General features: G+C 67.5%; 53 protein-coding genes and 1 pseudogene (1 of these 54 cut by a window edge). 32 read left to right on the forward strand and 22 right to left on the reverse strand.

Going from position 1 to position 55743, the window contains the following annotated elements; genetic code table 11:
* Together ACIBK2_RS10405 and ACIBK2_RS10410 are read left to right on the forward strand one after the other, a co-directional pair.
* On the forward strand, window positions 1-566 hold the 3' portion of the coding sequence (locus ACIBK2_RS10405; RefSeq protein ID WP_150408010.1) for a response regulator transcription factor. 112 nt of this gene lie to the left of the window's left edge; only the last 566 of its 678 coding nucleotides appear in the window; its start codon lies off the left edge, out of view; it ends in the stop codon at window positions 564-566.
* Between the two features lies 1 nt (window position 567).
* Window positions 568-1875, forward strand: coding sequence for a sensor histidine kinase (locus ACIBK2_RS10410; RefSeq protein WP_396965685.1), 1308 nt, complete (start codon window positions 568-570; stop codon window positions 1873-1875).
* Between the two features lie 16 nt (window positions 1876-1891).
* On the opposite strand, the pseudogene ACIBK2_RS10415 reads toward ACIBK2_RS10410, so the two are convergent.
* A pseudogene (locus ACIBK2_RS10415) lies at window positions 1892-2416 on the reverse strand (GtrA family protein); the annotation flags it as partial.
* A 159-nt stretch (window positions 2417-2575) separates the two neighbouring features.
* Between ACIBK2_RS10415 and ACIBK2_RS10420 the strand changes: the two are divergent.
* Window positions 2576-3748 carry a 5-(carboxyamino)imidazole ribonucleotide synthase gene (locus ACIBK2_RS10420; RefSeq protein WP_396965687.1) on the forward strand — a complete coding sequence of 391 codons (1173 nt, stop codon included), beginning with the start codon at window positions 2576-2578 and terminating at the stop codon, window positions 3746-3748.
* Window positions 3741-4250, forward strand: coding sequence for a 5-(carboxyamino)imidazole ribonucleotide mutase (purE, locus tag ACIBK2_RS10425; protein ID WP_396965689.1), 510 nt, complete (start codon window positions 3741-3743; stop codon window positions 4248-4250). The genes ACIBK2_RS10420 and purE overlap by 8 nt, the downstream gene beginning before the upstream one ends.
* A 103-nt stretch (window positions 4251-4353) precedes the next feature.
* On the opposite strand, the gene ACIBK2_RS10430 is transcribed toward purE, so the two are convergent.
* Window positions 4354-4791, reverse strand: coding sequence for an excisionase family DNA-binding protein (locus ACIBK2_RS10430; protein WP_396965920.1), 438 nt, complete (start codon window positions 4789-4791; stop codon window positions 4354-4356).
* Window positions 4792-4896: 105 nt separating this feature from the next.
* On the opposite strand from ACIBK2_RS10430, the gene ACIBK2_RS10435 reads away from it, so the two are divergent.
* A complete protein-coding gene (locus ACIBK2_RS10435) occupies window positions 4897-5580 on the forward strand; it encodes a TetR family transcriptional regulator (protein ID WP_396965691.1) in 684 nt (227 codons plus the stop codon).
* A gap of 132 nt (window positions 5581-5712) precedes the next feature.
* Window positions 5713-6870: an acyl-CoA dehydrogenase gene (locus ACIBK2_RS10440; protein ID WP_396965693.1), complete on the forward strand. Its 1158-nt coding sequence runs from the start codon at window positions 5713-5715 to the stop codon at window positions 6868-6870.
* A gap of 61 nt (window positions 6871-6931) precedes the next feature.
* Here the strand turns inward: ACIBK2_RS10440 and ACIBK2_RS10445 are convergent, their stop codons facing one another.
* Together ACIBK2_RS10445 and ACIBK2_RS10450 are read right to left on the reverse strand one after the other, a co-directional pair.
* Window positions 6932-7216: a GNAT family N-acetyltransferase gene (locus tag ACIBK2_RS10445; protein WP_379286394.1), complete on the reverse strand. Its 285-nt coding sequence runs from the start codon at window positions 7214-7216 to the stop codon at window positions 6932-6934.
* Window positions 7217-7257: 41 nt separating this feature from the next.
* Window positions 7258-8616 carry an FAD-binding oxidoreductase gene (locus ACIBK2_RS10450; RefSeq protein WP_396965696.1) on the reverse strand — a complete coding sequence of 453 codons (1359 nt, stop codon included), beginning with the start codon at window positions 8614-8616 and terminating at the stop codon, window positions 7258-7260.
* 256 nt (window positions 8617-8872) lie between these two features.
* Here ACIBK2_RS10450 and ACIBK2_RS10455 point away from each other — a divergent pair, with 256 nt between their 5' ends.
* Both ACIBK2_RS10455 and ACIBK2_RS10460 read left to right on the forward strand, forming a co-directional pair.
* Complete coding sequence (locus ACIBK2_RS10455; protein WP_396965698.1) at window positions 8873-9193, forward strand: hypothetical protein; 321 nt, start codon at window positions 8873-8875, stop codon at window positions 9191-9193.
* Window positions 9194-9250: 57 nt separating this feature from the next.
* Entirely contained in the window at window positions 9251-9754 is a 504-nt protein-coding gene (locus tag ACIBK2_RS10460; protein ID WP_396965700.1) for a GtrA family protein, read from the forward strand.
* 21 nt (window positions 9755-9775) lie between these two features.
* Here the strand turns inward: ACIBK2_RS10460 and ACIBK2_RS10465 are convergent, their stop codons facing one another.
* Genes ACIBK2_RS10465 through ACIBK2_RS10475 form a run of 3 tightly spaced genes read right to left on the reverse strand, consistent with a single transcriptional unit; the run spans window position 9776 to window position 11761 of the window.
* Complete coding sequence (locus ACIBK2_RS10465) at window positions 9776-10429, reverse strand: Type 1 glutamine amidotransferase-like domain-containing protein (protein WP_396965702.1); 654 nt, start codon at window positions 10427-10429, stop codon at window positions 9776-9778.
* A 4-nt stretch (window positions 10430-10433) separates the two neighbouring features.
* Window positions 10434-11273, reverse strand: a complete 840-nt coding sequence (locus ACIBK2_RS10470; RefSeq protein ID WP_396965704.1) for a maleylpyruvate isomerase family mycothiol-dependent enzyme — start codon at window positions 11271-11273, stop codon at window positions 10434-10436.
* Window positions 11270-11761, reverse strand: a complete 492-nt coding sequence (locus ACIBK2_RS10475; protein ID WP_396965706.1) for an HIT family protein — start codon at window positions 11759-11761, stop codon at window positions 11270-11272. Before ACIBK2_RS10475 ends, ACIBK2_RS10470 begins: the two co-directional genes overlap by 4 nt.
* Before the next feature lie 406 nt (window positions 11762-12167).
* Between ACIBK2_RS10475 and ACIBK2_RS10480 the strand changes: the two genes are divergently transcribed.
* The 4 genes from ACIBK2_RS10480 to ACIBK2_RS10495 all read left to right on the forward strand — a co-directional run bounded on the left by ACIBK2_RS10480 (window position 12168) and on the right by ACIBK2_RS10495 (window position 16362).
* Window positions 12168-13319 (forward strand): Re/Si-specific NAD(P)(+) transhydrogenase subunit alpha, encoded by a 1152-nt coding sequence (locus tag ACIBK2_RS10480; protein WP_396965708.1) that lies wholly within the window; start codon window positions 12168-12170, stop codon window positions 13317-13319.
* Entirely contained in the window at window positions 13319-13669 is a 351-nt protein-coding gene (locus tag ACIBK2_RS10485; protein ID WP_396965710.1) for an NAD(P) transhydrogenase subunit alpha, read from the forward strand. Before ACIBK2_RS10480 ends, ACIBK2_RS10485 begins: the two co-directional genes overlap by 1 nt.
* Window positions 13669-15102: an NAD(P)(+) transhydrogenase (Re/Si-specific) subunit beta gene (locus ACIBK2_RS10490; RefSeq protein WP_396965712.1), complete on the forward strand. Its 1434-nt coding sequence runs from the start codon at window positions 13669-13671 to the stop codon at window positions 15100-15102. The genes ACIBK2_RS10485 and ACIBK2_RS10490 overlap by 1 nt, the downstream gene beginning before the upstream one ends.
* Window positions 15103-15234: 132 nt before the next feature.
* The gene (locus ACIBK2_RS10495) at window positions 15235-16362 is read left to right on the forward strand and encodes a DUF5925 domain-containing protein (RefSeq protein ID WP_396965714.1); all 1128 of its coding nucleotides are present in this window, start codon (window positions 15235-15237) and stop codon (window positions 16360-16362) included.
* On the opposite strand, the gene ACIBK2_RS10500 is transcribed toward ACIBK2_RS10495, so the two are convergent.
* Window positions 16340-17584, reverse strand: a complete 1245-nt coding sequence (locus tag ACIBK2_RS10500) for an MFS transporter (protein WP_396965716.1) — start codon at window positions 17582-17584, stop codon at window positions 16340-16342. The two genes, ACIBK2_RS10495 and ACIBK2_RS10500, sit on opposite strands and share 23 nt — an antisense overlap.
* Before the next feature lie 207 nt (window positions 17585-17791).
* Window positions 17792-18622 (reverse strand): SDR family oxidoreductase, encoded by an 831-nt coding sequence (locus ACIBK2_RS10505; protein WP_396965718.1) that lies wholly within the window; start codon window positions 18620-18622, stop codon window positions 17792-17794.
* An 81-nt stretch (window positions 18623-18703) separates the two neighbouring features.
* Between ACIBK2_RS10505 and ACIBK2_RS10510 the strand changes: the two genes are divergently transcribed.
* Complete coding sequence (locus ACIBK2_RS10510) at window positions 18704-19657, forward strand: AraC family transcriptional regulator (RefSeq protein WP_396965720.1); 954 nt, start codon at window positions 18704-18706, stop codon at window positions 19655-19657.
* A gap of 26 nt (window positions 19658-19683) precedes the next feature.
* Window positions 19684-20076, forward strand: coding sequence for an acyl-CoA thioesterase (locus ACIBK2_RS10515; RefSeq protein ID WP_396965922.1), 393 nt, complete (start codon window positions 19684-19686; stop codon window positions 20074-20076).
* Between the two features lie 65 nt (window positions 20077-20141).
* On the opposite strand, the gene ACIBK2_RS10520 is transcribed toward ACIBK2_RS10515, so the two are convergent.
* From ACIBK2_RS10520 to pdhA, 4 genes are all read right to left on the reverse strand, one after another.
* Window positions 20142-20741, reverse strand: coding sequence for a hypothetical protein (locus ACIBK2_RS10520; protein WP_396965722.1), 600 nt, complete (start codon window positions 20739-20741; stop codon window positions 20142-20144).
* A gap of 589 nt (window positions 20742-21330) precedes the next feature.
* Window positions 21331-22794 (reverse strand): dihydrolipoamide acetyltransferase family protein, encoded by a 1464-nt coding sequence (locus ACIBK2_RS10525; protein WP_396965924.1) that lies wholly within the window; start codon window positions 22792-22794, stop codon window positions 21331-21333.
* A gap of 66 nt (window positions 22795-22860) precedes the next feature.
* Complete coding sequence (locus ACIBK2_RS10530; RefSeq protein ID WP_379286364.1) at window positions 22861-23844, reverse strand: alpha-ketoacid dehydrogenase subunit beta; 984 nt, start codon at window positions 23842-23844, stop codon at window positions 22861-22863.
* Window positions 23841-24953 carry a pyruvate dehydrogenase (acetyl-transferring) E1 component subunit alpha gene (pdhA, locus tag ACIBK2_RS10535; RefSeq protein WP_396965725.1) on the reverse strand — a complete coding sequence of 371 codons (1113 nt, stop codon included), beginning with the start codon at window positions 24951-24953 and terminating at the stop codon, window positions 23841-23843. Before pdhA ends, ACIBK2_RS10530 begins: the two co-directional genes overlap by 4 nt.
* A gap of 135 nt (window positions 24954-25088) precedes the next feature.
* Here pdhA and ACIBK2_RS10540 point away from each other — a divergent pair, with 135 nt between their 5' ends.
* From ACIBK2_RS10540 to ACIBK2_RS10550, 3 genes are all read left to right on the forward strand, one after another.
* On the forward strand, window positions 25089-25580 hold the full coding sequence (locus tag ACIBK2_RS10540; protein ID WP_357386696.1) for an Lrp/AsnC family transcriptional regulator: 492 nt from the start codon (window positions 25089-25091) through the stop codon (window positions 25578-25580).
* Window positions 25581-25669: 89 nt separating this feature from the next.
* The gene (locus ACIBK2_RS10545) at window positions 25670-26476 is read left to right on the forward strand and encodes an SDR family oxidoreductase (protein WP_396965727.1); all 807 of its coding nucleotides are present in this window, start codon (window positions 25670-25672) and stop codon (window positions 26474-26476) included.
* 90 nt (window positions 26477-26566) lie between these two features.
* A complete protein-coding gene (locus ACIBK2_RS10550; RefSeq protein WP_396965729.1) occupies window positions 26567-27964 on the forward strand; it encodes a uracil-xanthine permease family protein in 1398 nt (465 codons plus the stop codon).
* A gap of 94 nt (window positions 27965-28058) precedes the next feature.
* On the opposite strand, the gene ACIBK2_RS10555 is transcribed toward ACIBK2_RS10550, so the two are convergent.
* Window positions 28059-29291: a benzoate/H(+) symporter BenE family transporter gene (locus ACIBK2_RS10555; RefSeq protein WP_396965731.1), complete on the reverse strand. Its 1233-nt coding sequence runs from the start codon at window positions 29289-29291 to the stop codon at window positions 28059-28061.
* Window positions 29292-29542: 251 nt separating this feature from the next.
* Between ACIBK2_RS10555 and ACIBK2_RS10560 the strand changes: the two genes are divergently transcribed.
* A complete protein-coding gene (locus ACIBK2_RS10560; RefSeq protein WP_396965926.1) occupies window positions 29543-30349 on the forward strand; it encodes a sulfurtransferase in 807 nt (268 codons plus the stop codon).
* A 119-nt stretch (window positions 30350-30468) separates the two neighbouring features.
* Here the strand turns inward: ACIBK2_RS10560 and ACIBK2_RS10565 are convergent, their stop codons facing one another.
* Window positions 30469-31167, reverse strand: coding sequence for an HNH endonuclease family protein (locus tag ACIBK2_RS10565; RefSeq protein ID WP_396965733.1), 699 nt, complete (start codon window positions 31165-31167; stop codon window positions 30469-30471).
* An 80-nt stretch (window positions 31168-31247) separates the two neighbouring features.
* The gene (locus ACIBK2_RS10570) at window positions 31248-31610 is read right to left on the reverse strand and encodes a hypothetical protein (protein WP_379286355.1); all 363 of its coding nucleotides are present in this window, start codon (window positions 31608-31610) and stop codon (window positions 31248-31250) included.
* A 115-nt stretch (window positions 31611-31725) separates the two neighbouring features.
* Here ACIBK2_RS10570 and ACIBK2_RS10575 point away from each other — a divergent pair, with 115 nt between their 5' ends.
* From ACIBK2_RS10575 to ACIBK2_RS10585, 3 genes are all read left to right on the forward strand, one after another.
* Window positions 31726-34524 carry a DEAD/DEAH box helicase gene (locus tag ACIBK2_RS10575; RefSeq protein WP_396965735.1) on the forward strand — a complete coding sequence of 933 codons (2799 nt, stop codon included), beginning with the start codon at window positions 31726-31728 and terminating at the stop codon, window positions 34522-34524.
* On the forward strand, window positions 34521-35288 hold the full coding sequence (locus ACIBK2_RS10580) for an SWIM zinc finger family protein (protein ID WP_396965737.1): 768 nt from the start codon (window positions 34521-34523) through the stop codon (window positions 35286-35288). The genes ACIBK2_RS10575 and ACIBK2_RS10580 overlap by 4 nt, the downstream gene beginning before the upstream one ends.
* 218 nt (window positions 35289-35506) lie before the next feature.
* On the forward strand, window positions 35507-36307 hold the full coding sequence (locus ACIBK2_RS10585) for a helical backbone metal receptor (protein WP_396965739.1): 801 nt from the start codon (window positions 35507-35509) through the stop codon (window positions 36305-36307).
* Window positions 36308-36309: 2 nt separating this feature from the next.
* Here the strand turns inward: ACIBK2_RS10585 and ACIBK2_RS10590 are convergent, their stop codons facing one another.
* Complete coding sequence (locus ACIBK2_RS10590) at window positions 36310-36717, reverse strand: DUF3224 domain-containing protein (RefSeq protein WP_396965741.1); 408 nt, start codon at window positions 36715-36717, stop codon at window positions 36310-36312.
* Window positions 36718-36758: 41 nt separating this feature from the next.
* Window positions 36759-38252, reverse strand: a complete 1494-nt coding sequence (locus ACIBK2_RS10595; RefSeq protein ID WP_396965743.1) for a flavin-containing monooxygenase — start codon at window positions 38250-38252, stop codon at window positions 36759-36761.
* Between the two features lie 161 nt (window positions 38253-38413).
* On the opposite strand from ACIBK2_RS10595, the gene ACIBK2_RS10600 reads away from it, so the two are divergent.
* Window positions 38414-39070, forward strand: coding sequence for a TetR/AcrR family transcriptional regulator (locus ACIBK2_RS10600; protein WP_396965745.1), 657 nt, complete (start codon window positions 38414-38416; stop codon window positions 39068-39070).
* Here ACIBK2_RS10600 and ACIBK2_RS10605 read toward each other — a convergent pair.
* Both ACIBK2_RS10605 and icmF read right to left on the reverse strand, forming a co-directional pair.
* Window positions 39054-40148: an amidohydrolase family protein gene (locus ACIBK2_RS10605; RefSeq protein ID WP_396965747.1), complete on the reverse strand. Its 1095-nt coding sequence runs from the start codon at window positions 40146-40148 to the stop codon at window positions 39054-39056. The genes ACIBK2_RS10600 and ACIBK2_RS10605 overlap by 17 nt on opposite strands.
* 54 nt (window positions 40149-40202) lie before the next feature.
* Window positions 40203-43421: a fused isobutyryl-CoA mutase/GTPase IcmF gene (gene icmF, locus ACIBK2_RS10610; RefSeq protein ID WP_396965749.1), complete on the reverse strand. Its 3219-nt coding sequence runs from the start codon at window positions 43419-43421 to the stop codon at window positions 40203-40205.
* A gap of 235 nt (window positions 43422-43656) precedes the next feature.
* Between icmF and ACIBK2_RS10615 the strand changes: the two genes are divergently transcribed.
* From ACIBK2_RS10615 to ACIBK2_RS10660, 10 genes are all read left to right on the forward strand, one after another.
* Complete coding sequence (locus tag ACIBK2_RS10615) at window positions 43657-44691, forward strand: hypothetical protein (protein WP_396965751.1); 1035 nt, start codon at window positions 43657-43659, stop codon at window positions 44689-44691.
* A complete protein-coding gene (locus ACIBK2_RS10620; protein WP_396965753.1) occupies window positions 44688-45734 on the forward strand; it encodes a hypothetical protein in 1047 nt (348 codons plus the stop codon). The genes ACIBK2_RS10615 and ACIBK2_RS10620 overlap by 4 nt, the downstream gene beginning before the upstream one ends.
* Before the next feature lie 50 nt (window positions 45735-45784).
* On the forward strand, window positions 45785-46600 hold the full coding sequence (locus ACIBK2_RS10625) for a hypothetical protein (RefSeq protein ID WP_357386732.1): 816 nt from the start codon (window positions 45785-45787) through the stop codon (window positions 46598-46600).
* Between the two features lie 22 nt (window positions 46601-46622).
* Window positions 46623-47579, forward strand: coding sequence for a hypothetical protein (locus ACIBK2_RS10630; protein ID WP_396965755.1), 957 nt, complete (start codon window positions 46623-46625; stop codon window positions 47577-47579).
* A 504-nt stretch (window positions 47580-48083) separates the two neighbouring features.
* Window positions 48084-49583, forward strand: coding sequence for a CoA-acylating methylmalonate-semialdehyde dehydrogenase (locus tag ACIBK2_RS10635; protein ID WP_396965757.1), 1500 nt, complete (start codon window positions 48084-48086; stop codon window positions 49581-49583).
* A 3-nt stretch (window positions 49584-49586) separates the two neighbouring features.
* A complete protein-coding gene (locus ACIBK2_RS10640; RefSeq protein ID WP_396965759.1) occupies window positions 49587-50726 on the forward strand; it encodes an acyl-CoA dehydrogenase family protein in 1140 nt (379 codons plus the stop codon).
* Complete coding sequence (locus ACIBK2_RS10645) at window positions 50723-51781, forward strand: enoyl-CoA hydratase/isomerase family protein (protein ID WP_396965761.1); 1059 nt, start codon at window positions 50723-50725, stop codon at window positions 51779-51781. Before ACIBK2_RS10640 ends, ACIBK2_RS10645 begins: the two co-directional genes overlap by 4 nt.
* A complete protein-coding gene (mmsB, locus tag ACIBK2_RS10650; RefSeq protein ID WP_396965763.1) occupies window positions 51774-52673 on the forward strand; it encodes a 3-hydroxyisobutyrate dehydrogenase in 900 nt (299 codons plus the stop codon). The genes ACIBK2_RS10645 and mmsB overlap by 8 nt, the downstream gene beginning before the upstream one ends.
* A 63-nt stretch (window positions 52674-52736) precedes the next feature.
* Complete coding sequence (locus ACIBK2_RS10655; protein ID WP_396965765.1) at window positions 52737-52922, forward strand: DUF6374 family protein; 186 nt, start codon at window positions 52737-52739, stop codon at window positions 52920-52922.
* 126 nt (window positions 52923-53048) lie between these two features.
* Window positions 53049-53825, forward strand: a complete 777-nt coding sequence (locus tag ACIBK2_RS10660; protein ID WP_396965767.1) for an enoyl-CoA hydratase — start codon at window positions 53049-53051, stop codon at window positions 53823-53825.
* A 58-nt stretch (window positions 53826-53883) separates the two neighbouring features.
* Here the strand turns inward: ACIBK2_RS10660 and ACIBK2_RS10665 are convergent, their stop codons facing one another.
* Window positions 53884-54942: an Hsp70 family protein gene (locus ACIBK2_RS10665; protein ID WP_396965769.1), complete on the reverse strand. Its 1059-nt coding sequence runs from the start codon at window positions 54940-54942 to the stop codon at window positions 53884-53886.
* A gap of 135 nt (window positions 54943-55077) precedes the next feature.
* The gene (locus tag ACIBK2_RS10670; RefSeq protein ID WP_396965771.1) at window positions 55078-55620 is read right to left on the reverse strand and encodes a MarR family winged helix-turn-helix transcriptional regulator; all 543 of its coding nucleotides are present in this window, start codon (window positions 55618-55620) and stop codon (window positions 55078-55080) included.
* Window positions 55621-55743: the final 123 nt, after the last annotated feature.

Consider the following 55743-nt stretch of genomic DNA (forward strand, 5'->3'; position numbering starts at 1 on the left):
TCGAGCGGGCACTGGAGGGCCATCACGATCTCTTGATTCTCGACCTCGGCCTGCCCGGCATGGACGGGCTCGAGGTGTGCCGTCAGGTGCGCGCTCGCGGCGCCGACCTGGCCGTGCTGATGCTCACCGCGCGCACCGACGAGGTGGACTTCGTGGTCGGGTTGGACGCGGGCGCCGACGATTACGTCGGCAAGCCGTTCCGCCTGGCCGAGCTGCTCGCCCGGGTGCGAGCGTTGTTGCGGCGCAGCGGGATCGGCGACGACACAGTGGAGGTCGGCGGCATCCGGCTGGAGCCCGCCGCGCGCCGGGTCCTGGTGAACGGCGTCGAGATCGGCCTGGCGAACAAGGAATACGAGTTGCTGAAGGTGCTGATCGATCGCGCGGGCCAGGTGGTGCCGCGCGAGACCATCCTGCGCGAGGTGTGGGGCGACGCCGAACTACGCGGCTCCAAGACCCTCGACATGCACATGTCCTGGCTGCGTCGCAAGATCGGCGACGAGGGCCCGATGGCCGAGCGGCGGATCGTCACCGTGCGCGGTGTCGGGTTCCGGCTGAACACCGACTGACGTGCGACGCCGAATCCTGCGGTCCATGCTCACCGTGCTGACCCTCACCACGGTGGTGCTCGGGTTGCCACTGATCTACACGGCCTGGCTGTGGGTCGAGGACATCACCCGCGACGACCTGCAGAGCAAACTCGAGCGGATCGCCACGGCGATCATCGTCCAGGAGCAGGGCGACGGCATGGTGCTCGGTGAGCTGGACACCCGATCGGTGCAGCCGCTGCTCCCACAGGACGGCAAGCTCACCATCATCTATCCGGCGCCACAGGACAACGCCTCCCGAGTGGACATCGGCGTGACCCAGGTTTCCGACCCCCTGGTCGAGTCGCTGTCGATGGGAACCAAGGGGTCGCTGCGCCTGGAGGTCCCCTCGGCGCCGATGCACGCCAGGCAGCGTCAGGCCGTCGCAGTGGTGGCCTTGGCGGTGCTGGCCTCGCTCGGTGCCGCGGTCTCGGTCGCGGTGATCACCGCGCGCCGGGTGGCCGACCCGCTGCGCGATGTGGCGGCGCGGGCCGCGCGGCTGGCCATGGGTGACTTCCGGCCGGACCCGCGCAGGCACGGCATCTCCGAACTCGATCGGGTCTCCGACGTGCTCGACTCGGCGACAGTGGAGATCGCCGGGCGGCTGCAGCGTGAGCATGCCCTGGTCGCGGATGTCTCGCATCAGCTGCGTAGCCGGCTCACCGCGGTGCGTCTGCGGCTGGACGAGTTGTCCACGCACGCCGATCAAGAGGTGGTGCACGAGGCCGAGGAGGCGATGGCGCAGGTCGATCGGCTCACCGACGCGATCGACGATCTGGTGCGCGCGTCCCGCGACGAGGACGCCGCCGATCTGGATCCGGTGCCGGTGATGGAGGAACTGCGCGGGGTCGTCACCGAGTGGACGCATCCGTTCACCGAGAAGGGCCGGTCGCTGAAGTTGATCGGCGACGAGTCGCTGCTGGCGCCGATCACCGGATCGCGTCTGCGCGAAGCGGTTTCGGTGCTCGTGGACAACGCGCTGATGCACGGCGGCGGGACCTGCACGGTGTCGGTGCGAACCGTGCGGCCCGGTGTCGATCGGGATCCGCTGGTCTGTGTGGAGGTCGCCGACGAAGGTGACGGGGTGCGGGATGAATTGGCACCGCACATTTTCGACCGGGGTTTCTCCGCGGGCGGCTCGACCGGTGTGGGCCTGGCATTGGCCAGAGCATTGGTGGAAGCCGACGGTGGGCGGCTGGAATTGCAGCGACGACGGCCCGCGCTGTTCGCGGTGTTCCTCGGCTCTTCCGCGTACCGCACGGTGAACGCGGTGGTCACCGAGCCGCGGTGAATCAGTTGCGGCGGAATTCCTCGTCGACCAGGTCTTCGAATTCGGCGGCGATCTCGTTCATTTCATCGGGGAAAACCCAGCGGCGCATCGCCCAGAATCGGAATGCCATCTGCAGCAGGTTGCCGATGATGAAGGCGCTGATGAAGTCCGCGACATTCTCGACGGTGAAGCTCACGTCGGGCTGGCGCAGGTCGAACACGTAACTCGACACCCACAGCGGAATGAACGCGAGCACGACGCCGACGCCGCTGACCCCGAAGAACAGCAGGGCCTCGTGATGCCGCTCGCGGCCGCCGCGGTTCCGGAACGACCATTCGCGATTCAGGATGTAGGACGCGATGACCGCGATGACACCGGAGATGATTTTCGCGGTGACCGGCTTCTCGGACAGCACGGTCCATTTGAGCGCGTAGAAGATGCCGCTATCGATCACGAAGGTTGTCGCACCGACGATGGCGAACTTGATCAGCTCCCGATGCCGGTACGCGACCTCCGCGAGCGGCTTGGGGAGGACGCTCACCACGTCGTCGACGAATGACACGGGCCGAGTCTACCGCTACCCGGTGGTGGAGCCTCGGTTCGTCCGAGTGGAAGCGACTTGCTGGGCAATGGTGTCAGCCGCTCCCGCGTGGGGACATATCCGCCGGTTATGACAATATTGTCGAACGTGAGCCCCGGCCGGTCCTTCGATCCCTCCGCTATGCCCACCGTCACAATGATCGGCGGTGGCCAACTGGCGCGCATGACGCACCAGGCCGCGATCGCGCTCGGTCAGCGGCTACGCGTGCTCGCGGAGCACCCCGACGACCCGGCGGCCCAGGTCAGCCCCGAGGTCGTGCTCGGCAGTCATAACGATCTGACCGCGCTGCGCAAGGCCGCGATCGGCTCGCACGCGCTGACCTTCGACCACGAGGGCGTGCCGACCGAGCATCTCGAGGCGCTGGTCGCCGAGGGCGTGAACGTGCAGCCGCCGCCGCGTGCGCTGATCTTCGCGCAGGACAAGCTGGCCATGCGCGTCAAGCTGTCCGAGCTCGGCCTGCCGGTGCCCGCGTTCGCGCCGGTGACCGCGGTGGCCGACGCGGTGCGCTTCGGTGACGAACACGACTGGCGGATCGTGCTCAAAGCGGTACGCGGCGGTTACGACGGCCGTGGTGTGTGGATGCCGGAGTCGGCGGACGAGGCGACGGCGATCGTGACCGATCAGCTCGCGCACGGCACGCAGCTGCTCGCCGAGGCGAAGGTGGATCTGAAGCGTGAGCTGTCGGCGATGGTGGCGCGCTCGCCGTTCGGGCAGGCGGCGACCTGGCCCGTGGTGGAAACCGTGCAGCGCAACGGCCAGTGTGCCGTGGTGATCGCGCCCGCGCCGGACCTCGACGACGATCTGGCCGCCGAGGCGGAGACGTTGGCGCTCAACCTGGCCAAGGAGCTCGGTGTGGTCGGCGCGATGGCGGTGGAGCTGTTCGAAACCCACGACGGCACGCTGCTGGTGAACGAGCTCGCGATGCGCCCGCACAATTCCGGGCACTGGGGCATGGACGGGGCCCGCACCGGCCAGTTCGAGCAGCACCTGCGCGCGGTGCTGGACTATCCGCTCGGCGACACCTGCCCGTTGGCCCCGGTCACCGTGATGGCCAACATTCTCGGCGCGGCCGATGCGCCCGCCATGTCGATGGACGAGCGCCTGCACCATCTGTTCGCGCGGATGCCCGACGCCAAGGTGCACATGTACGGCAAGGGCGAACGCCCTGATCGCAAGATCGGGCACATCAACATTCTCGGTGACGAGGTCGCCGTGGTGCGGGAAAGAGCTGAGCGAGCGGCACATTGGATGTCGCACGCGGTATGGACCGATGGATGGGATCCCCATGAGTGACGCGAGCACCCCGCAGGTAGGCCTGATCATGGGCAGCGACTCCGACTGGCCCATCATGGAAGCCGCCGCGGAAGCGTTGGCGGAGTTCGGCATTCGCTTCGAGGTCGGTGTCGTCTCGGCCCACCGCACTCCCCAGCGCATGCTCGACTACGCCCGCGAAGCCGCCGACCGCGGCCTCCAGGTCATCATCGCCGGCGCGGGCGGCGCCGCCCACCTCCCCGGCATGGTCGCCTCCGCCACCCCCCTCCCGGTAATCGGCGTCCCCGTCCCCCTCAAATACCTGGACGGCATGGACTCCCTCCTCTCCATAGTCCAAATGCCCGCAGGCGTCCCCGTAGCCACCGTCTCCATCGGCGGCGCCCGCAACGCAGGCCTTCTGGCAGTCCGCATCCTCGCCGCCCACGATGCAACCCTCCGCACCCGCATGCAGGACTTCCAGGCGGGCCTCGAAAAGATGGTCCTCGAAAAAGACCAAGCCCTCCGCACCAAACTCCTCGGCTAACCCCGAACCCCAACAGCCGCACCCTCACTCAGGATCGGCACCCTCTCTAGGGCCCTATTCCGAGTGCAGATCCCGAGAGAGAGTGCAGATCCGAGGCGAAAACCTATCCGGGTGTACGGCGCACCTCGTCTGCGGCCGCCTTGCTCTTTGCCTCGTGCTGCTGTTGGTATGCCTCGAGATCTTCGTACTTGACCCGTCGGTGTCTGCCGACCAGACGGAACGGGATCGCACCGCCCTCCAAGAGCGCGACCACGTAAGGCCGGGAGACGTTGAGCATGTCCGCCGCCTGCTGCGTGGTGAGCTCGGCGTGCGAGGGGACCACCGACACGCCGCGGCCCTCGGCGGCCTGAGCCAGGATGAACGCCAGCAGGCTGACGGCTTCTCGGGGCAGGACCAGGGCTTCCTCGCCGGGGTGCTCCTGCATGACCCGGATGTTCTGCTCGGCGGGGTGCCGCATGAGGTAGTCCTTGATTCTTCGCATTGCGCGTGCGGCCACCTCGGGGTCGATCTTCCCGGGCTCGGTGCGCTTCGCCGCCTTCATGCTCACCGCAACCACCTCCTTATTCGCAGTATGCGAAACAAACGAAATATTCGAAAGGGAGCCGCGCCGCCCTGGCGCGCTGGTCGGCCTCGCTACGGTGAGGGCGTGACTACTGGTGACATCCGGCCGCGGAGTGGGGACGACAACACGCGGTTTCGGCTGACTGTTGTTGATCAGGCGTTGCGGTTGTTTGCCGAGAAGGGGTATGAGGCGACGACTGTTGAGGAGATCGCGGAGGCGGCGGGGATTTCGCGGCGGACGTTTTTTCGGCAGTTTCGGTCGAAAGAGGATGTGATCTTCGCCGATCACGAGTCGCAGTTGGCGCAGGCGGCGGAGTTTTTGGCGGCGTCGCGCGGGGATGCGTGGGAGACGGTGTGCGAGGCCGTTGTTCAGGTGTTCGAGCGGTTCACGCAGTGGCGGGAGATCGCGGAGCGGCGGTATCAGGTGGTGCGGCGGGTGCCTGCGCTGCGCGAGCGCGAGATCGTGACGGTGTTCCGGTATGAGCGGCTGTTCACCGATTATCTGCGGGACCGGCTGCCCGAGGTGCCGGATCTGGCGCGGGTGCAGTACACCGCCGCCGTGACCGCGACGCACAACTATCTGCTGCGTCGCATGGTGCGCGGGGAGTCGGACGCGGGCGCGGCGGATCTGCGCGTCGAACTGGCCGCGATTCCGCGCGGCGCGGGACGGCGCGTTGGCGCCGATGAGCTGGTGGTCGCGGTGTTCCCGCGCGACACCCCACCCCGGCAGGTCGCCGATCTGGTGGCACGCAAACTCGGTAGTCTTTGAGCTAGGTCAAGTGCGACCAATCTGACACTGAGTGCCAGGGAGAATCCGCACGTTGCAGCCTTGCTTGGGCGTACACTAGAGAACAATGTGGCACCGCGTGCCGACATGTACCGACGACCAGGAGTGAGCCCCATGGCGGGAAATCCCGATTTCGACCTGTTCAAGCTCGAGGACTTCCACGACGAACTGCGTGCGGCCATCCGCGGCCTCGCCGAGAAGGAGATCGCCCCGCACGCCAAGGACGTCGACGGCAACGCCCGCTTCCCGGAGGAGGCGCTGACCGCGCTCAACGCCGCGGGCTTCAACGCCGTGCACGTGCCGGAGGCCTACGGCGGCCAGGGCGCCGACTCGGTGGCCACCTGCATCGTGATCGAAGAGGTCGCCCGCGTCTGCGGTTCCTCCTCGCTCATCCCCGCGGTCAACAAGCTCGGCACCATGGGCCTGATCCTCAACGGCTCCGAGGAGCTCAAGCAGCAGGTGCTGTCCGACATCGTCAACGGCGAGATGGCCTCCTACGCGCTGTCCGAGCGCGAGGCCGGTTCCGACGCCGCCAGCATGCGCACCCGCGCGAAGCAGGAGGGCGACGACTGGATCCTCAACGGCTCCAAGTGCTGGATCACCAACGGCGGCAAGTCTTCCTGGTACACCGTGATGGCGGTGACCGATGCGGACAAGGGCGCCAACGGTATTTCGGCGTTCCTGGTGCACAAGGACGACGAGGGTTTCGTCGTCGGCCCGCTCGAGCACAAGCTCGGCATCAAGGGATCGCCCACGGCGGAACTGTATTTCGAGAACTGCCGGGTGCCGGGTGACCGCATCGTCGGCGAGCCGGGCACCGGCTTCAAGACCGCGCTGCAGACCCTCGACCACACCCGCCCGACCATCGGCGCGCAGGCCGTCGGCCTCGCGCAGGGCGCGCTCGACGCGGCCATCGCCTACACCAAGGACCGCAAGCAGTTCGGCAAGGCGATCGCCGACTTCCAGAACACCCAGTTCATGCTCGCCGACATGGCGATGAAGATCGAGGCCGCCCGCCTCATGGTCTACACCTCGGCCGCCCGCGCCGAGCGCGGCGAGAAGAACCTCGGCTTCATCTCCGCCGCCGCCAAGTGTTTCGCCTCCGACGTCGCCATGGAGGTGACCACCAACGCCGTCCAGCTGTTCGGTGGCGCAGGCTACACCACCGATTTCCCGGTGGAGCGGATGATGCGCGACGCGAAGATCACCCAGATCTACGAGGGCACCAACCAGATTCAGCGTCTGGTCATGTCGCGCGCGCTGCTGCGCTGATCGGCAGAGGTTTTCGCAAACGGGTGGTCCGAGGTTTTCGGGTCACCCGTTTTGCGTGTGATCAGCCGACGAGGTCGGCGTATTCGCGGTGTTCGGCGATGTACTTCTCGACGTACCAGCAGGTCGGGATGATGGAGTAGCCGTTGTCGCGGGAATCCTTCAGTGCGTACTCGACGACCTCGGCGGCGACGCCACGGCCGCGGAATTCGGGGAACGTCATCGTGTGATGGAAATCGCGGACTTTCGGATCGTCGCGCTGGGCGTAGTCGGCATAGCCGGCGAGGGTGTCGTCGAGATATATCTCGAACCGAGTGTCGGCGACGTTGTGCTCGAGCCTGGTGGTCATGATCTGGTGAAACTCCTTCGCGGCCGGGAATGTTCCGTGGACTAAAGAATCGCGCCGGGATTGAGAATGCCGTGTGGGTCCAGCGCGTCCTTGATGCGGTGGGTCAAGGCCATCACGTCGGCGCCGAGCTGATCGGGCAGCCACGCCTTTTTCAGCCGCCCGACGCCGTGCTCGCCGGTGATGGTGCCACCGAGCGCGATCGCCAGGTCCATGATCTCGCCGAAGGCGCGGTGTGCACGCTCGGTCATCGCGGCGTCGTCCGGATCGTGCACGATCAGCGGGTGGGTGTTGCCGTCGCCGGCGTGCGCGATCACCGAAACCATCACGTCGTTGCGTTCCGCGATCTCGGCGACGCCGCGCACCAGATCACCTAGTCGCGGCAGTGGCACACCGACATCCTCGAGCAGTAGCGTGCCGAGCTTTTCCACCGCCGGAATGGCGAAACGCCGTGCCGCCGTGAATGCTTCGCCTTCTTCCGGATCTTCGGTGTGGAAAACCTCTGCCGCGCCCGCCTTTTCGCAAGCCGCCACCATGATTTCGGCTTCCCGCCTAGCGAATTCGCCCGGCGCGTCCGAGCGGGCCACCAGCAGCGCGGCGGCTTTGCGATCCAGCCCCATCCGCAACTCGTCCTCGACCGCGTTGATCGACACCGAATCCATGAATTCCAGCATGGAGGGCCGCAATTCGCCGGTGATCGCGAGGATCGCGTCGACCGCGGCGGTGAGCGTCGCGAAGGTCGCGACGACCGTGCTCTGCGGCGGTTGGGCGGGCAGCAGCCGCAGCGTCAGTTCGGTGATGACGCCGAGCGTGCCCTCGCTGCCGACGAACAGCTTGGTCAGCGACAGCCCGGCCGAATCCTTGAGCCGCGGTCCGCCGAGCCGCAGCACCGTCCCGTCGGCCAGCACCACCTCCATGCCGAGCACGTAATCGGTTGTCACGCCGTACTTCACGCAGCACAGCCCGCCCGCGTTGGTGGCCGCGTTGCCGCCGATCGAGCAGATCTCGAACGACGAAGGATCAGGCGGATACCAGAGTCCGTGCCCGGCGGCCGCGCGCTTCACCTCGGCATTCAGCAGGCCGGGCTGTACGACGGCGGTCCGGGTGACCGGGTCGATGGTGATCGCCCGCATCCGCTCGGTGCTCAACACGAGGCCGCCGTCCACCGCGGTGGCACCGCCGGACAGTCCGGAGCCCGCGCCGCGCGGCACCACCGCGATCCGTCGCTCGTGCGCCCAGCGCAGGGTCGCCGCGACATCGTCGGTGCTGGTAGCGCGGATCACGGCGAGCGGAGTGCCCGCGTCGGGATCACGCGCCCAGTCCTGCCGGTAGCTCGCGAGGAGGTCGGGGTCGGTGACTACCGCGCCGTCGGGTAGCCCATCGATCAGGTCATGCAAGTCCACAACACTCCACGCTAGCCCGCCCAGGCGGCAAGGCCACGCAAGCCACCGAATGTGATGTCACCTGCCCAGTGGTGTTCAGGCCGGTTCGAGATAACAATGCCGAGAGGGGCTTGTTGTTCGGGGCATCGAGTTCTCCCGGCACCGCACGAGGGGGCGCCGGATTTCGTGCGCTGCGACCTGCGGATCGACCGTTGTTCAGATCGGCATGCTGTCGAGATCGACGCAGCGCCGCAACGCAACTCGGAGGGATTTTCGGATGCAGGACCAATCGCACGGTCGCCGGGACCTGGTCGCCGCGATGTTCTCCAGCGAGTTCGTCGAAGGCGGCATCGACCAGGCGGCCCTACGCCGCATCCACGCGGGCGACCACACCGAATGGCTCACCGCCCTGGACCGCTCCGGCATCTTCGGCAAGGAAACCCTCGCCGACCTCACCACCCAGTGGCACCGCAACCCACGCGAACTACTGGAAACCTTGCTCACCGAGGCCGACGACGTCACCAAGCGCCGCTGCCTGACCGCATGGTCCGCACTGGACCGTGGCACCACCGGAAGCTCAGCGGCCCAGATCAGCTAACTATCCAGTTCGCTGGCTGATCACCTGGTGGACACCTGGCGCTGGCAGGCTGGCTGCGTGCATGAGCTGGCGAAAACCACCGACACGGTCGCCGACCGGTTCACCCGATGGTGCGAGGCCGTGGTCGCGTGGCTGCCGTGGGGGCTGAATCGGCTTGTCGCCCCGACCTTCCTCGGCTTCGCGCTGATCAACAGCTTCACCTTCGGCGTCGACCTGCTGCTGCTCACCATTTTCCACGGCTGGTGGGGCCTACCGGTGTGGCTGTCGATCACCATCGCCTACATCTGCGCGTTCGGCCTCAGCTTCGTGCTCAACCGCACCTTCAACTTCCACTCGCACGCACCGGTCGGCAAACAGGCCGCCGTGTACGGCGTGGTCGTCGCGATCAACTACGTCGCCTTCATCCTCTGCATCGGCAGCGGCCTCACCGCGCTCGGTCTCGAATACCACCTATCCCGGCTGCTGGCCGGGGCGTGCGAGGCCGTCTACATGTACAGCGCGATGCGCTGGGTCGTGTTCCGCCGCGAACCGAAGCCCGAACTTGCACCGCACACGACGTGAGTCCTAGCGACCTGTGGTCGTTCATGACTCCGCTCGACTGATCAGCACCTCGGTTCGGTCGCCGTCGACCACGATCGCGTCGTCGTCGGTGAGTGCCCAGTGTGCGATGCCTGCCGCGCGATAGGACTCGGCGAGTTCGCCGCATTCGCCGGTCGGGTCGGTGGGGGAGTCGAGGTGTGGCACGATTCGGCGATCGACCAACCCCAGTCCGTCCCACTGGGGTTCGATTCCGCACGTCGGCGCGACCTCGGCGGGATCGTCTACCGACTCGATCCCGTGCAGATCAGGGGTCATTACGCAGGCGCCCGCGCTGTAGCCCGCGTACACCAGGGCATCGGCGGCGAGCAGCTTGGGCAGCACGAGATCGGCACCGCTGCGGGCGAATTGGGCGCGCAGCACGAAGGTGTTGCCGCCGCGCACCCACAGCAGCGGGAAGTCGGCCAGCGTCCGCTCCAATTCCGCTGGGCTGTCGACGAAGTCGCGCAGGTCGACGGTCTCGGGTGCGTAGCCCAGCTTGCGCAGCGGCACCATATCGCTGGTGACCGCCCCTGCCCACGCTTCCGGCCAGGCATCACAGGCGTTGGGGATCAACGCGACTCGCCCCGGCTCGCCGACCAGTGCGGCGAGCCGATCGTAGTGCGCCCCGAACCGGTAGCTGGACAGGAAGAGCCGCACCGGATCAGATCGTGAAGGCCAGGTGGCGAACCAGCCGCTGCCCGAGCTCCTCGTCGCCGGTGCTGGTGATCTCGTCCAGATGCTCGTCCGCGGCGGTGCGCCCGCCGCCGAGGCGAACGAAAAGCTCAGAGGGCAGCTGGATTTCGACATCGGCGGGCTCGTCGAACGAGTCCACGTAACCTGCCCGACCTGCCACCTGGATGTGCAGGGTCCTGGCCAGCGCCCCGGTCAGCGTGAACGTGATCCGCGAACCCTCGGGCGCCTCACCCTTTTTCACCACCACCCGCGGCACACTGCCCAGGAACTCGGTGAACGCCAGCTCGCCACGCGGCCCGCCCTCGTCGACCCGAGCGCCGAGCGCGTCCGCGATATCGAGCTCATGCATCCAGCAGTCGAACAACCGCACCCGCATGAACCGCCCGTAACTGACCTGCCCGATCGGCGACTGAGTTTGCGCCTCCCACTCCGTATCGCCCATGGCGGCAAGGGCTTTACGCCTGCGGTCGACGATCTCGCCGAACACGGCGAGCAGCCGGACCCCGGACATCGGCCGCATCCGGTCCACCCAGATCTCGTTGAACACCGCGGTCTCGTTGCGGACATGCGGCAGCGTGCTCACATCGGTCTTCACGGTGAGCGGGTCGTGCGGCGGCGGGCGCTCGCCGAGCAGCCAGGATTCGGTGCCGACGACATGGGCGACCACATCGAATACGGTCCAGCCCGGCAGCGAGGTCGGTGCGCGCCACTGGTTTTCGTCGATCTCGGCGACCAGCGTGGCGATCGCGTCCCACTGTTCGGACAGCCGGGCCGACAGCTCGGTCCGGTCCAGGGTCGGGTCGGTCATTGCTGCGCTCCTTCGTCGGGGCCTTCCATGCCCAGTTTCCCACTGTGGCCCGGCTTTTCGTCGCGCTCCAGCGCCGCGATCCCGTCTTGAATGGCGACGGCGGTGGACTGTGCGTCGTGCGGGCGGCGCAGCAGGAACCCGGCCGCGAAGCGAAACTTGTCGCCATGCTTGCGCGGGATTACGTGCAAATGGACGTGCGGGACCGTCTGAAAGGCGGCGGTACCGTCGTTGAGCAGCAGGTTGGCGCCGTCGGCGGCGAGGGTGCTTCGCCGAACGGCCAGCGCGAGCCGATGCCCGGCGCGGAACACGTACGCGCCGAGTTCGGCGTCGAGATCCTCGAGCTCGGCGGCGTGCTGTTTCGGCACAACCAGCATGTGGCCGCGGGCGACGGGCCGGATATCGAGGAAGGCGCAGAGGGTGTCGTCCTCGTACACCTTTGTTGCCGGGGCCTCGCCGGCCACGATGCGGCAGAAGACGCAGTCGTTCACACCGCAGGACCTTACGGCGTACGAGCGGTGCGGAACAGCCCCGCGCGCGAAACGCCCATGACGCACGTCACTATTCGCGTCCGCGACCACGCCCTGACCTGCTGTCGAACCTAAAGGTAAGCAATGGACCTGCGGGTTCGCTCTTGTCGCGGTCACCGGCAGCGACAAACATCAGTACCGGCGCTCTTCCGAACAGCGGCGAGCGCAGGAGGTGACCACGATGTTCGCGACGACCTGGCGAATCCGGCAAAGCGGCGGAATCAGGCATGATCTTGTGACGGGCGTCTCAGCGGTCTGCACAAAACGGCAGGTACAGTTGCGAGGATTTGGCCGACCTTACTCAGAAGTAACATCGTCCGGTTGTCCATCTGAGGCCTGAAGCTCAGCACGAGAAGGAACTGACATAGTGGAGACAACGCAGAGCGTAGGCGACGAGTCGCCACGCGGCGCGCGTGTCGGAGTCGTTCGCGAGTCCAACGCGGGCGAACGACGTGTCGCATTGGTGCCGAAGATCATTCCGACCCTGCTGAAGCAGGGCGTGCAGGTGGTGATCGAGTCCGGCGCCGGGCTCGGCGCGCTCATTCCCGACAGCGCCTACGAAGCGGCGGGCGCGACGATCGGCGATCCGTGGTCGGCCGAGGTGGTCGTCAAGGTCGCCCCGCCCAGCGACGCCGAGGTGGCCAAGCTGTCCAGCGGGCAGACCCTGATCGGCTTCCTGTCCCCGCGCAACGCGGAAAACCAGATCGGCAAGCTGAAATCCGCTGGCGTGCAAGCGTTTGCGGTCGAAGCGATCCCGCGCATCTCGCGCGCCCAGGTGATGGACGCGCTGTCCTCGCAGGCCAACGTCGCCGGTTACAAGGCCGTGCTGCTGGCCGCGTCGGAGTCGACCCGCTTCTTCCCGATGCTCACCACCGCAGCGGGCACGGTGAAGCCCGCGACCGTGCTGGTGCTCGGTGTCGGTGTCGCCGGTCTGCAGGCGCTGGCCACCGCCAAGCGCCTCGGCGGCCGCACCACGGGCTACGACGTGCGCCCCGAGGTCGCCGATCAGGTGCGCTCGGTCGGTGCGCAGTGGCTCGATCTCGGCATCGACGCCGCCGGTGAGGGCGGCTACGCCCGCGAGCTCACCGACGAGGAAAAGGCAAAGCAGCAACAGGCTTTGGAAGATGCGATCAAGGGCTTCGACGTGGTGATCACCACCGCGCTGGTGCCGGGTCGGCCCGCGCCGCGCCTGGTGACCGCCGCCGCGGTGGAGGGCATGAAGCCCGGCAGCGTGATCGTCGACCTGGCCGGGGAGACCGGCGGCAACTGCGAGCTCACCGAGCCGGGTGAGGTCGTGGTCAAGCACGAGGTCACCATCGCCTCGCCGCTGAACCTGCCCGCCACCATGCCGGAGCACGCCAGCGAGCTCTACTCGAAGAACATCTCGGCACTGCTGGAACTGATGCTGGTCGACGGGAAACTCGCGCCCGACTTCAGCGATCAGGTGCTCGCCGATTCCTGCGTGACACACGAGCGAGGCTTGCCGAGCGAGCCGACAAGCGGAAGCGTGGAAGCCTGATGTACACCGAACTTCTCGCGAACATCGCGATCCTCGTGCTCTCCGGGTTCGTCGGGTTCGCCGTCATCTCCAAGGTCCCCAACACCCTGCACACGCCACTCATGTCCGGTACCAACGCCATTCACGGCATCGTCGTGCTCGGCGCGCTGGTCACCCTCGGCAACGTGCAGGATCCGTCGATCCTGACCCAGATCATCCTGTTCGTCGCCGTCGTGTTCGGAACCCTCAATGTCATCGGTGGTTTCGTGGTGACCGACCGCATGCTCGGCATGTTCAAGGGCAAGAAGGCGGCAGCCCCGGTGAAGGCAGCAGGAGCGCAGCCTGCGCAGCGACAAGACGGAGCAGCGTGATGCATACCTTCGACAACGTTTCCTACCTGGTCAACGGGCTCTACATCATCGCCTTCGGCATGTTCATCTACGGCCTGATGGGCCTGACCGGCCCGAAGACCGCGGTGCGCGGCAACCTGATCGCGGCGGTCGGCATGGTCATCGCCGTGGTCGCGACGCTGATCTCGGTGCGCCACACCAGCAACTGGATCCTGATCGTCGCCGGTCTGGTGGTCGGTATCGCGCTCGGCGTGCCGCCGGCCAAGTTCACCAAGATGACCGCCATGCCCCAGCTGGTCGCCGCGTTCAACGGCGTCGGCGGTGGCACCGTCGCGCTCATCGCGTGGTCGGAATTCATCAACAGTCAAGGCTTTTCGCACTTCGACGAAGAGCCAACCGTGCACATCGTGGTCGGCTCGCTGTTCGCGGCGATCATCGGCTCGATCTCGTTCTGGGGCTCGCTGATCGCGTTCGGCAAGCTGCAGGAGATCCTGCCCGGCCGCCCGCTCGGCCTCGGCAAGCTGCAGCAGCCGTTGAACCTGCTGCTGCTGATCGGCGCGGTCGCCTCGGCGGTCGTGATCGGTATCGGTGCCACCAATGACGGTGTGTCCCAACTGTGGATGATCGCGGTGCTCGTGCTGGCCGGTGTGCTCGGCCTCGCGGTGGTGCTGCCGATCGGCGGCGCGGATATGCCCGTTGTCATCTCGCTGCTCAACGCGTTGACCGGATTGTCGGCCGCCGCAGCGGGTTTGGCGCTGAACAACACCGCGATGATCGTGGCGGGCATGATCGTCGGCGCGTCCGGCACCATCCTGACCAACCTGATGGCCAAGGCGATGAACCGGTCCATCCCGGCCATCGTGGCCGGTGGATTCGGCGGCGGCGGAACGGCTCCCGGCGCCAGCGGTGACGGCGAGGCCAAGCAGGCCAAGGCCACCTCCGCCGCGGACGCCGCGATCCAGATGGCCTACGCCAACCAGGTCATCGTGGTCCCCGGCTACGGCATGGCCGTCGCCCAGGCCCAGCACGCGGTCAAGGAGATGGCGGCACTGCTCGAAGCCAAGGGCGTCGAGGTCAAGTACGCCATCCACCCGGTCGCCGGTCGCATGCCCGGTCACATGAACGTGCTGCTGGCCGAGGCCGAGGTCTCCTACGACGCGCTCAAGGAAATGGACGACATCAACGGCGAGTTCTCGCGCACCGATGTCGCCCTGGTCATCGGCGCCAACGACGTCACGAACCCGGCCGCCCGCGAGGACAAGAGCAGCCCGATCTACGGCATGCCGGTCCTCAACGTCGACCAGGCCAGGAGCGTCATCGTGCTCAAGCGCTCGATGAATTCCGGCTTCGCGGGCATCGACAACCCGCTGTTCTACGCCGACCACACCTCCATGCTGTTCGGCGACGCGAAGAAGTCCGTCGGCGCGGTCACCGAGGAACTGAAGGCGCTGTAAACACCTGCACCAACGCGCGAACGGCCCCCTGCTCACGGCGAGCTGGGGGTCGTTTGCCGCTAATTGGGTAGACACGGCGGTGCCGTAACCCTGATCATGCTCGGAGTGTCTGCACGTAATGAGCCTCTTCGGTTGATCGACCCGAGCGAGCCCTCGGCCGATCTCGCCGAGCGGCTGCCGTGGGCTGTCACGGTCGATTCCGCCTACTCCACCCGCGACGCGATCGACGCCCTCGCGGTGACGCCGTTCCTGCGCGGCGATCAACCCTGCGCGCACATCGCGCGGTTCGAGCGGATCAACCCGGACGCGCTGCTGCGCCCCGAATACGGCCGGGTGGTGCGTTCGGTGCAGGAGGAGGACAGCACCGCGACTCTGGTGGTCGGCACCGGCTGGTCGTTGCGCGCCATCCGCTGGTCGGGTGGGTCGGCGATGGTCGAGGTGACCGCCGAGACCGACGAACTGGCCGCCACCGTGCTCGCCGAGTCGATCAAGGGCGCGGCCGCGCAGCCCGAGGTGGGCGAGACCATCGAGATGGGCTTCTGGCACATGAGTGGCCACGGCCCGCAGCGCCGGGGCCACACCATCTCGGCACCGGAGTGGCCGACGATTCGTGGCAACTATCCCGAGGATGTCTCGGGCGCGCTGGATCGGCTGATGGCGTTGACGGCGGCCGACGTGCGCGGCCGTCTCGTGCTGCTGCACGGACCGCCCGGCACCGGAAAGACCACGGCGCTAAGGGCTCTCGCCCGCGCGTGGGCGCCGTGGTGTCAGTTCGACTGCGTGCTCGACCCCGAGGTGATGTTCGGCAAGCCCGGCTACCTGATGGACGTGGCGGCGGGCATCGACGGCGACGACGACACCAAGCGCTGGCGCATGCTGGTGCTGGAGGACTGCGACGAGCTGATCCGCGGCGAGGCGAAAGAGACGGCGGGTCAGGGACTTTCGCGGCTGCTCAACCTGACCGACGGCATGCTCGGTCAGGGCAGGGACGTGCTGGTCGCGATCACCACCAACGAGGACCTGTCCCGGCTACATCCCGCGGTCACCCGTCCGGGCCGCTGCCTGGCCCAGCTCGAGGTCGGCCGGTTGTCGCCCGCCGAGTCGGCGGCTTGGCTCGCCAGGGAACGTCGTCCCGACACCCCGGCCGATGCCGCCTGCCCGGACGGTGCGACGCTGGCGGAACTGGTCGCGCTGCGCGACGGCGACACCAAGATCCAGTCGATCAAGGCAGATCCGGTCAATCCCGGTCTTTACCTGTGACACGGTCCGCAATCGGCGAGCGCCCGGATTCGGTGCTGGTCGGCGCGACGACTCCGGCATAGCGGCAGCACACCAGCACCGCGATGAGCGGCACGGCGATCGCGGTGGTGAGCGGGACCACCGCGGTGAGCCAGCCGATCACCGCGGGTCCGGCCAGCAGGCCGAGGTAGCCGAAGCTGAACACGCGCGACATGTCGGTCGCGGCCTTGTCGGTACCGAGATTGCCTGCGGCGGTGAAGATCTGGGGGACACTGCCGGACAGGCCGAGGCCCGTCAACGCCCAGCCGAGCAAGGTCAGTGGGATCCAGGGGGAGGCCAGGATCATGGTGAGTCCGAGCGCCGAGATCAGCATGCCGTAGCGGACGACGGCGACCCGGCCGAAGGCGCCGCTCACCCGGTCGGTGGCCAGGCGGCCCGCGGTCATCGCGACCGAGAAAGCGCCGAAAGCCAGTGCCGCGGTGGCCGCGTCGGCGTCGAGGTGCTCGCGCAGCTGCAGGGTGCTCCAGTCGGCGGCCACGCCCTCGGTGAGCAGCACCGCGAACGCGATCACCGCCAGTGCCAAGACCTTTCGGCTGTGCTCGCGTCCACTGAAGTCTTGCGGGGCCGTACGTTTCTGGTGCGGGTCCTCAGCTGCCGGTTGTTGTGGATCGGTGTCGCGGAGCAGGCGCGGCAGGGCCGCGAAGGTCAACGTCATGCAGGCGATTGCCGCCGACACCAGCGTTATTCGCAGATCCAACCCGGCACGCAAGGTCGCGGCACCGAGCAGCGACCCGAGCAGTCCACCACCGGAGAACAGCGCGTGGAACGCCGCCATGATCGGCCGGCCGTACGCCCGTTCCACATGCACCGCTTGGGTATTCATCGACACGTCCAGCGCACCGTTGCCGAAACCGAAGCAGGCCAACGCGATCGCCAAGGTGACCGGGCCGGTAGCGAGACCGGGCCCGATCACCGCCACCGACGCGATGACCGCGGCGGCGCCGACCAGCGTGCGACTGCCGAACCGATCGGCCAGCGGTCCGGCGATACGCATGCCGACGATGCCCGCCCCGGCCATCAGCAGGATGAACATCCCGAGCGTCGACTTCGACACGCCGGTCCGATCGGTGATCGGCGGAATGTGCACGACCCACATGGCCAGCAGGAAGCCGTTCAAGCCGAACACCGTGAACACGGCGACCCTGGCGACGCGGGTCGGTCGGTCAGCCGTCGGGGTCACCATCATCTCGACGGTACCGATGAGATTTCTGCGTGCGCCCCACCCCCTCGATGTCGGCAAGCGACCGGCGTGACCTCGCGGGATCCGGGGCAGGACATCCTCGGCCTACCGGTCCGGAAGCCGGATCGCGCCACTGCGATCCGGCTCCGCGGGTCGTCTGCCCAGTCTGTGCTTGTCGTCTGCACAGTCTCTATTTGTTTCAACCACGCACTAGCCCTGGATGTTCCAGATTCCTGTCGCGGCCGTCTCGCGGGCGTATTCGGTGAAATCCTTTGGCTCCCGGCCCAACGCGCGCCGCACACCGTCTGCGGTCTTCGAATTCCGGCCGTCCAAGATCGTGCCGAACAGGTAGTCGAGCAGGCTCACCACATCGGCGGGCACCTGGTAATCGGTCAGTGCCGCAACGAAGTCCGTGCGCGAGACGGGGATGAAGGCGATCTCGCGCCCGGTCGCCTCGGCGATCTCCGCGACCGCCGCGGCGAAGGTCAGCGCGCGCGGCCCGGTCAACTCGTAGACCTCGCCTTGGTGCCCGTCCTCGGTGAGGGCGCGCACGGCGACATCGGCGATGTCGTCGGCGTGCACGAACGGTTCCGGCACATCACCATTGGGCAGCGCGACCTCACCGGCCAGGACGTAGTCGGTGAACGCGCCCTCGCTGAAGTTCTGCGCGAAGAAGCTGCACCGCACGATGGTCCAGTCGAGGCCGGACTCCTGCACGATCTCCTCGCATTCGACCGCCTCCGGCTCGCCGCGACCGGACAGCAGCACCAGCTTGCGCAGGCCGCTCTGCTTCGCGGCGGCGGCGAACGCGCGCAGGGTCTCCGGGGCGCCCGGCACCGCGAGGTCGGGCTGGTACGCGACGTAGGCGGCGTGCACGCCTGCCAGTGCCGCGGGCCAGGTCCCGCGGTCGTCCCAGCTGAACGGGATCTCGGCCGAGCGCGAGCCGATCCGGATCGAGTGGCCCGCCTGCGCGAGGCGAGTGGCGACGCGGCTGCCGGTCTTGCCGGTGCCGCCGGTGACGAGGATGAGGTTGTTTGTCATGGCTCAAGTACATCGGCGGCGGCCGAGACGAGACATAGTTCAGCGGCTCATGATCATGCGCCATCGTCTACTGTGGGAGGCGTGGATGCGCTCGCCAGTCTGCTCGAAGGTCCACGTGCCCGCGGCGCGTTCGTGATGTGCTCGCTGCTGAAGCCGCCGTGGTCGTTGCGCATTCAAGACGAAGCGTCGCTCGCCGTGGTGTCGATGGTGCGCGGCGGCGCCTGGATCATGATGGGCGAGAACGCGCCCCGGCAGTTGTGCGAAGGCGATGTCGCGATCTTCCGCGGACCCGATTACTACACGCTCGCCGACGACCCGGCCACCCAGCCGGACATCGTCATCCATCCGGGCAACGTGACGAAGACACTCGACGGCGAAGTCCTTTGCGAGACACTGAGTCTCGGCGTGCGCCAGTGGGGGACCGACGCCGACGGCGCCACCATGATGGTGACCGGAACCTACGAGTCGGCCGGCGCGGCCAGCCAGCGCCTGCTGCGCGCCCTGCCGCCGGTCATCGTGCTGCAACGCGGCGACTTCGACACCAGGCTGCTCGACATCCTGGTCGACGAGGCCGTCAAGGAGGAGCCTGCCCAGGGCGTCGTGCTGGACCGGCTGCTGGACATGGTGCTGATCGCCGCACTGCGCGCCTGGTTCGCCCGCAACGACGCGCCCGCCTGGTACCACGCCTACAGCGACCCGCTGGTCGGCAAGGCCCTGCGGCTGCTGCAACACAATCCGGCGCACGGCTGGACGGTGGCCAGCCTGGCCGAGGCGGTCGGGGTGTCCAGGGCCGCGCTGGCCCGCCGGTTCACCGATCTGGTCGGCGAGCCGCCGATGTCCTTCCTCACCGAATGGCGCCTCGCGCTGGCCGCGGACCTCCTGGCCGAATCCGACGCCACCATCGAAGCCATCGCCCGCCAGGTCGGTTACGGCAGCGCCTTCGCCCTGAGCACCGCCTTCAAACGCCACTTCGGCGTCAGCCCGCGCGACCACCGCCAGGGCGCCACCCCGGCTGAGCTATCGTCGGCCGGGTGACGCAGCAGTATCCGGTGCTCTGGCCGATGCCCACCCGCTGGGCGGACAACGACCACTATGGGCACGTCAACAACGTGACGTACTACTCGTACTTCGACACCGCGGTCAACGCGTGGCTGATGCACGCCACCGGCACCGACATTCGCGACCTGCCCGCGCTCGGCGTGGTCGCCCAGACCTCGTGCCAGTACGTCGGCTCGCTCAGCTTTCCGGACCAGCTACAGGTCGGTCTGCGCGTCTCCCGGCTCGGCCGCTCCAGCATCACCTACGACCTCGCCATCTTCCGTGACGCCGACGGCGAGCTCGAACTCGCCGCCACCGGCGTCTTCGTGCACGTCTACGTCGACGCCGAAACCCGTAAGCCAGTAGAGATTCCGGCCGTAATTCGCACCGCTGCCACTACCCTCGTCACCGACTGAGGTCGACCCCGCACGCCTTCTGATTTCTGGCACCTGAAATCGCATGCGATTTCAGGTGCCAGAAATCAAGAATGGTGCGGCTGTGTCGGCAACGGCTGGATCCGCGGACGTGCGGGGGCGGGGAGTGCTGCGGGGGTGATCGTGGCGCGGGGGTTGGGGGCACGGCGAGCCTCGTCGATGGCGTGTTGCCACCGGCGGATCGCCAATTCGCCGGTGAGGTCCTGCCAGGTCCACCGGACCACCCGCAGGCCGGTGTCGCGGATCGCATCTTCACGAACCTTCTCCTTGAAGACGATGTCGCCGGGTTCTTGCCTCGACGTCAGCAGTCGGCCGTACTTGACTTGTCCGTCGAATTCGCCGACAACGCCTGCCTCTTGGTCGTAGAAATCTACGCGACCCAGGAATTCTCCTGCCGCGGAACGTACTTCACCCTGCTGGGCCGGTATCGGTAGTCCATGTCGCCGGAACATCACCCGGCTCCGCGACTCGCCGACACTTTCACTGCGCGCATCGAGGAAGCCGATGGTTCTGCGTGCCTGCGATATTCCGTTGCGACGGTTGGCGAACTCGAGTTCGAGCGCCAGTTCCGATGCCGTGACACCGAGCATCCGCAAAGCCGCATCGCCCGCCACGACGGCCTGCTCGAAGGGGAGGGTGCGCGCCAAATCAACGACGGTACGTGCGGGTGATGTAGTCCACCATCCGTCGATATCCACCACTCCATCCGCAATAGGAGCGCAGTGGATTTTCGATGCACGACGGATCCGCCCACCGCTGCGTCGGTCTCGCGTTACATGAACCAGATCCAATGCTGTTGCCCATAATGGCAACTCGTACAGCACGGCCGCGGACTGATGACTGACAATCGCGTCCGCGGCGAGCGCGGGCAGGGTCGATTCGATCAGAATTCGGTGTTTTCCGGCACTGTCGCGGTTGCTGAAGTCCGCTTCTGCGACGTAGCAGCCATGGCCGAGGCGACGCCACCCGTGCCCACGATAGAGCTGGCGGATGTCGTGATCGGTATACCCCTGTGCCAAAACGCTCCGACGGCGCTGTATCTCCTCCATGGCGACGATCCTGACTGCCTCGAATCCTCACGCCTACCCCCGGGCACCCGATTGTGGATAACTCGCGCCGTGTGGATAACTCGTGTCCGCCGATAGGCCGCACCACTCCTGATTTCTGGCACCTAAAATCGCATGCGAATCCAGGTGCCAGAAATCAGAAGGCGTGCGGCTGTGTGGGTAGCTGGCGCTAGATGCGGCTGAGCAGGGTGAGGGGGTCTTCGAGGAGGCTCGCGGTGGTGGCGAGGAAGCGGGAGGCGAGTTCGCCGTCGATCATGCGGTGGTCGAAGCTGATGCCGAGGGTGGTGACCCAGCGGATCGCGAGTTCGTCGCGGAACACCCACGGGCGCTTGCGGATCGAGCCGAGGCAGAGGATCGCCGCCTCGCCGGGGTTCACCAGCGGTACGCCGGTGTCGACGCCGAACACGCCGACGTTGGTAATGGTGAAGGTGCCGCCGCGCAGGTCGGTGGGGCTGGCGCCGCCGGAGCGCGCGGTCTCGGCCAGCCAGCCGATCTCGCGGGTCAGGTCGCGCAGGTTCAGCGTCTGCGCCTCCTTGATGTTCGGCACCAGCAGTCCGCGGTCGGTGGCCACGGCGACGCCGAGGTTCACGTAGTGCTTGGTGACGATCTCCTGATTCGCCTCGTCCCAGAACACGTTGATCTCCGGGAATTCGGCAAGTGCCGCCAGTACTGATCGCGCCACCAGTGCGAGCGGGGTAAGGGCCAGTCCGGCAAAGGATTTGGTGCTGCGCAGGTGGTCGAGCAGCTCCATCGACGCGGTGCAATCGAGGGTGACGAAGGTGCTCGCCTGCGGGATGGTGCGAGCACTGGCCAGCATGGCGGCCGCGGTGCGCTTGCGGATGCCGCTGATGGGTGTGCGAACCTCGCCAGCCGGTGGCCGGATCACGCCGCCGTCGGGATCGGCGACGGCCGGTACGGGTGTTGCCTGCGCGGGCTGCGGTTGACCGGCCAGGGTGCGCGGTTGTGAGACCGGGACCGCGCCGCGCACGTCCTCGACGGTGACCGCGCCGTCCGGGCCGGAGCCCGCGACGAACCACAGATCGATGCCCAGCTCACGGGCGAGCCGGCGAGCAGCGGGTGTGGCGGCTGCTCTGGTGGTGGTCAGTGGTGGTCTTGTGTTGTGCGAGAGGGGTTCTGCGGCTTCCTCTTCAGGAATCGCAATGACAGGTGAAATCGCTTGCGCAGCAGATGATTCAGTCTGTTCCGCAACGGAGTCAGATCTCGCAACAGGCCCCGAATCTGCTTCCGTAGCAACAGATGTGGCGGTAACGGGCCTGCGCCGCCGCGACACCGCCTCACCCTCCGGCCCGTAACCGACCAACACCGCGGTCCGCCCCGAACCGGGCGCATCACTCGACACCTCGGCACCGTTCGTCGCACTCTCCCGCCCGGTCGGCGCCTCATCGCTCCGCACCCGAATCAACGGCGCCCCGACCAGCACGGTCTCCCCGGGCTGTGCGAGCAACTCCACCACCACCCCGGCGAACGGCGACGGCAACGCCACCACCGCCTTCGCCGTCTCGACCTCGGCGATCGTCTGATTCAGCTCCACCGCATCGCCGACGCTGACCGACCAGGACACCAACTCGGCGTCGGCCAGCCCTTCGCCCAGGTCGGGGAGCCGGAATTCCAGGACGTTGCCCCGACCCGGCTCGGCACGTTCTTCCACGTTGGCACCTCTCACTACGGCGGACCGGCGTCAGGCGGCGAGCGTTCGATCGACCGCGGCCAGGATGCGGTCGGGGTCGGGCAGGTGGAACTTTTCGAGCTTAGCGGGGGGATAGGGGATGTCGAATCCGCCGACGCGCAGCACCGGCGCCTCCAGGTGGTAGAAGCAGCGTTCGGTGATCCGCGCGGCGATTTCCGCACCGAGACCAGCGAAAACGGGCGCCTCGTGGGTGACGATCAGCCTGCCGGTCTTGGCGACCGACTCCTCGATGGTGTCGAAGTCGATCGGCGAAAGGCTACGCAGATCGATCACCTCTAGCGAATGTCCTTCCTCTGCCGCGATTTTCGCGGCGGACAGCGCGGTGGCCACGGTGCCGCCATAGGCGACCACGGTGGCATCGGTGCCGACGGTGCACACCCTGGCCCGGTCGAGCGGCAGCCCGCCGTCGCGGTCGAGCGCGAGGAAGTCGAGGTCGGCCTTGTCCCAGTAGCGCCGCTTGGGTTCGAAGAAGATCACCGGGTCGTCCAGCGCGATCGCCTGGCGGATCATCAGATACGCGTCGGCGGGATTGCTCGGCGTCATCACGCGCAGCCCGGCGGTGTGCGCGAAATAGGCCTCCGGCGATTCCGAATGGTGTTCCACCGACCCGATCCCGCCACCGAACGGAATGCGAATCGTGATGGGCGCGTTAACCTTTCCCTGCGTCCGGTAGTGGATCTTGGCCACGTGCGAGACGATCTGATCGAAGGCGGGATAGACGAATCCGTCGAACTGGATCTCACACACCGGCCGGTATCCGCGCAGTGCCATGCCGAAAGCTGTTCCCACGATGCCGGATTCGGCGAGCGGGGTGTCGATGACGCGGTTGTTGCCGAAGTCCTTCTGCAGCGTGTCGGTGACCCGGAAGACGCCGCCGAGGCGGCCGATGTCCTCGCCCATGAGAATGACCTTGGGGTCGTCCTCCAGCGCGCGGCGCAGTCCGGTGTTCAGCGCTGCTGCGAAAGTGGTGATCATGAAGGGACTCCTTCCGGTCGCGCGGCCGCCTCGCCGGGATCGCCGGCCAGGTATTCCGCGTACTCCCGTCGCTCTTCGGTGATGAGCGCGTGCGGGGTGGTGTAGACGTGGTCGAACAGATCCATCGGTTCGGGGTTCGGCATCTCGATGGTGGAGGTGCGCACCTGGCGGGCGACCTCGTCGGCATGCTCGGCGACCTGACGCTCGAAGGCGTAGTCGGACAGCGATTCCCGTTCCAGCAGCCGGCGTAGCCGGTCGATCGGGTCGCGGCGGGCCCACTCCTCGGTCTCCGCGGACGAGCGGTACCGGGTGGGATCGTCGGCGGTGGTGTGCGGGCCCATCCGATAGGTGAGCGCCTCGATGAACGACGGTCCACCGCCGGAGCGGGCGCGCGCCACCGCCTGCCGCGTCACGGCGAGTACCGCGAGCGCGTCGTTGCCGTCGACCTGCACGCCGGGGATGCCGTAGCCGTAGGCCCGGCGCACGATCGGGGTCTGGCTCTGCACCCGGACCGGTTCGCTGATGGCCCAGTGATTGTTCTGGCACAGGAACACCACCGGCGCGCTCCAACTCGCGGCGAAGCCGAGCGCCTCGGCGATATCGCCCTGACTGCTCGCGCCGTCGCCGAAGTAGGCGATGGTCGCGATCTCGGCGCCGTCCAGGTGCGCGGCGTAGGCGTAGCCGGTCGCGTGTAAGCCCTGCGAGCCGACGATAATGTTCGGGTTGGTCATGTTGACCGCGTTCGGATCCCAGCAGGAGTGCGCGACGCCGCGCCAGAGCCGGGTGATCTCGGTGGGATGCACGCCGCGGCAGTACGCGACGGCTGCCTCGCGATAGCTGCAGAACACGTAGTCGTCGGGGTGCAGGGCGTGCGCGGAACCGACCTGGGTGGCCTCCTGCCCCAGTAGCGGGGCCCATAGCCCGAGTTGGCCCTGTCGTTGCAGGGCGGTCGCCTCGGTGTCGATCCGCCGGGTGACGACCATGTCCTCGTATAGGGCGCGTAGCTGCTCGGGACCGACGTCGGCGACCAGCGCGGCGTGCTCTCGATCGAGGACGCGGCGACCGTCGGGCTGGACCAATTGAACCGGATACTCGACCTTGTCTGGCATCGGTAGCCGCCTCCTCACCATTCCGGTGTGCTCTACCTCACAGCATCCACGATAATGCGATCTGCGCAAGTGATAGACACGCGAATGCGCAGAATGCTCAATTCTTACCCCAGCAGTAATGTCATACTGCGTCGCATGACCAGAGAAACCGTCGATGTGACCTTGGACGCCACCGACGCCAGGCTCTTGCTGGAACTGGTCGCCAATCCGAGAGCCACCGGCGTGGAGCTGGCCGCCCGGCTCGGGCTGTCCCGCAACACCGTGCAGGCTCGGCTGTCCCGCTGGGAGGCGGGCGGCGTGCTCGGCAGTTTCGAGCGCCGGGTGCAGCCGCGCGCGCTGGGCTATCCGCTGGCTGCCTTTGTCGCGGTGGTCGTCGACCAGCACCAATTGGATTCTGTCGTAGACGAACTCGCCGAGGTGCCGGAGGTGACCGAGGTGTGCGGCATGACCGGGCTCACCGATCTGACGGTTCGCGTGGTCGCCAGGGACGCCGACGACCTGTATCGAATTGCCGGGCAGATACTGAAGATTCCCGGCGTCGAGCGCACCAACATGGCGCTGGTGATGCGCGAGCTGGTCGGCCCGCGCACCGCGCCGCTGCTGAATCGACTGTCGCGCGGTAACTGACCGATAGTTGCCCGCGAAACCTCTTGACCTCGAACCCGATAGATCGAATTCGTAGCGGCGGGCCCGCACGGCCCCACTAGGGTGCGGGAATGGAGATTTCGGGCAAGGTTGCGATCGTCACGGGGGCCGGCGCCGGCATCGGAGAGGCGTTGGCTCGCAGGCTGGTTGCCGACGGTGCGCGCGTGGTGCTGGCCGACCTCAACACCGACGGAGCGACCCGTGTCGCCGAATCTCTGGGTACCGCAGCGGTCGGGGTCGGCGGCGACGTTTCGGACGAGCGGGTGATCCGCGTGCTGATCGATCGCGCCGAGTCCGAATTCGGGCCGGTGGACCTGTATTTCGCGAACGCGGGCATCGGCGGCGGCGCCGGGCTCGACAGCACCGATGCGCAGTGGGCGGCGGCGCTGGAGGTCAATGTGCTTGCCCACGTTCGCGCGGCACGGCTGCTGGTGCCCGATTGGCTGGCGCGCGGGTCGGGCTATTTCGTGTCGACCGCGTCGGCGGCGGGGCTGCTCACCCAGCTCGGGTCCGCGCCCTACGCGGTCTCCAAGCACGCCGCCGTCGGATTCGCGGAGTGGCTGTCAGTCACCTATGGAGACAAGGGCATTCGAGTGAGCTGCATCTGCCCGATGGGGGTGGACACCCAACTCCTGCATGCCGGCCTGGTCCCGTCGGATCACGCCGCCGAGGCCGAGCTCGCGGTGAAGGCCGTGAAGACGGCGGGCGCGGTGCTGTCACCGGATCAGGTGGCCGAGATCGTTGCCGCCGGTGTCGAAGCCGAGCACTTCCTGATCCTGCCGCATCCGGAGGTGCTGAAGATGTACCGCCACAAGGGCGCCGATTACGACCGCTGGATCGACGGCATGCGCCGCTTCCAGGCCGCCCTGCAAGGCTGAGTGCGGGAGATATAGAAGTGTGATGTCACGCGGGGGAAACATTGTGGGCGCTCGATGTAAAGAAGACCGACTAGTTCTGTAGGCATGGTAGTGACAGCGCATTCAGTCGATACCCGGTTGCCCTTCGGGCGGCAGCTCACTTTCGGCATCCAGCACGTGCTGATCATGTACACCGGGTGCATCACGGTGCCGCTGGTGTTCGGCGCGGCCGCGGGGCTCGATCGGGCCACTATTGCCCTGCTGATCAGCGCGGACCTGCTGATCGCCGGGGTGATCACGCTGGTGCAGAGCCTGGGGGTGGCCAAGCTCGCCGGTGCGCGGCTGCCGATCATCTGCGGGGCCACCTTCATCGGACTCGATCCCATGATCATGATCGCGAAGGAGTACGGACTGCCCGCGGTCTACGGGTCGATGATGATCGGCGGTGTCGTCGGCGTCGCGCTGGCCTGGCCGTTCGCCCGTCTGGTTCGGTTCTTTCCGCCGCTGGTCACCGGGACCGTGCTGACCGTGGTCGGCGTCTCGCTGATCGGGGTGGCGGGCGGGCTGATCATCGGCACCGACCCGAAGGCGCCGACCTTCGCCGCGCCGTCGCATATCGCGCTCGCTGGGTTGGTCTTCCTGATCGCCGTCGGATTCCTGTGCCTGGGCCGCGGCATGGTCGCTCAGCTCGGCGTCCTGATCGGTCTGGTGGTCGGCATCGTCGTCGCCGTCCCGATGGGCCTGATCGACACCGACGGCATCGCCGGGACCGACTGGGTCGGCCTGCCCAAGCCGTTCCACTTCGGCGCGCCGGAGTTCCCGATCACCGGGGTGGTCGCCATGAGCGTGGTGATGGCGGTGGTGTTCGCCGAGTCGACGGCGAGCATGCTGGCGATCAGCGAGATCACCGGAAAGCCCATCGGCAAGGGCGATTTGGCGCGCGGCCTGGTCGGTGACGGGCTGTCCGGCGTGCTCGGCGGGATGTTCACCGCGTTCATCGACACGATCTTCAACCAGAACGTCGGCGCCGTTGCCGTCACCCAGGTCTTCAGTCGCTATGTCACCGCGACCAGCGGTGTCATCCTGGTGCTGCTCGGCGTGGTGCCCCGCTTCGGCGCGATCGTCGCGGCGGTCCCGCAGCCGGTGGTCGGTGGCGTCGGGCTGGTGCTGTTCGCCACCATCGCCGTCGTCGGCGTCGACACCCTGCGCAAAGCGGACCTCGGCGATCGGGTCAACGCCACCATCGTCGCCACCGCCGTCGGCGTCGGCCTGCTGCCGGTGATGGCGAAGGATATGTTCGTGCACTTCCCGTCCTCGGCCCAGATCTTGCTCACCAGCGGCATAACCCTGGGCGCGACAACAGCTTTCACCCTCAACCTGCTCTTCAACCACACCAAACTGAGCGCGCTCGCCCGAGGCGGCGCCGCTGCGAAAACGGCCGAGCAACCGGCCATCGCCGAACCAAAAGACCACCGCGACAACGCATCCCCGCACCCCGCCCCCGCCTGACCGCGAGGGGCACACCGTGGCGGACCCGCCCGACGGTTGACGCCACCATGTGCCACTCGCCGGGTGTTCGTGGCCTGGTGAGCGGCCACGCCGGTCAGTCGCGGAGGGTCAGCACCTTGCGGACTGCCAGTCCCACGATGAGGGCCCAGAACGCAGCGCCGATGCCGAGGAAGCCCACGCCTGATGCGGCGATCAGGAAGGTGACGATGCCTGCTTCGCGGTGCTTTTCGGAGCTGAGGGCACCGGTCAACGCGGCAGCCAGCGTGGCAAGCAGGGCAAGGCCCGCAACGGTTTCCAGGATGCCTTTGGGTGCGGTGGCGATGAGGGTGACCACGGCCGCCGAGCCGAGGGCGAGCACCAGGTAGCCGATGCCGGAGGTGAAGGTGGCGATCCAGCGCTTCTTCGGATCGGGGTGGGCCGAGGGAGCCGCCGAGAGGGCGGCGCTGATCGCGGCGAGGTTGATGGCGTGGCCGCCCGCGGGAGCGCCGAGGATGGTGCCGATGCCGGTGACCGTCATCGCCGCCCGCCACGGCACTTGGTAGCCAAAGGATTTCATGACAGCGGTGCCCGGAATGTTCTGCGACGCCATGGTGACGATGTAGAGCGGTATCGCGACGCCGATGATCGCCTGCCAATTCCAGTGCGGCACGGTCAGTTCCACCGACGGCACCATCGCGGCGAAGTCGAGGTGCCGGTGCTGCACGGCGATGCTGATCCCCGAGCCGACCGCCGCCGTGCCGAAGGCCGCGATCACCGCCCAGCGCTTGGCCACCCGCTGCAGCACCAGCCACACCAGGATCACCGGAATGACCACCGCCGGACTGGACTGCACCGCCTTCACCGGCGCCAGGCACAGCGGCAGCAGCACCCCGGCCAGCATCGCCTGCGCGATCTCCACCGGAATCGCGGCGACCAGCTTGCCGAGCCGCTGCCACAGGCCGGTGATCACGATCAACACCCCGGCGATCGCGAACGCGCCGACCGCGGCCGGCCAGCCGCCGACCACCGCGCCGGTGCTCGCCAGCAGTGCGGCGCCGGGCGTGGACCAGGCCAGCGTGATCGGCATCCGATACCGGTAGCTGAGCAGCAGCATGCCGATCGCCTGCGTCACGCACACTGCGAGCAACCCCGAGGCCGCCTGTGCCGCGTTCGCGCCGACCGCGGTGAGTCCGCTGAGCACCACGGCGAACGCGCTGGTGAAACCGACCAGCGCGGTGACAACACCCGCGCCTAGCGGCTGCGCGAGGCCGACCTCGGGGGCGACGGTGGATTCCGGCCCGTCGACCTGCTCGGGAGGTGCCGCGGTGGGCGGGGAAACGTTCGACATTGTGGCGATCCTGCCCGCAACTGGACTGGTCCGTCACGGGCCAGTCGACCGAAACTGGACCGAATTGCCGAACCGTGCGACCAGGGCGGCATACGGTGGGGTCGCACCCGACGGTCTGGGTTGTCCGATTGCCCCTTACCGGCGAGTAGCGCTGGGGTGCAGCCACATTGCCCTGTTCAGATGCGTAGTCTGGTGGGTATTCGGTGCGCGAAGGTGCGATTACTGGACTAGGAGCTGGGTTGAGCGCGGTACTGATCTCACCGGTGGAGCTTCGGGAAGCGTTGTCGGACAAGCAGGTTCGCCTGCTGGACGTCCGATGGTCGCTGGGTGACCCGGACGGGCCGCAACACTATCTGGACGGCCACATCCCTGGCGCGGTGTTCGTCGACATGGAGACCGAGCTGGCCGCGCCGCCCTCGCCCGCGCGCGGCAGGCACCCGCTGCCCGACATCGCGCAGCTGGAGAAGTGCGCCCGCAGCTGGGGCATCCGCAACGGTGATCCGGTGGTCGTCTACGACGCGACCGGCGGCATGGCGGCCGCCCGCGCCTGGTGGCTGCTGCGCTGGGCAGGCATCGCCGACGTGCGCATCCTCGACGGCGGACTGCCCGGCTGGACGAACTCCGGCGGCGAACTCGCCACCGGCACCGAGCCCGATCCGGAACCCGGCGACGTCGCACTGAGCCCGGGCCACCTGAAGGTCATCGATGCCGACGCGGCCGCCCGCTGGCGCGGCGTGCTGCTCGACGCCCGCGCGGGCGAGCGCTACCGCGGCGAGATCGAGCCGATTGATCCGCGGGCCGGGCACATCCCCGGCGCGATCAGCGCCCCTACTGCCGAAAACCTGGACGCCAACGGACGTTTCCGCGCTCCGGCCGAATTGCGCGACCGCTTCGCCGGCTTCACCGCCGAACCGGTCGCGGTCTACTGCGGCTCCGGCGTCACTGCGGCCCACCAGGTCGCGGCCCTCGCCGTCGTCGGTATTGACGCGGCTCTGTACCCAGGTTCCTGGTCGCAGTGGTCGAACGACCCGAAGCGGCCTGTCGCGACCGGGAGCTGATCGCCGGGCTGCCCGGCCGGTCGGGTTTACCGAACATGCCGGTACGAGTTGTCGAGGTGTTAGGTGGACCAGCCGCGTGGCTTACTGCTGTGTGCGATGCAGTCGCGGGGCCTTGACGTTCAACGGCACGCACGCGCCACACCTTGCAATGCCCTGGTGTCCGCTTCGGTCAGCGCCAGCTCGTATTGCCTGGCCACGGCGAGGTACTTGCCCGCGTAGAAGCAGTGGTTCGCGCGGGCAGGCGGTAGCCATTCGGCAGGTGTCTTGTCGCCCTTGGCCTCGTTGGTGCGGCCGTCGGTGGCGAGCAGGTTGAAGTCGAGGTCGTTGGCGAAACGGATGCGGCGTTCGGGCGGCCAGGCCGCCGCGCCCAGATCCCACGCAGCGGCCAGTGGGAAGACGTGGTCGATCTGCACGTCGTTGGCGTCGGCCTTCTTGAAGCGGATCTGCTTGCCGGTGTACGGGTCGTTCAACGCGCCGCCGACGACCACACAGTCGTGGGTTCCCGGCCGGAAGCTCACCTCGACGAGTTGCTTGGCCAGCACGTTGTTGCGGGTATCGCAGCCGTCATGCCCGCCGGGCCCGTCGTTGTCGTCGGTCCAGGCCGGCCCGAACACACAGCCCTGACCCGGCTTGCACCCTCTGTCGTAGCCGCCGGGATGCGGCCGATCCCCCACCAACCGCACACCAGCAAGGAGACTCTCCAACTCCGCCCTGGTCGGACTACCCGGCGCGGGCGCTACCGGAGCTACCCCGAGCTGGCCGCACCCGATGGCGGACAGCGCGACGACCGCGCGGACGAGCCAACGCCGAATGTCCATGGCACCAGATCTACTCGGCGGTACCGACATTCGTTGAACCTGAAGCACGAGCAGTTGTCAGCAGCGCGGCGACACAACCCTCACAACCAGGCCCGCGCGAGCAGGTCGTCATCGGCGACCTCGCTTGCCCTTGGTGGGAACCGGGTGGCCGAAATCGACTCGGCGTTCGCGCCATCGTGCCCGATCAGCCACGAGCCGCCGCGTTCCTCGCACTCGGCGAGCTTGGCGAAGGTGGCGAGCAGGAAGGCGATGGCGTCGTGCGAGTCGAGGGTTCTGGCCAGGCGCTGTGATTCACCGGGGCGGGACAAGTCCAGCCACACGCCGGACTGACCGTCGAGCCGCATACCGACGATCTTCTCGGCGTTGATGAAGGTGAATTTGCGCCGTTCCCACGGCGTCGTCGGCGTGAAGCTCTGCTCGAGAACTTGGAGCAGAATCGTCATGATTGCCTCCGTTGACCAGCGGATATTCAAGTATGTTCCGCCCGGGCCGAGAAATCCAGAAAAGTGCGATCGCCGTGCCCGCAGCGCTGTCGGACCCACCTGCTTGGATGGGTTGATGCTGCACGGTCTGTGGTCGCCGGGATCCGGGTTGCTGCTCTGGCACGACTCACCCCTCACCGCGCTGCCCGACCCGTTGGGCAGCGTATTGAGCGCGTCCAAATTCCGGCACCGGGCAGACGTGCTTGTCCTCGACCCGGACGGCACAGCGACCGAGCAGGTTCGCGCACACGCGATGGCTCCGGCAGCCGCCGCCGCGGCGCTGCGGCAGCGACTTCCGGCCGAGGCAGTGTCGGGTGATCTGCGCTTCCTTGCCCATGTCGCGCATGGTGTCGAGCGCTGGGTGCGGGCCGGCCGGATCGTGCCGGAACTCCGCAGAGCGGACGGTCAATGGTGGATGCGCTGGCGATTGGTCGGCGGCGAGCGGCAGCGCGCCTGGCTGGCCGAGCTGGCCGTGGCCATGCCCGCCGCGCTGCAGGTGGCGGGTCGGCCGAACGTGCTGCTCGACGACCTGGTCACCGAACTCACCGACCCGATAGCACGAGGATTGATCGACCCGCCGGACTCGGCGCATCCGCTGGTGGACGCGCTCGTCCGCGATATCGCCCTGGACGCGGGCAGCTACCGGGTGGCCGAAACGCTCGAGCACTGGCGAGCCACCTTGACCGGCGACGAGCCGGAACTGGTGCTGCGCCTGCTGGAACCGGACGGCGAGCTCGGCACCGCGGACGAATCGGTGGCGCTGTGGCGGCTGGAAGTCTGCCTGCAGGTCGACGGCGAGGCGCCGAATCCCGTTCTGCTGCACGCTGATCCGAATCTGCTGCGGATCGCCGTCGAGAAACTGGGGGAGGCGCAGCGGGCGTACCCACGCCTGCGCGACCTGCCCAGCGATCCGCGCTCGATGGACCTGCTGCTGCCGACCGAGGTCGTCGTCGATCTGGTCGAACACGGCGCGCACGCCCTACAAGCCTCCGGCGTGCGACTGCTGCTGCCCCGTGCCTGGAATGTCAGCGCCCCGACCATGCGGCTGCGCGTGGAGAGCGCGGTGCCCGCCGCCGAAAGTACCGTCGGCATGCCGGGACTCGTCTCCTACCGCTGGGAACTCGCGCTCGGCGACACCATCCTGACCAAGGCCGAGATGGCCCGCCTGGTCAGCAGCAAATCCGATCTGGTCCAGCTGCGCGGCGACTGGGTGCAGGCCGACCACAAGGTGCTGGCCGCGGCCGCCCGCTACGTCGCCGCGCACACCGACACCTCCGAGATCACCTTCGCCGACCTGATCGGTGAGCTTTCGGGCGGTCGCGTCGAACAGGTGCCGGTCACCGAGGTCACCGCCACCGGCTGGGCCGCCGACATCCTGGATCGCACCCGCGAACTCGAACCGATCACCGCGCCGGTCGGCCTGAAGGCGCAGCTGCGGCCCTATCAGGAACGCGGCCTCGCCTGGCTGGCGACCATGAGCCGCATGGGTTTCGGTGCGATCCTGGCCGACGACATGGGCCTCGGCAAGACCATTCAGGTACTCGCATTGATGGTGCACGAGCGTGAGGTGGCCGGTGTCTCCGATGGCCCCACCTTGCTGGTGTGCCCGATGTCGGTGGTCGGCAACTGGCAGCGGGAGACCGAGCGTTTCGCACCGGACCTGCGCGTGTGGGTGCATCACGGGGTGGGCAGGCGCTCGGGTGCTGAGCTGGACGCGGCGGTCGCCGAGGCGGATCTGGTGATCACGACCTATTCGCTGCTCGCCCGCGACCTCGACGAGCTGAAGCGGCAAACGTGGGACCGGATCGTCCTCGACGAGGCACAGCACATCAAGAACGCCGCGACCAGGCAATCTCGCGCGGCGCGCAGCCTGCCCGCGCGACATCGGCTGGCGCTCACCGGAACTCCGGTGGAGAACCGCCTGGAGGAGCTGCGCTCGATCATGGATTTCGCGGTGCCGAAGGTGCTCGGTAGCCCGCAGACGTTCCGTGCCCGCTTCGCGGTCCCCATCGAACGCGAGCGCGACGAGAACGCGATCAGCAGGCTGCGGATGATCACCCAGCCGTTCGTGCTGCGCCGGGTGAAGACCGATCCCGCGGTGATCACCGATCTGCCGGACAAGCTGGAGATGACGGTGCGCGCCAACCTGACCGTCGAGCAGGCCGCGCTGTACCAGGCGGTGGTCGACGACATGCTGGCCAAGATCAAGGACGCGAAAGGCATGGCCCGCAAGGGCGCTGTGCTCAGCGCGCTGACCAGGCTCAAGCAGGTGTGCAACCATCCGGCGCACTTCCTCGGCGACGGTTCCCACGTGCTGCACCGCGGCAGCCATCGCTCCGGCAAGCTCGCGCTGGTGGAGGACGTGCTCGACGCGGTGCTCGCGGACGGCGAGAAAGCGTTGCTGTTCACCCAGTTTCGCGAGTTCGGCGAGCTCATCGCGCCCTACCTGGTCGAGCGCTTCGGCACGGAGATCCCGTTCCTGCACGGCGGGGTGCCCAAGCAGCGCCGCGACAGCATGGTCACCCGGTTCCAGGAACCGGACGGCCCGCCGCTGATGTTGTTGTCGCTCAAGGCCGGTGGCACCGGGCTCAACCTCACCGCCGCCAATCACGTGGTGCACCTGGATCGTTGGTGGAATCCGGCGGTGGAGAACCAGGCCACCGACCGCGCCTACCGGATCGGGCAGCAGCGCAACGTCCAGGTGCGCAAGCTGGTCTGCGTCGACACCATCGAAGAGCGGATCGACGAAATGATCAACGGCAAAAGGCAACTGGCCGATCTGGCCGTCGGCGCGGGGGAGAACTGGATCACCGAGATGAGCACCGATGACCTGCGTGAGCTGTTCACGCTCGGCGCGGAGGCGGTCGGCGAATGAGTCCCTACATCGACTACAACGAATACGGCAAGCGCCGCCCGGTGCGCGGCGGGGTCGAGGCGCGCAGTCGCCGCGGCGGTTTCGGGCGCACCTGGTGGGGCAAGGCGCTGCTCGAGGCGATCGAGCAGATGGCCGACGCCGGACGCATGTCGCGCGGCCGCACCTACGCGCGGGCCGGGCAGGTGGTCAGCTACCGGATCGAGCCCGGCTCGGTGATCGCGGAAGTGCAAGGCAGCCAACCGCGGCCGTTCACCGCGGTGTTCACCGTGCGGCCGTTGCGGGAGGAGGAACTCGAGCTACTCATCGAGACGATCCGTGACGCACCGGGCATGCTCGCCGAGATCGCGTCCGGTGCGCTGCCGACCGCGCTCGGTCCGCTGCTGCTGCCGAGCACGGCCGCCGACCTGGATTTCACCTGCACCTGCCCCGACCCGGGCTGGCCGTGCAAACACGTGGCCGCGGTCTGCTACCTGCTCGCCGAACGGCTCGACGAGCGTCCCCGCGAGATCCTGTCGCTGCGCGGCCTGGACCTGGACACCCTGATCGGCGGCATCGAACGCGACCTGCAGTCCACCGTTTCCGACGATCCGTACGGGAACGACGCCGCGCTGCCGGACCTACCGAAGATCGAATTCCGGCCCGCCCCGGACGATCTCGACCCGCTGCTGCTGCGCAAGGCACTGCGGATGACCTCGGCCGAAGAGTCGATCGCCGCGGCCGGATTGCGTGATCTCACCGCGCTGTATCGCATGTTCGAGGCCTGATCGAGCTTGGTGGGCATCCGGCGTCGGGGCTTGCGGTTGTCTCCGGACTTTTCGGGGCGGGATCAGGTCCGGTGACACAGGGACCGGGACTTCCCGACACCGGATGCCTCACTCAGTCTGCGCGCACCGAACCCGCCCCGGAACTGCCCGAGGGTTGCCCAGCCGCTGCCCTTGCACCGAACTTCGGGCCGGACCCCGCACTGCCTAGTCTGGTAGACGTGGCAGGCGACAGTTCGTGGCCGGCATCCGGTCCGATGACCTTCAGCGACGATCTGGGCGCCGCCGTGCTGCTCGCGGAGCCGCCGCGGCGGGTGGTGTCGCTGGTGCCCTCGTTGACCGAGGCCGTCGCCGCGACCTGCCCCGACGTCCTGATCGCTGCCACCGACTGGTGTACGCACCCGGCCGATCTCGCCGTCGAACGTGTGCGCGGCACCAAGAACCCGCATGTGCGTCGCATTGTCGAACTCGCGCCCGATCTGGTGCTGTGCAACATGGAGGAGAACCGCCGCATCGATGTGGACCGTCTCCGTGCGGCCGGAATTCCGGTGTGGGTCACCAGAATCGAAACGGTGGACGAGGCGCTCGCCTCGCTGGCGCGCCTCTTCACCACTGCCCTCGGCATCGACATCCCATCCTGGCTCACCGAGGCCGAATCCGTCTGGGCGCCACCACCGCCGCCACCACGCAACGCGGTGATCCCGATCTGGCGCAATCCATGGATGGTGGTCGGCCGCAACACCTTCACCGGCGACCTGGCCGCCCGCCTCGGCCTACACCTCGTGCACGCCGACCGCCCGGACCGCTATCCACGGCTCACCGAGCAGGAACTGACCACCGGAATCGACCTCGCCGTCCTCCCCGACGAGCCCTACGTTTTCACCAGAACCGATGGCCCCGAAGTCTTTCCGGGCACTTCGGTGGCACTGGTCGAGGGCCGCAGCCTCACCTGGTATGGCCCCTCCTTGGCCACCGCCCGGCAAACCCTCACCCGGCAGCTGGCAGCTGCCTTCCTGCCCTGAGCTCAGCCGAGCTCGTAGTCGAACCAGATGTGGTGGCTACCGGCCTCGTCCACGCTGAGGCCGCCGGTTCCGGTGATACCGGCCAAGGCGTCGGTACCGCTGGTCGGGACGATGACGAAGTACTCGGCGGTGCGGTCGGTGCCCGAGGTCGTCGCCGAATGGGCGAAGTTGAAGCTGCCCGCCTCGCCGTTCAGCGTGCCCTCGAACGACTCCATCGCGACGTAGGTCCCGGTCCCGGTGGCCTGGTCGAAGGCCGCCGTGAACAAGGTCGACGAGCGACCGGTGACGTCGCCGTCGAACTCCTTCACGAGGTGTGCGACGCCGACCGGGAGCGCGGTGTCGATGGGCGGGTCGGGAACCACTTCGGTCGGGATGAACGAGAGGACGGAGAAGGTGCCGATAGCTTTCATGCGCCGGATCGTAACGACGGGTACCGACACCTTCGCGGCGGTTACGCCGACGTCGCGAACCGGTAGTCGGTCAGGTCGAAATGCCCACTGCGCCAGGCAGCCTCGACCGTGGTCGACGGCCGCAGCGGCACGTCGCCGTGCTTGTCGAAGTAGTAGCTGTTCGACACTGAGCAGCTGTCCTGCCAGAACACCTGTCCGCCGCGGCGGTCGAGCATCTCCTGGAAGAAGCGGTCGTTGGCCTCGCGGGTCACCTCGACGACCGTGGCCTTGCCCGCGCGGGCGTGCCGCAGGCAACGCAGGATGTGCCTGGTCTGGTTCTCGATCAGCGCGAAGTAGGACGAGCCGTTGTAGCCGTACGGGCCGATGATCGAGAAGAAGTTCGGGAAGCCGGGCACGCTGACGCCCTCATAGGCTTGCAGCCGGTTCTCGTCCCACCACTTCTCCAGGTCGAGACCGCCGATGCCGCGCAGGTCGTAGGTCGGCATGTTGCCGGATTCCATCACTTTGAAACCGGTTGCCAGGATCAGGATGTCGACCGGGTATTCGGTGCCGCTGGCGGTGCGCACGCCGGTGCTGGTGATCTGCTCGATCGGGTCGGTCTCCAGCACGACATTGTCGCGGTTGAACGTGGCCAGATAGTCGTTCGAGAAACTGGGGCGCTTGCAACCCAAAGCGTAACGGGGCGTGAGCTTTTCCCGGACTACCGGATCGTGCACCTGGCTGCGCAGGTGTGCGTGACCGGCCCGCTCGCCGAGTGCGGCGGTAGGCAGGCTCGTGTGATAGTGCGCGGCGATCGGGAAGGTGATCTCCACATACGTCTGGCTGATCAGCCGGGTCAGCGACCGCGCGCCGGGTATCCGCAGCGCCCACTGCACCGGCTTGGGCAGCGGCAGGTCCAGCCGCGGCAGGCACCAGATCGGCGTGCGCTGGAAGACGACGAGTTGCTCGACCTCGGGCGCGGTCTCCGGAATCACCTGCACCGCAGAGGCTCCCGTGCCGATGATCGCGACCCGCTTGCCGCGCAGATCCTGCTGATGGTCCCAGCGTGAGGTGTGCATGGTGACCCCGGTGAAGTCCTCGACGCCCGGGATCTCGGGCAGTTTGGGCCGGGTGAGCACGCCGGTGGCGCTGATGACGAAGCGCGCCGTGAGCTCGCCACCGTCGGCGGTGTGCAGCCGCCAGCGGCAGCCGTCCTCGTCGAACTCGGCCTCGGTGATGTTGGTATTGAACCGGATTCGCGGCCGCAGCGCGTATTTGTCCACGCACGATTCGGCGTACGCCTTCAATTCCCGGCCCGGCGCGTAGGTTCGGGACCAGCTGGCGCGCTGCTCGAAGGAGAACTGATAGCTGAACGACGGAATGTCAACGGCGATACCGGGATAGGTGTTCCAGTGCCAGGTGCCGCCGACGCCATCGGCCTCGTCGACTATCAGGAAATCGTCGAATCCGGCCTCCTGCAGTTTGATCGCGGCCCCGATGCCGGAGAATCCCGCCCCGACGATGATCACCTCATGATCGATGCCGTTGCTATTCATGCCACCTCCCGAATCCGGTGCGCTTCGTCGCGGCACCGCCCGTGCGTCGTGGGTCGTGTCCGCGGCGTGGACGGCGCAGTCGACCCGGTGCTGAGCGCCGCCAATCGGTAATTGGCCGCACATGCCACCAATTAGGCGCGTGGTGGGGTACTTTGTCAACCATGAGCCTGCGTGTACCGGCCCGGACCTGGGGCGGCCGCACCACCGAGGAGCGGCGCGCCGAACGCCGCGCGCGGCTGATCGACGCGGCCCTCGACATCTGGATCGAGAACGGCTGGGCGGCGGTGACCATGCGCGGTGTCTGCCAGCGCACCGCACTCAACGACCGCTACTTCTATGAGCACTTCGCCGACCGCGACGCACTGCTCGGCGCGGCCTGGGACGCGGTCTGCACGGAGGTATTCGCCGATCTGGCCGCGATCTTCACCGACAACCTCGAGCGGCCTCCGCTGGAGATCCTGCGTACGGCGGTGACCCGCGTGGTGCGCCTGCAATCCGACGATCACGGGCGGGCCCGCATCCTGCTGGCCGACCACGCGGGCAGCGCCGTGCTCGAGCAGCGCCGCAAAACGATGCTCACCGACGCCACCGACCTGCTCGTCGTCACGTCGCGGCCGTACCTGCGCCCGGACGCCGACGAGCTCGAGTTCCGGATGAGCACCCTCGTCGGCATCGGCGGCTTCATCGAACTGCTCACCGCGTGGCGCACCGGCGCGATGGACATCGACGGCGACCGCATCATCGAACACACCTGCCGACTCGGCGCACTGCTCGCCACCCAGTACCTGCCGCCGGAGATCATTATCCCTGTGGGATAACGGGTTTCGTGGTAATCCGATACACCCGCCGGGCGGTATCCCGGAAGATGTGCGCGAGCTCCGCCTGCCCGCCGCCGTGTCCGGTGACCGAGGTGGCGACCGCCTCGATGCTGCCGGCGATGGTGGTAATCGGTTTGTCCACCGGGAAATTCGAGCCCCAGATCAAGCGGTCCGCCCCGAATACGTCGAGAGCATGGTCGATGAGCGGGTGAATCCGGTCCACCAGCACCGGAACCGGAGTGGCTGTGCCACGCGGCGGCACCGGATGGCCGAGGACCGGCATCATCAGACCGCTCACCTTCGCGACCACATTCGGGTGTTCGGCCAGTGCGGACAGGTCGTCGCGCCAGCGTAGGAACAGCGCGCGCCGCAGGCTCGGATTGGTGCCGGTGTGCTTGCCGATCGGGCCGAAAATTCCTGCGGGAGTAGCCAAATGGTTGAGCACGATCGGCACCTCCGGATACCGCTCGGCGAGCGCCGTCACATCGGGCAGGGCATGCGAGTACACCCACGCCTCGAACGAGAGGTCACGCTCGGCCAGCTCCCCGAAGCCGTTCAGGAACTCCTTCGTGGCGAGCGCGCCCGGGTGGTCGGCGTAGGGCCGGACACCCGGATCGGGATGATGCGCCACATGCGCGCGAATGCCGCGCAGCAGCGGCGCGGCGGCGAGATGCGCGTCGAGCAGCGCGGCGAAGTCGGGTGCCGCGGGATTCGCGTTGCCGAGGATCGCACCGAGCTCGGGATTCTCGCCGCCGAACGGCAACCGGGCCACCCAGGCCGTCTCATCGGCCTCGGCCAGCGCTTCCTTCCCGGCCCAGCTGACCTCGATATGCACGATAGTGTCGATCGGTTCGTCCCCGGCATCCGCCCGATAGTCCGCGGGCAGGTAGGGACGGCTGAAAGCCGTAGGGTCCCCGGTGAATTCCCGATCCCGGCGCGGCGCCAGCCGCTTGGCCAGATCCATCGGCACCGGCAACGCCCTGAGCAACTTCGCCGTCCCGCTGAATTCCCGGGGAGTGGTGAACGGATCCCACTGATGAATATGTGCGTCGATGATCCGAATACCCGATAGATCCATGTCCGCCGTCCCAACGCGCCGATGGCCTTGACCCGGCGATTGTCACATGAGCCGTCACACGTTGCGGCGGTATTGGCCGCCTACGGTGAAGAAGGTATCGGTGATCTGCTGCAGGGTGCAGACGCGGGCGGCGTCCATCAGGACCTCGAAGATGTTGTCGTCGGTGCGGGCGACGGCCTCCAGGCGGGCGAGGGCGTGGTGGGCGGGGTCGCGGTGGCGGTGCTGGAATTCGCGGACCCGGGTGAGTTGGGACTGCTTTTCCGCCTCGGTGCCGCGGGCCAGTTCGATGTCGTGTTTCGGCTCGCCGTGCGGGTTGCGGAAGGTGTTGACGCCGATGATGGGCAGCGAGCCGTCGTGCTTGCGGTGCTCGTAGCGGATGGACTCGTCCTGGATCTTGCCGCGCTGGTAACCGGTCTCCATCGCGCCGAGCACGCCGCCGCGTTCGCTGATCCGGTCGAACTCGGCCAGCACCGCCTCCTCCACCAGGTCGGTGAGCTCGTCGATGAGAAAGCTGCCCTGCAACGGGTTTTCGTTCATCGCCAGGCCCCATTCGCGGTTGATGATCAGCTGGATGGCCAGCGCGCGGCGCACCGATTCCTCGGTGGGGGTGGTCACCGCCTCGTCGTAGGCGTTGGTGTGCAGGCTGTTGCAGTTGTCGTAGATGGCGATGAGCGCCTGCAGCGTGGTGCGAATGTCGTTGAAGTTCATCTCCTGTGCGTGCAGCGAGCGACCGGAGGTCTGCACGTGGTACTTCAGCTTCTGTGAACGGTCGTTGGCGCCGTAGCGATCTCGCAGGGCGACGGCCCAGATGCGCCGGGCCACCCGGCCGATCACCGAGTATTCGGGGTCCATGCCGTTGGAGAAGAAGAAGGACAGGTTCGGGGCGAAGTCGTCGATCCGCATCCCACGCGCGAGATAGGCCTCCACATAGGTGAATCCGTTGCTGAGGGTGAAGGCGAGCTGGCTGATCGGGTTCGCGCCTGCCTCGGCGATGTGATAGCCGGAAATCGAGACGGAGTAGAAATTGCGAACGCTGTTGCGCACGAACCATTCCTGGATATCGGCCATCATGCGCAGGCTGAATTCAGTGGAGAAGATGCAGGTGTTCTGGCCCTGGTCCTCCTTGAGGATGTCGGCCTGCACCGTGCCGCGCACCGTAGCCAACGTCTTCGCGCGGATATCGGCGGCCTCGGCGGCGGTCGGCGCCCGTCCCTCGGCGGCCGAGAAACGTTCCAGCGCTTGGTCTATCGCGGTATTCAGGAAATAGGCGAGAATCGTGGGGGCCGGGCCGTTGATGGTCATCGACACCGAGGTGGTCGGCGCGGTCAGGTCGAAACCGTCGTAGAGGGCCTTCATATCGTCGAGCGAGGCGATCGAAACACCCGAGGTGCCGACCTTGCCGTAGATATCGGGGCGTTCGGCGGGATCATGACCATAGAGCGTCACCGAATCGAACGCGGTGGACAGCCTTTTCGCATCGGCGTATTCGCTGAGCACCTTGAAGCGCCGGTTGGTACGGAATGGGTCGCCCTCGCCGGCGAACATCCTGGCCGGATCCTCGTTGTCCCGCTTGAACGGGAAGACGCCCGCGGTGAACGGGAAGCGGCCGGGCAGATTTTCCGCGCGCAGAAAGCGAAGCAGCTCACCGTGATCGGTGAACCGGGGCAGTGCGACTCGTGGAATCGAGTTGCCGGACAGTGTTTCCCGGCGCAGCGGCGTGCGGATCTCACGGTCGCGTACCCGCACCACCTGCTCGTCGCCACGGTAGGTTTCGGCCAGCGCGGGCCATTCGGCGAGCAGCGCCGCGTTCTCGGCGGTCAGCTCAGCCCTGGCCTTCGTGGCCAGTTCGGCCACCGCCTGATCCTCGGGCAGTTCCGTGGCCACCTGCTCGATCCGCTGTACCCGTTGTGCGGCAACGATTTGCGCGGCCGTCGTCGCGTGATAGTCCCGCACAGTCTCGGCGATCTCGGCCAGGTAGCGCACGCGCGCGGGCGGAATGATCTGCGCGAATCTCGTTGATGCGCGGGTGTTCACCCTGGGCAAAGCGCCCTGCTCCAAACGCAGACCACGCTCGGACAGCAGCCCGGCCAGGTGCTGATACAGCGCGGTGACACCGTCATCGTTGAAAGTCGCCGCGCTCGTGCCGAACACGGGCATGTCCTCCGGCGACGCGGTGAACTCCTCCCGATTACGGATCAGCTGACGCGACACATCGCGTAATGCGTCGGCGGCACCGCGGCGTTCGAACTTGTTGATCGCCACCACATCCGCGAAATCCAGCATGTCGATCTTCTCCAGCTGGGAGGCGGCGCCGAACTCCGGCGTCATCACATACATGGACACATCGACGTGGTCGGTGACCGCGGCGTCGCCCTGGCCGATGCCCGGCGTCTCCAGGATCACCAGGTCGTAACCCGCTGCCTTGCAGGCGGTCACGATCAGCTCGATATTGTTCGGCAGTTCGCGCCCGCCCCTGGTGGCCAGCGAACGGAAGAAGATGTGGTGGCCGTCGAGGGCGTTCATCCGGATGCGGTCGCCGAGCAGCGCACCGCCGCCGCGGCGCCGGGTCGGGTCCACCGCGAGAATCGCGACGCGCAGCTTGTCCTGCTGGTCCGACCGCAGCCTGCGCACCAATTCGTCGGTGAGCGAGGACTTTCCGGAGCCGCCGGTGCCGGTGATGCCGAGCACCGGGACCGTGCGCGCGGCGGCCGCCTGCGTCAACGTCTGCCGGTCGCTGTCGGACAGCGCGTCCTGCTGAACGCAGGTGATGGCGCGAGCCAGTGCGGGGCGTTCACCGGCGAGGATCGCCTCCAGCATCGGCGGTTCGGTGGCGAGGTCGACGTCGCAGGCGCGAATCAGCTGATTGATCATGCCGGGCAACCCGAGTCGCTGGCCGTCCTCGGGGGAGAAGATGGTGACACCGGACTCGGCGAGCCGGGCGATTTCCTCGGCGACGATGACGCCGCCGCCACCGCCGAATATCCGAACATGGTCCGCCCCGGCCTTTTTCAGCGCGTCGGCGAGATATTCGAAGTACTCGACATGCCCGCCCTGATACGAACTGACCGCGACGCCCTGCGCGTCCTCGGTGAGCACCGCGTCGACCACCTCGCTGACCGAGCGATTATGGCCGAGGTGGATCACCTCCGCGCCCTGCGCCTGCAGGATGCGCCGCATGATGTTGATCGCCGCGTCGTGCCCGTCGAACAGGGCCGCGGAGGTCACGAAGCGAACGGGGTTGATCGGCGTATGCAGCGCGCTGTTGTCGGCCACGGTTTCCTCCGGCGATATCCAGTTGGCGCCCGATACTAGGACGTCAAACTAATCGTACGGTGATGCCGATCACAGCGCCAGGTGACACACGCCCGGTCAATTCAGGAATGTCCGCTATCGGGGTTCCGCTCACCGTGAATGCAAATGGCGACAACCGGTCCAGGCTCGAGTTCCGATGGGACGCGATGCCCTAAATCCGAAATCCATCCGCACAAATCCACCAAAAGGACGATCCATGGGACGGAACTCTTATCGGCTCACCGCCGCGGTAGCCGCCCTCGGCCTGTCGGCGTTCGCCGCGCCGTTCGCGCACGCCGAACCCGCGCCGCTGAACGGTCTGTTCGCATTGGCGCCCGGCGTCTGCTCCGGCGGTGCGGTGAGCGGCAGCTTCTTCCGGATGATCCTGCCGACCGGTGACGCGGGCGGCCCCTACCTGGCCAACAGCGACTCGGCCTGCAGCGATCAGACGGTGACCACACTGTCCGCGGGCAGTGACGGTGGCCTGGTCAGCGGCAGTTACCAACCGCAGCCCGCCGCGGCTTTCGACGGCGCGGGCAATGCGCGGTCGGGCCGGGTCACCACACCGGTCCGCTTCTACGGCGTCGATTTCGCGACCGCGACCAATCCGGCCGATCCGCAGACCGGCGGCGGCACCTCGGTGCCCGAGCTGTACTCCGACGGTGGGCAGCTGTCCGGCGATCTGAGCAGCCTCGGGGTCACCTGGAACAACCAGGTGTTCAACCAGGGCGCGCCGAAACCGGGTGGTGGGCTGCCCGGCAAGACCAGTCCGGTGCGCGGCACCATCGACGGCTCGGGCAATTTCGTGATCGAGTGGACGAGTCAGATCGTCGGCGGTCCGTTCAACAACTTCACCGGGCTGTGGCATCTGGCCGGTCGGTACCAGGGCGGCGTTCCGCAGGCCGCGCCTGCGGCCGCACCGATCGCCGCCCCACCCGCCGCGCCTGCGGCAGCACCCGCACCCGGCGCTCCGGCTCCCGCCGCGCCCGCGCCTGTAGCTCCCGCCGCGCCCGCGCCTGTAGCTCCGGCCGCACCCGCACCCGGTGCTCCGGCGGCAGCCGTACCCGCCGCTGTGCCGGTGGCGCAAAGTCAGCCCGTGCGCACCGATCCGGTGCTCGCCTCCAAGACGGTCGAGGTCCCGCGTGGTCGACACACCCCGGCGTGGGTGGTGCCGACGCTGCTCGTCGTCGCGGTCGCCGCGGCCGGTGTGTTCTTCAATGCGGACCGGATCGTCCGTCGGCAACGGCAGTGACAGCCGTGTCGGGGCTGCCCACCTATTCGGAGTTCGTCTCGAATCCGGAACCCGCGCCGCCGCGGCCGCTGAAGCGCTGGCCGTTCGTGCTGATCATCGGGATCGGCGCACTGCTGGTGCTCGCGCCGATCGTGACCGGCATGTTTCCCCGAGCGGTCAAGGGGGAGGCGATGATCGACGCGTTCGAGCCGTATATGACGCGGTCGAGCATCGACGGGTATCGGCATGATCTGCAGGTGCTCGACGACGCGCGGACGAACGTGCTCACGCTGCAGCGGAACGGACAGCAGCCGGGCAGTTTCGACCGCGTCGATCAGTTCGTCCGCGATTACCCGGAGATCAACTATCACATGTCCGGGATGATCGGCGCGATCGACGACAATCGGCAGAATTACGAAAAGCTCGCTGCGGTACCGCCTTTCGGTACCTTACCGTGGTTGTTCGCGCTGCCCGGTGTGATTCTCGTCGGTGCCGGGGTATTGGGCTATCGGCGCGCGCAGGAAGGTAAGCAGGCAGTGGTCTGGCGGTCGGTCGCCGGGCTCGCCGCGCTCGGGCTGATCGCGGTGCCGCTGCTCGGCGGGTTGTTCCCGGCCTCGCCCGCGGCGCAACCGCTGATCGATGACCTGCGTCCGATCCTCACCCACGACGAGGTCCGAAAGCTGCAGGGCTACTTCGTCACTCTCGTCGCGGCCGATGGTGAACTCAACAGTCGGTACACCGCCGCCGTCCGTACCACCCATCCGGAGGCGGACCTCACCGGGATCACCACCCTCGAAACCCGTTGGCAGCCGATGACTTCCCGTTTCGCCGCGCTGATCGGTGCGATGAACGACAACGTGCGCAACTTCGATGCGGTTGTCGCGTTGAATGATTCGACGCGCCCCCTCGGCTTCGGTGCGTTTCGTGGTCTCGGCTTCTTCTATCTGGTGCCGGGCATCTTCGTCCTGGCCGCCACGGTGGAGGGCCTTCGATTGCCGGGGCGGATGCTGGCGCGAGGTGCCGCATTGCGTGGAGCGAAAACGCCTGGCGGAGTGCGGAAATGACACGTAGTCGAACGACACGTCTGGCCGAACGTAGTAGGAGGGGATCCGGGATGAGCGGACGAAAGATGATCGCGGCCACCGTCTTGGCGGCGCTGGCGCTGGTGGTGTCCGGCTGTTCCAGCAGCGATGACGCACCCGCCTCGAACGGGCCGGAGCCGCTGGTCGGATTGCTGCGGTTCACGCCGGGTTCGGTGTCGGGCGACAGTGTCGCAGGCACCTGGTTCCGGATGGTGCAGCCCGGCGGCACGCCGGAGAAGGGCCCCTACATGCCCAACGGTGATTCCCCCGCGCAGGGCGGCTCGACCACCCTGCTCGAGCCGGGCACGGCGGGCGGCCTGCGCATCGGCGGATACCAGAGCGAACCGAACCCCGGTTTCGCGCAAGGGAACTCGCTGTCCGCGTCGATCACCAAGCCGACCAAGTTCTTCGCCGTAGAGTTCGGCATCTCCACCAACCCGGTGGACCCGCAGACCCAGCGGCGGGTGCCGCCGCCCGCGGTGACGAACGATGGCGGCAAGTTGACCGCCGACGTGTCGTCCTGGGCGGCCTCCTGGAACGACCAGGAGTTCAACCAGGGCGCGCCGAAGCCGCCGGAGAAGCAGGACGCCCAGGTGGCCGGCGCCGAACAGGTGCAGAAGGTCTGGGACTGGGTCGCCAAGCAGTGGTTCGACAAGCCCACTGCCGACGCCGCCCAAGGCCCCTCTGCCACCGGCACTTACGACGCGAAGACGCACAAGTTCACCCTGCAGTGGACCAGCCTCATCGTCGGCGGGCCGTTCAACGGCTTCACCGGCGTGTGGCACCTGGAGGGCTTATTCGAACCAGCCGCCGCCGCGCCGAATTCGCCCGCGGCCCCGGTCAAATAGACATCAGAAGGAGTACGGTCCGATGAGTTCTCGCACGACGACCCGGCCTGCGCTCGCCAGTGCCATCCGCGCGGTGGCCGCGCTGACGGTCATCGGCAGCGCCGTTGCGGTCACCGCGTTGACGGTGCGCCAGGACGACGACGTCACCAGCGTGGTGATCACCCAGGAGCAGCCCGCCGCCGCCGCGCGCCCCGCCGCGCCCGCGGCTCCGGCCGAGACTCCGGTGGCTCCGCCCGCACCCGTTGCCGCCGCGCCTGCCCCCGCGCCCGGCGGCGGCCCGGCCCCGGCCGCCTCGGTTCCGCTCGGCTCCGGCGGTGCCCCTGCCGTCGTCGCCATCAACCCGGGTACGGGCGCAGCGCCGAACGCCGGTGCGCCCAGTGGTTCAGTGCCCTTGGGCGCGGGCGCGCCGAACAGCTCGGTCCCGCTCGGTGGCGGTGCGCCGAACAGCTCCGTTCCGCTCGGCGGCGCGGGCGGTGCCAATCCGTTCGCCGCCGCCCCGCTCGCGGCGCAGCCCGCGTGCCCGATCGGCTGGCCCGCGCCGAAGCAGCAGGGCGGTCTCGCCTCGCTGATCGGCCTGGCCCCGCTGGCAGGCCCGTTCTCCTCGGAGGCCTTCGCGCTCGGCTCGGTCTACCAGCCCATCCTGCAGCTCGCGGGTCCGGTGCTGGCCGAGATCGCCCCGGTGCTTGCGCAGTACCAGCCCGCGATCGACCCGTTCATCACCCAGGTCCAGGGCGTCGAAGCCGTTGTCCTGCAAGCGATCCTGCCCTATTACGGACCGTACCGGGGTCAGCTGATCGCGGCCGAGGGTGAGCTCGCCAAGGTGCTGGCCCCGATCCTCACCAACGCCTACAACAGCGAGGCCGCCTCCTGCTTCGTCGCCTGGCAGGGTCAGATCATCGACCAGGCCAAGGGCGGCCGCATCACCGTCGCCTCCCTCGCCCACCCCGGCACCGTCGTAGAGCTCGGCCCCGAGTCCTGACCCCGCGCACCTCCTGTCGCCCCGCGCACGAATTCACCTGACATTCCGTGCGCGGCCCGACAAAAGGTGCGCAGCGACGATCGCCGCGTCGCGAACGGTCGCGCCGACACGGTGCGCGCTGATTGATGTCCCGCGCGCATCGTGTTGCCGCGCGCACGAATTGGCTGCGCATGTCGTGCGCAGCGCGACGAAAGGTGCGCTGCGACGGTCGCCGTGTCCGGTACGTCCGCGCCGACGTGGCGCGCGGTGTTCAGTGTGCTGCGCACGTTGTGCTGTGCCGCGCATGAATTTGCCATAGATATCGTGCGCGGCCTGATGGGACGCGCGCGGCGGGCGGCGGATCAGTGACCTTCGGTTGGTGTGGTGACGGCCGGAAATGTTCGGTGCATGGCGACACGCCTGAGAGTGGGATGGGTCACACTGGGTATATACATGGACGTCCAACTATAGGATGACCGCATACCGCGTTGCGGTGTCTTGGTCGGCTACCAGAACAGGACTGGCATGGTTCGCGAACTCACTCACTTCATCGGCGGGCAACACGTCGCGGGCGTCTCCGGCAACTTCGGCGACGTCTTCGACCCGAATCTCGGTCAGGTGCAGGCGCGCGTGCCGCTGGCGAGCAAGGCCGAGGTCGAGGCCGTCATCGCCAATGCCGAAGCGGCGCAGCCGGTGTGGGCCGCGTTCAACCCGCAGAAGCGGGCGCGGGTGCTGATGCGCTTCCTGACGCTGGTGCAGGACGAGATGGATTCGCTTGCGGCGCTGCTGTCTTCGGAGCACGGCAAGACCATCGCCGACGCGAAGGGCGATATCCAGCGCGGCCTCGAGGTGATCGAGTTCGCCGTCGGCGCACCGCACCTGCTCAAGGGGGAGTACACCGAGAGCGCGGGCACCGGCATCGACGTCTACTCGATGCGCCAGCCGCTCGGCGTGGTCGCGGGCATCACCCCGTTCAACTTCCCGGCGATGATCCCGCTGTGGAAGGCGGGCCCGGCGCTGGCCACCGGAAACGCGTTCGTGCTCAAGCCATCCGAGCGCGACCCGTCGGTGCCGCTGCGCCTGGCCGAGCTGTTCCTCGAGGCGGGCCTGCCGCCGGGCGTGTTCAACGTCGTCAACGGCGACAAGGTGGCCGTCGACGCGCTGCTACACGACCCGAGAATCAAGGCCGTCGGCTTCGTCGGCTCCACTCCGATCGCCCAGTACATCTACGAGACCGCGACCGCGAACGGCAAGCGCGCCCAGTGCTTCGGTGGCGCGAAGAACCACGCGATCGTCATGCCCGACGCCGACCTCGACGACGTCGCCGACCAATTGATCGGCGCCGGTTACGGTTCCGCGGGCGAGCGCTGCATGGCCATCTCGGTGGCCGTTCCGGTCGGTGAGGAGACCGCGGATCGCCTCCTGGCCAAGCTCACCGAGCGGGTGGAGAAGCTCAACATCGGCCGCTCCGACGATCCCGGCGCCGACTATGGCCCGCTCGTCGGCCAGGACGGCGTGGACCGGGTAAACAAGTACGTCCAGATCGGCATCGATGAGGGGGCCGAGCTGGTGATCGACGGTCGGGGTGTGACTGTCCCCGGTGGCGAGGACGGATACTTCGTCGGCGCAACGCTTTTCGACAAGGTCACCCCGGAAATGCGGATCTACAAGGAAGAGATCTTCGGTCCGGTGCTGACCGTGGTCCGCGCCAAGGACTATGAAGAGGGCTTGCGCCTGGCCAACGAGCACGAATACGGCAACGGCGTCGCGATTTTCACCCGCGACGGCGACACCGCCCGCGACTTCGCGGCCCGGGTGCAGGTCGGCATGGTCGGCATCAACGTGCCGATCCCGGTGCCGATCGCGTACTACACCTTCGGCGGCTGGAAGCGTTCCGGCTTCGGCGACCTGAACCAGCACGGCCCGGACTCGTTCCGCTTCTACACCAAGACCAAGACCGTCACGCAGCGCTGGCCTTCCGGTCTGAAGGAAAGCAACGCGTTCGTCATCCCGACCATGGACTGACGGATGTTCATCCTCGACGAAGACGAGAAGGCGATCCGCGACACCGCGCGCGGATTCGCCGACGAGTTCCTCGCCCCGAACGCCCTGGAATGGGATGAGCAGAAACACTTTCCGGTCGACGTGCTGCGCAAGGCGGGCCCGCTCGGCCTCGGCGGCATCTACGTCCAGGAGGACGTAGGCGGTTCGGGCCTGCGCAGGCTCGACGCCGTGCGCATCTTCGAGCAGCTCGCCACCGGCTGCCCGGCCATCGCGGCCTACATCTCCATCCACAACATGGCGACCTGGATGATCGACAGCTACGGCGATGCCGCACAGCGCTCGCGCTGGCTGCCGAAGCTGACGTCGATGGAGCTGCTGGCGAGTTACGCGCTGACCGAACCCGGGGCCGGCTCGGACGCGGCGGCCTTGAGCACCAAGGCCGTTCGCGACGGTGACGACTACATCTTCAACGGCACAAAACAATTCATCTCCGGCGCGGGCGCCACCGACGTGTACGTGGTGATGGCGCGCACCGGAGCGGACGGCGCCCGCGGCGTCTCGGCGTTCATCGTGCCCGCCGATACGCCGGGAGTCTCGTTCGGCGCCAACGAAAGAAAGATGGGCTGGCACGCGCAGCCGACCCGTCAGGTGATCTTCGAGGACGCCAGGGTGCCCGCGGCGAACCTGCTCGGCGCGGAAGGTGATGGCTTCCGCATCGCGATGAACGGACTCAACGGCGGTCGGTTGAACATCGCCGCCTGCTCGGTCGGTGGCGCGCAGGCGGCGCTGGACAAGACGGTGCCGTATCTGGCGGAGCGTCAGGCTTTCGGCAAGCCGTTGCTGAATAACGAGGCCCTGCGCTTCCAACTCGCCGACATGCGAACCGAATTGGAGGCCGCCCGCACCCTGCTGTGGCGGGCCGCGGCGGCGCTCGACGCCGACGCGCCGGACAAGGTCGAGTTGTGCGCGATGGCAAAGCGATTCGCGACCGACGCGGGCTTCGAGGTCGCGAACAAGGCGCTGCAACTGCACGGCGGCTACGGTTACCTGGCCGAATATGGCCTGGAGAAGATCGTCCGGGATCTGCGGGTGCACCAGATCCTGGAGGGCACCAACGAAATCATGCGGGTGGTCGTCGCCCGCGCGGTGGTAGGAGCGGCATGACGGAACCGGAAGTCCTGATCGACAAGCGCGATGGGCTCGGGCTCATCACGTTGAACCGGCCCAAGGCCATCAACGCGCTGAATCACGCGATGACACTTGCCATTACCGACGCACTGCGCGCCTGGGCGGACGACGACGAGGTACGCACCGTCGTCGTCACCGGTGCGGGGGAGCGCGGCCTGTGCGCGGGTGGCGACATCGTCGCGATCTACACCGACGCGACCGGCGGTGCCACCGGCGCGGATTCGCCGACCGGCCGCTTCTGGCGCGACGAGTACGTGCTCAACGCGCTGATCGGCCGCTACCCGAAGCCCTACCTGGTGGTGATGGACGGCATCGTGATGGGCGGCGGCGTCGGCCTGTCCGGGCACGGCAGCCACCGGATCGTCACCGAGCGGTCCAAGATCGGCATGCCCGAGGTCGGCATCGGCTTCGTCCCGGACGTCGGCGGCACCTACCTGCTCGCGCACAGCCCCGGCGAGCTCGGCGCGCACGTCGCGCTGACCACCGCCAGGATGACCGCGGGCGACGCCATCGCGGCAGGCTTCGCCGACTACTTTGTTGCCACCGAACACCTTCCGGGGCTGCTGGACACGCTGCGCACCGAGTCCGTCGAGGTCGCGATCGCCAAGTTCGCTACGGACGCACCGCAATCCGGCCTGCTCGGCCAGCGGGCGTGGATCGACGAGTGCTACCGCGCGGACACCGTCGAGGAGATCGTCGCCCGGCTGCAGGCACACGAGGCACCGGAGGCCGCCAAGGCCGCCGCCGACATTCTGACGAAATCGCCTGTCGCGCTGAAGGTGGCGTTACGGTCGTTGCGTTCGGCGCGCACCGCGCCGGACCTGGAGACGGTGCTGAACGAGGAATACCGGGTCTCCATCGCGGCGCTGTCCTCGCCCGATCTGGTGGAAGGCATCCGCGCGCAAGTTATCGATAAGGACCGCAATCCGCAGTGGTCACCGGCGACTCTCGCCGAGGTCACCACCGCGCAGGTCGACGCATACTTCGCCGAATTGGGCGATCAGGAACTGGGTTTGGTGAGCAATGACTGAGAAGATCGGATTCCTCGGACTCGGCCACATGGGTGCGCCGATGGCGGCGAACCTCGTCAAGGCCGGATATGAAGTGCTGGCCTACGATCCGGTGCCCGCTGCGCAGGAGCAGGCCATCAAGGACGGCGCCACCGTGGTGAGCACGGCCGTCGAGGCGGCCGACGCCGGTGTCGTGATCACCATGCTGCCCAACGGAAAACTCGTCCTCGACGTGTATGCCGAACTGCTGCCCGCCGCCAAGCCGGGCACCCTGTTCATCGACTGCTCCACCATCGATGTCGCCGACGCCAAGTCGGCCGCGGTCCTCGCCATCGGCGCGGGCCACCGCGCGCTGGACGCACCGGTCTCCGGCGGCGTCGCGGGCGCGGCGGCGGGCACGCTGACCTTCATGGTCGGCGGCGGCGCCGAGGACTTCGCCGACGCGCTGCCGCTGCTCGAGGTAATGGGCGGCAAGGTGGTGCACTGCGGCGGCTCCGGCGTCGGCCAGGCCGCCAAGATCTGCAACAACATGCTGCTCGGCATCTCGATGATCGGCCTCTCCGAGGCCCTGGTCCTCGGCGAAAAGCTCGGGCTGACCCACCAGTCGTTCTTCGACGTGGTCTCCACCGCCTCCGGCCAGAGCTGGGCGCTGACCACCTACTGTCCGGTGCCAGGCCCGGTGCCGACCAGCCCGGCGAACAACGACTACCAGCCCGGTTTCGCCACCGCCCTGATGAACAAGGATCTGGGCCTGGCCGCAAATGCGTTGCGCGAGAACGGCATCGACGGCCAACTCGGCCTGCTCGCGGCCGAGATCTACAACCGGTTCAACGAGTCGTCCGGCGGACGTGATTTCTCGGCCATCGTCACCGAGGTCCGAGACCGGAGTGATCGCCCCGGACCGGGCGCCTGACCGCGGCAAAACAATGGATGACACGTCTCGAACATGCGTTCGACTCGAGGTATTGTTCGAGCCGTGTCTCCACTCTCCCGCCAGGACTGGGCCAGGATGAACCTCGAACAGGTCCGTGACCAGCTGCTCGACGCGGCCGCGTTCGGCAAGTACCTGCCGCCCGAGCAGCTCGAGAATGCGGCGGGGAAGATCGCCGAGGGGTTGCGGGTCTATACGGAATTGACCCGTGACCGAGGTGACGTCGACTAGGGATTTATCCAATCCTGTTGCGCCATAAAAGCTTTAGCATATTGCCGGGACGTTGTGGAGGGGCCCGCAAACCCACCTCCTGTATCGTCACCGATATTCCTGACCATCCGACCTAGAAGGTGCCGAGTGACCGAATTCGAGACGATTCTGCTGGAGCGCAAGGGCCGGGTCGGCTGGATCACGCTGAACCGCCCGAAGGCGCTCAACGCACTCAACGCCCAGGTCCTCGACGACGTCATCGCCGCGCTCGACGAGCTGGAACGCGATGACGAGGTCGGCGCCGTGGTCATCACCGGATCGGAGCGGGCCTTCGCGGCGGGGGCCGACATCAAGGAGATGCAGCCGAAGTCGTACATGGACATGTTCCTGAACGACTACTTCGCGCGCTGGGACCGGCTCGCCCAGTTCCGCAAGCCGACCATTGCCGCGGTGGCCGGATACGCCCTCGGCGGCGGCTGTGAGCTGGCGATGATCTGCGACATCCTGATCGCGGCTGACACCGCGAAGTTCGGCCAGCCGGAGATCAAGCTCGGCGTCATCCCCGGCATCGGCGGCTCGCAGCGGCTCACCCGCGCGGTCGGCAAGGCCAAGGCGATGGACCTGGTGCTCACCGGTCGCAACATGGACGCCGAGGAGGCCGAGCGCGCCGGACTGGTCTCGCGCCTCGTGCCCGCCGCCGAACTGCTCGATACCGCGCTCGAGGTCGCCGACACCATCGCGTCGATGTCGTTGCCGGTCACCATGATTGCGAAGGAATCGGTGAACCGCTCCTTCGAAACCACCCTCGCCGAGGGCCTGCGTTTCGAACGCCGAGTGTTCCACTCGCTCTTCGCGATCGACGATCAAAAGGAAGGCATGACCGCCTTCGTGGAGAAGCGTCCCGCGAAATTCACCAACCGCTGATCCTGTCGACGCGAGTTCCCCAGCAGAATGTCTATCCACTTAGCCGGGGAAAGTCGGGCTAGCCGAAATGCGCGGGCGACGGTCCGACGATCTCCGCCGGTGTCGACGGGTTGCCGTGGCTCGGTTCGGCCGAAGGCCGGTCCATCGCAAGGATTCCCGCGATGGTCGCGCCGAGGGCCGCGGTCACCGCGACGGCGGCGATGAGCTTGCGGCGGTCGACCGGGCCGTGCACCAGCGACGCGGACAGCGCCGCGCCTGCCCGTGCGCGGTGCATCCGCACGTCGCCGCTGTGCCGTTCGGCCGCGAGCAGCACCGCGCCGCGAGCCGAGACGTAGTCAGGTTCCGGGTCGTAGATGATCGGCAGGTCGATCAATTCCGCGAGCTCGTCGCGGATGCTCGGATTGCGGGTGCAGCCGCCGAGCAGCACCAGCGCCTCGGGCCGCACGCCGCTCTCCTCGATGAGCTGACGCACGAACGACGCCGAGTGATGGATGCTCGCGGCACACAATTCCGCCAGGTCGCTGCGGGTGACCACCTCGCGGCCGCCGGAGATCGGGTCGATCGCGGTGACCACCCGCTCGCTGCTCAACGCCTCGCGATGCTTGCGGCTGGTCAGCTTGTCGGTGAGCACGCCGCCGCGCGCGAGCTGCCAGCGCAGCAGCGCGTCGTAGCCGTCGCCGCCGAGCACCGTGCTGCGTTTGCCCGCCAGGATGGTGTCGTTGCGGCAGTCGGCGTGCGTGATGGTCAGGCCGGAGGTGCCGAGGTCGTAGAGCAGTACCGAGCCGTCGTCGGGTAGCTGTCCGGTGAAACGGAGATAGCGCAGCTGGGCCAGCGGCTCGTCGACGATGGTGAGGCGGTTGCGGCCCGCCACGGTCCGGATCGCGTCGGCGTGCATGGTGCAGCGGCAGGTGACCGCGGTTCCGGTGACCAGTTCGTCGCGCCGATCGGCGGCGCCGCGCATCTGGCGGATGGCCTCGAAAACGGGTTCCTCGACTCCGCCGCCGGCGCGCCGAGGCACCTGACAGCGATCGATCGGCGGAAGGTGTGGCTGATCGGAATGAGTCAGCATCGCGCGTGCGCCACCAGCGCCCGCCGATACCCCCAAGACCAGCACCATGGTTTACATGGTGGACCCTTTTGTGCCCGCTGCCAAGACAACGGGCCGGGAAATTCGCTAGTTGGATGCCGGACCGTTACCCCGTGGTCAATCTGCGGGTGTAGGGAACCGTCCAGTACGGTCGTCTCGTTCTGGCTAGGTCGCGGACCAGCGCGCCTGTTCGTCGCCGGTGTCGAAGTCGCCTGCCGCGTGTCGGAATTCCGCGAGTAGCTGCAGCAGCGTGTGCAGCCGATCCGGCGCGAGGCCGGGCAGCGCGAAGACCTTCGTGTTGAGTTCCTCGGTCGCCTGCGCGACCAATTCTCTTCCGGCATCGGTGATCTCGATCAATGTCGCGCGGCGATCAGTGGGATGCGGCACCCGCTCGACCAGCTGTGCCGCCTCGAGTCGGTCGACGGTGTTGGTCACGCTGGTCGGGTGCACCTGCAGCCGGGCACTGGCCTTCGCCATCGGCAGCGCGCCGGTCTTGCTGAAGCTCAACAGCATGAGCAGTTCGTAGCGAGAGAAGGTCAAACCGGTCGGTTTCAGCGCTTCGTCCACCCGGGCCATCACGATTTGCTGGGCGCGCACCAGCGAGGTCACCGCGGCCATGCCGTCGGCCACCGCGCCCCAGCCGTGGCCGACCCATTGGCGATGGGCCTCCTCGATCGGGTCGAGCGGAAGTGGGCGTGGCCGAGACATGTTCCGATCATTCCATGCGGGCGGGCGCGGTTCGGGGACATCCAGGGCGGCTTCGGATCACACTGCGTCCGGCCCGCTTCGAATCAGCGTGAGTGCAAGGGTGTGTCGAGCCATCCGAACACG

The organism is Nocardia sp. NPDC050175, assembly GCF_044459885.1.
GTDB lineage: Bacteria > Actinomycetota > Actinomycetes > Mycobacteriales > Mycobacteriaceae > Nocardia.

What these genes read in the sequence shown, in the direction of transcription:
- ACIBK2_RS10500 (WP_396965716.1), bottom strand. Translation starts at nt 17,584, where the DNA reads ATGGTGACCCCGACGGCTGACCGACCGACCCGCGTCGCCAGGGTCGCC.
- ACIBK2_RS10665 (WP_396965769.1), bottom strand. Translation starts at nt 54,942, where the DNA reads ATGGTGCTGGTCTTGGGGGTATCGGCGGGCGCTGGTGGCGCACGCGCG.
- ACIBK2_RS10515 (WP_396965922.1), top strand. Translation starts at nt 19,684, where the DNA reads ATGCCCACCCGCTGGGCGGACAACGACCACTATGGGCACGTCAACAAC.
- ACIBK2_RS10615 (WP_396965751.1), top strand. Translation starts at nt 43,657, where the DNA reads ATGGGACGGAACTCTTATCGGCTCACCGCCGCGGTAGCCGCCCTCGGC.
- ACIBK2_RS10555 (WP_396965731.1), bottom strand. Translation starts at nt 29,291, where the DNA reads ATGTCGAACGTTTCCCCGCCCACCGCGGCACCTCCCGAGCAGGTCGAC.
- ACIBK2_RS10670 (WP_396965771.1), bottom strand. Translation starts at nt 55,620, where the DNA reads ATGTCTCGGCCACGCCCACTTCCGCTCGACCCGATCGAGGAGGCCCAT.
- ACIBK2_RS10485 (WP_396965710.1), top strand. Translation starts at nt 13,319, where the DNA reads ATGTACACCGAACTTCTCGCGAACATCGCGATCCTCGTGCTCTCCGGG.
- ACIBK2_RS10640 (WP_396965759.1), top strand. Translation starts at nt 49,587, where the DNA reads ATGTTCATCCTCGACGAAGACGAGAAGGCGATCCGCGACACCGCGCGC.
- ACIBK2_RS10505 (WP_396965718.1), bottom strand. Translation starts at nt 18,622, where the DNA reads ATGACAAACAACCTCATCCTCGTCACCGGCGGCACCGGCAAGACCGGC.
- ACIBK2_RS10600 (WP_396965745.1), top strand. Translation starts at nt 38,414, where the DNA reads ATGAGCCTGCGTGTACCGGCCCGGACCTGGGGCGGCCGCACCACCGAG.
- ACIBK2_RS10430 (WP_396965920.1), bottom strand. Translation starts at nt 4,791, where the DNA reads ATGAAGGCGGCGAAGCGCACCGAGCCCGGGAAGATCGACCCCGAGGTG.
- ACIBK2_RS10455 (WP_396965698.1), top strand. Translation starts at nt 8,873, where the DNA reads ATGCAGGACCAATCGCACGGTCGCCGGGACCTGGTCGCCGCGATGTTC.
- ACIBK2_RS10645 (WP_396965761.1), top strand. Translation starts at nt 50,723, where the DNA reads ATGACGGAACCGGAAGTCCTGATCGACAAGCGCGATGGGCTCGGGCTC.
- ACIBK2_RS10635 (WP_396965757.1), top strand. Translation starts at nt 48,084, where the DNA reads ATGGTTCGCGAACTCACTCACTTCATCGGCGGGCAACACGTCGCGGGC.
- ACIBK2_RS10530 (WP_379286364.1), bottom strand. Translation starts at nt 23,844, where the DNA reads ATGATCACCACTTTCGCAGCAGCGCTGAACACCGGACTGCGCCGCGCG.
- mmsB (WP_396965763.1), top strand. Translation starts at nt 51,774, where the DNA reads ATGACTGAGAAGATCGGATTCCTCGGACTCGGCCACATGGGTGCGCCG.
- ACIBK2_RS10490 (WP_396965712.1), top strand. Translation starts at nt 13,669, where the DNA reads ATGCATACCTTCGACAACGTTTCCTACCTGGTCAACGGGCTCTACATC.
- ACIBK2_RS10570 (WP_379286355.1), bottom strand. Translation starts at nt 31,610, where the DNA reads ATGACGATTCTGCTCCAAGTTCTCGAGCAGAGCTTCACGCCGACGACG.
- ACIBK2_RS10595 (WP_396965743.1), bottom strand. Translation starts at nt 38,252, where the DNA reads ATGAATAGCAACGGCATCGATCATGAGGTGATCATCGTCGGGGCGGGA.
- ACIBK2_RS10575 (WP_396965735.1), top strand. Translation starts at nt 31,726, where the DNA reads ATGCTGCACGGTCTGTGGTCGCCGGGATCCGGGTTGCTGCTCTGGCAC.
- ACIBK2_RS10470 (WP_396965704.1), bottom strand. Translation starts at nt 11,273, where the DNA reads ATGACCGACCCGACCCTGGACCGGACCGAGCTGTCGGCCCGGCTGTCC.
- ACIBK2_RS10440 (WP_396965693.1), top strand. Translation starts at nt 5,713, where the DNA reads ATGGCGGGAAATCCCGATTTCGACCTGTTCAAGCTCGAGGACTTCCAC.
- ACIBK2_RS10580 (WP_396965737.1), top strand. Translation starts at nt 34,521, where the DNA reads ATGAGTCCCTACATCGACTACAACGAATACGGCAAGCGCCGCCCGGTG.
- ACIBK2_RS10565 (WP_396965733.1), bottom strand. Translation starts at nt 31,167, where the DNA reads ATGGACATTCGGCGTTGGCTCGTCCGCGCGGTCGTCGCGCTGTCCGCC.
- ACIBK2_RS10445 (WP_379286394.1), bottom strand. Translation starts at nt 7,216, where the DNA reads ATGACCACCAGGCTCGAGCACAACGTCGCCGACACTCGGTTCGAGATA.
- ACIBK2_RS10545 (WP_396965727.1), top strand. Translation starts at nt 25,670, where the DNA reads ATGGAGATTTCGGGCAAGGTTGCGATCGTCACGGGGGCCGGCGCCGGC.
- ACIBK2_RS10625 (WP_357386732.1), top strand. Translation starts at nt 45,785, where the DNA reads ATGAGCGGACGAAAGATGATCGCGGCCACCGTCTTGGCGGCGCTGGCG.
- purE (WP_396965689.1), top strand. Translation starts at nt 3,741, where the DNA reads ATGAGTGACGCGAGCACCCCGCAGGTAGGCCTGATCATGGGCAGCGAC.
- ACIBK2_RS10590 (WP_396965741.1), bottom strand. Translation starts at nt 36,717, where the DNA reads ATGAAAGCTATCGGCACCTTCTCCGTCCTCTCGTTCATCCCGACCGAA.
- ACIBK2_RS10540 (WP_357386696.1), top strand. Translation starts at nt 25,089, where the DNA reads ATGACCAGAGAAACCGTCGATGTGACCTTGGACGCCACCGACGCCAGG.
- ACIBK2_RS10420 (WP_396965687.1), top strand. Translation starts at nt 2,576, where the DNA reads ATGCCCACCGTCACAATGATCGGCGGTGGCCAACTGGCGCGCATGACG.
- ACIBK2_RS10605 (WP_396965747.1), bottom strand. Translation starts at nt 40,148, where the DNA reads ATGGATCTATCGGGTATTCGGATCATCGACGCACATATTCATCAGTGG.
- ACIBK2_RS10630 (WP_396965755.1), top strand. Translation starts at nt 46,623, where the DNA reads ATGAGTTCTCGCACGACGACCCGGCCTGCGCTCGCCAGTGCCATCCGC.
- pdhA (WP_396965725.1), bottom strand. Translation starts at nt 24,953, where the DNA reads ATGCCAGACAAGGTCGAGTATCCGGTTCAATTGGTCCAGCCCGACGGT.